This is a genomic window from Mesorhizobium sp. M4B.F.Ca.ET.214.01.1.1 (assembly GCF_004791545.1).
Classification (GTDB): Bacteria; Pseudomonadota; Alphaproteobacteria; order Rhizobiales; family Rhizobiaceae; genus Mesorhizobium; species Mesorhizobium abyssinicae.
On sequence record NZ_SRUX01000004.1, the window covers coordinates 456,469 to 513,202 of the forward strand.

Sequence of the window (56,734 nt, forward strand, 5' to 3'; positions counted from 1 at the left end):
AACATGTCCTTCACCAGGCCCTGGCAATCGTCGAAATTGCCTTCGATCGAGAGTGCATGCACGTTCGCCGCGCTTGACGTCGTCATCTGCCGCTGCTGCACCGGCGAGACCTTGCCGTGCGGGAAAAGGATGAAGATGTCGGTGCGGTCGCGGCCGGCGAAAGCATCGATCGCGGCGCCGCCGGTGTCGCCGGAGGTGGCGCCGACGATTGTGGCGCGCTGACCGCGCTCGGCCAGCACATGGTCCATCAGTCGCGCCAGCAGTTGCATGGCGACGTCCTTGAAGGCGAGCGTCGGGCCGTGGAAGAGTTCGAGCACGAAAGTGTTCGCCCCGGTCTGCACCAGCGGGCAGACGGCCTCGTGGCGGAAGGTGGCATAGGCCTCGCGCACCAGCCGCTCGAAGACGGGCGCCGCGATCTCGCCGCCCAGGAACGGCGTCAGCACGCGAATGGCAAGGTCGGGATAGGCGAGTCCGCGCATGGCGCGGATGTCGGCGGCGGAAAACTGCGGCCATTCGCGCGGCACATAGAGCCCGCCGTCGCGGGCCAGCCCGGCCAGCACCGCGTCGGAAAATCCAAGCACGGGCGCGTCCCCGCGGGTACTCACATATTGCATCGTCACAAGTCCATTGCAGCCGGCGGGTTCATCCACCGCCAATTGGTTAATTTTCCGAGCCGGCTCAGTCGCATTTTCGCCGCGCCGTTGATATACGTCACCAGCTTTGCGAGAGGGAAGTGGAGTTCATGGCGTTTCATTCGGTCAACCGTCGTTTTGTCGCGGGTCTGGCGCTTGCCGGCTTTATGCTTGCCGCCGCCGGCTGCCAATCGAGCGACAATGGCATACTGAGCTTTGGTCTGGGCAAGAAGGACACCCAGGCGCCGCCGCCGCCGCAGGACCCCAATGTGCTTGCCAGCCAGTTGGAGGCCTATTGCCCGAAAGTAACGCTGCGCGACGGCACCGCCTACTTCAACACCTATGCCAAGGGCGGCGCCAAGCCCAGGAAGAAGGCCGACGCCGCGCAGGACGCCGAGGCCGCCGCCGCCCAGACCGCGCCTGATGGCACCATTGTCGATCCCGATCGCGATCCCGCCAAGGTCATCTATCAGGCCTCGATCACCGACGTGACCCGCGATTGCATGCGCGCCAACGGCCAGCTGTCGATGAAGATAGCGGTGGCCGGCAAGGTCGTGCCTGGGCCGATGTTCGCGCCCGGCACCATCACCATGCCGATTCGCGTCGCGGTGATGCACGGCACCGATGTGCTCTACTCGCAGATCCACCAGTACCAGGTCCAGGTCTCCGACCCGTCGGCCGCGACGCAGTTCGTCTTCACCGACCAGAACGTCCTGGTGCCGGAACCGACCGCCAAGGACTACCAGGCCTTTGCCGGATATGACGAAAACACGCCGAAAGCCGCGACCGACAAGGGCAAGCGGAAGAAAAAGGCCGCTCCGGCGACAAACTGAGGTGGGCTGGGGCGGACGCTTCAAGCGTCCGCCGACCATTCCGACAGCGCGGCAATCACGCTTTTCAACTCGGCCCAGCGGCGGATGACCGTCTCCGCGCCGGCTTCGGTCAGCGCGTCGGCGTGGCCGGGATAGCTGTGCGCGGCGCCGGTGAAGCCGATGACGCGCATGCCGGCCGTCCTGGCGCCGGTGACGCCATGCACCGAGTCCTCGATGACGAAGGTATTTTTCGGATCGGCGTTGAGCCTTTCGGCGGCGTAAAGGAACACGTCCGGAGCCGGCTTGGTCTTTTTGCTGGGGATGTCGAGCCCCGAAAAGATGCGGCCGGCGAAGAACGGCAGTAGCCCCACCTTCTCCAGCATGAACTCGACCCGCTCCGTGCGCGAATTCGAGCAGACGCAGCGCCGCACCGTCACCGCCGCGACCGCCTCGCGCGCGCCGTCGATGGCGCGCACGTCGCTGCGCAGCTTGCGGTCGACCAGCTCTTCGGCGCGGCCGATCAGCGAGGCCTGGAACGGGATGGCCGATTTCTCCTCGACCCGCATCATGATGTCCTTGAAGGTCAGTCCGGCATAGGTCTCGGCCAGTTCCTCGGCCGAGATCTCATACCCGGCCGAGGTCAGCAGCTCGGCCTCGATGCGCGCGGCGATGATTTCGGAATCGACGAGCACGCCGTCGCAATCGAAGATGACAAGGTCTGGCTGGGGCATGGCAATCCGGAACGCGGGAGAAAGCTGGCCTGATACGGCTCAGGCGGCGCGGCATACACCAAGCGGCCGGGCTTCGCAAATTCACGGCAGGTCTCGACCGGGGCAGTCCCGCCCTTCACCGAATATTTACGCTGATCGGTAACCATAACGGACAGTAAACAGTAACGCGTGCCTTGGGTGTAAAAATGTCAGCCGTGCGTCTTCTCGACGAGCTCTCCCGCGCTCCCCAGCAATCCGAATGGCTGAACACCATCCTCAAGGGCGACTGCATCGCGGCCCTCGAGCGGCTGCCCGAAAAGTCCATCGACGTCATTTTCGCCGATCCGCCCTATAACCTGCAGCTCGATGGCGACCTGCACCGGCCCGACCAGTCCAAGGTCGATGCCGTCGACGACGACTGGGACCAGTTCGAGAGTTTCGAGGCCTATGACGCCTTCACCCGCGCCTGGCTGCTGGCGGCGCGGCGCGTGCTAAAGCCGAACGGCACCATCTGGGTCATCGGCTCCTATCACAACATCTTCAGGGTCGGCGCCAAGATGCAGGATCTCGGCTTCTGGATCCTCAATGACGTCGTCTGGCGCAAGACCAACCCGATGCCGAACTTCCGCGGCCGCCGCTTCCAGAACGCGCATGAGACGATGATCTGGGCCTCGCGCGACCAGAAGGCCAAGGGCTACACCTTCAACTACGAGGCGCTGAAAGCCTCGAACGACGACGTCCAGATGCGCTCCGACTGGCTGTTCCCGATATGCACCGGCCAGGAGCGGCTGAAGAACGACAATGGCGACAAGCTGCATCCAACGCAGAAGCCGGAAGCATTGCTCGCCCGCATCATGATGGCCTCGACCAAGCCGGGTGACGTCGTGCTCGATCCCTTCTTCGGATCCGGCACCACCGGCGCGGTGGCAAAGCGCCTCGGCCGCCACTTCGTCGGCATCGAGCGCGAGCAGGCCTATATCGACGCCGCCAATGAGCGCATCGACGCGGTGCGGCCGCTGGAAGGCGCCGACCTGACCGTATTGTCCGGCAAGCGCGCCGAGCCGCGCGTCGCCTTCATCAGCCTGATCGACACCGGACTGATGCAGCCCGGCGCCACCCTCTACGACGCCAAGAAGCGCTGGGCGGCCAAGGTGCGCGCCGACGGCACGGTGGCGATCGGTGACAGCGCCGGCTCGATCCACAAGATCGGCGCCGAGGTGCAGGGGCTGGACGCCTGCAACGGCTGGACCTTCTGGCATTATGAGCGTAGCGGCGGCCTCACCCCGATCGACGAGCTGCGCCGCATCGCCCGCCTCGGCATGGAGCGGGCAGGGGCCTGAGATCCCGCTGTTAAAGTTGAATCAGAACTTCAGCGGATCGTCCGAAGCGATTCAAATCAGGCCCTGATCCCGTAACGCTCGAGGTCCGCCTTGAGCGTTACGGCGTCGGTGAACAGCACCGACTGCCAGCCGGCCGCCCTGGCGCCGTCGACATTCTTCTGGCTGTCATCGATGAACAGCGTCGCGGACGGTTCGAGGCCGAACGCGGCGACATGATGATCGTAGATGGCGCGATCCGGCTTGATCTGCCGGATGTCGGCCGAAACGGTCACGCCGCGCGGACGGTTGAGGAAGCCGAAACGCTGCCGGGCTTCGGCAAGCGTATCCGAGGCAAAGTTGGTCAGCATGGTGACATCGTGGCCGGCCTCGATCAGGCCGATCATGATGGCGACGCTGTCGTCATAGGCATGCGGCACCATCTCGTGCCAATGCCGGCGGAAATTGCGAATATTCTCCGCATGGCCCGGGTATTCGCCGATCAGCAGCGCTTCGGCCTCTGCCCATGTCCGGCCGCGGTCCTGCTCGAGGTTCCAGTCATGCGTGCAGACATTGTCGAAGAACCATTTCCGCTCCTCGGCATCGGGGATCAGGCGGCTGAAGGGAAGGTCCGGATCGTAGTGGATCAGCACCCTGCCGATGTCGAACACGATGTGGCGGATTTCGGTCATGCCTGTCCTTTCAATGCGGGCGCTGCCTTAGCGCATGTCACCCAAAAGTGCAGCGGTTTGGGATAGCGTGTCGCGCGTGACCCGGTCACACGCGACGCGCTTTGGTCGCGCCCGGTATCGCTGCCTCGATTACCTTTTTCATGACGGTGGGCAGCGCCTCCCCGGAAATCTCATGGGCCAGCGACCAGAAATGCCCTTCCGGCGCATCACCTTTCATGTGGGCATGAAAGACTTCGAGTTCGAGCGCGAAATGGGTGAAGACATGCGCGATCCGGCCGGCGCGTCGCCAGTCAGCCGCAAACGGCGCCCCAGCCTCCGTGGTCGCGCCGTCCACCCTTGCGCTCCACGCCGTCGTCGGCACTTCGGTCATGCCGCCGAGCAGGCCCTTTTCCGGGCGCTTGCGAAGCAGGATGGCGCCATCCCTGCGCTGGGCCACGAAGGCCGCACCCCGCCTGAGCGGCTTGTCGTCCTTGGGCCGGCGGACGGGGAAACGCTCGGGATCGCCCGAGACAATGGCGCTGCAATCCGCGCGCAGCGGGCACAGCATGCAGCGCGGCCGCCGCGGCGTGCAGATCGTGGCGCCGAGATCCATCATCGCCTGGGCGAAATCGCCCGGCCGCCTTGCCGGAACCATCCGCTCGACCAGCGCGCGGATTTCTGGCTTGGCCTCCGTGAGCGGCGTCGCGATCGAATTCAGCCTGGACACGACCCGCTCGACATTGCCGTCGACGACGGCCGCCGGCCGGTCGAAGGCGATGGCCGAGATCGCCGCCGCCGTGTAGGTGCCGATCCCCGGCAACTCCCTGAGGCCGGCCTCCGTGTCCGGAAAGCGGCCGCCGCGCTGAGCGACAAGATCGGCGCAGGCCTTGAGGTTGCGCGCCCGCGAATAGTAGCCGAGCCCGGCCCAGGCTTTCATGACGTCCTCGGCGGGCGCCGCCGCCAGCGCCCGGACGTCAGGCCATTTTTCGAGGAAGGCGCGAAAATAGGCTTTGACCGCTTCGACCGTGGTCTGCTGCAGCATCACTTCCGACAGCCAAACCCGGTAGGGATCGGGGTTGGCTCCCTCCGCCAGCGCCTTGGGCGCGACGCGCCACGGCAGGTCGCGGTGATGCGCGTCGTACCAGTCAAGCAGGCGGGAGGCGACTGAAACGGCTTCGCTGCTTTCGCCGGATGCGGCCTTGCGGGTCTGGTCGTGCGATGCCATTGATCGGGTGAGCTCGGGGATTGGAGAACGCACATGGCAGGGAAAAGGCCCTACGGCAATCCCGTCCCGGTGAGCGATCTCGCAACCGAGATCCTCGATCCGGTGCTGAAGAAGCGGGCCGGCATCTCGATCGGGCTGGTGCAGTCCTGGGAGGAGATCGCCGGGCCCCGGCTAGCCGGCCGCTCGCGCCCGGAAAAGATCCAGTGGCCGCGCCGCCTGCATGAGGACGATCCGTTCGAGCCGGCGCTGCTGATCATCGCGTGCGAGGGCATGGCGGCGCTCCACCTGCAGCACGAGGCAGGCGAAATCATCAATCGCGTCAATGCTTTCCTCGGCTTCAACGCCATTGGCCGCATCAAGATCGTGCAGAAGCCGGTGCTGTCCGAAAAGGCCCGGCCGAAACCGGCGCCGAGACCGCTCAACGACGCCGAGAAGGCGAAGCTTTCGCGAACCGTGGGCAAGATCGAGGACGATGGCCTGCGCGCCTCGCTGGAGCGCCTCGGCGCGACAATTCTGGGGCAGAAAAGACCATAGGATTGTCGCTAATCTCGCGTATTCGTGAACGCACGCCAAAATTTGGCGATTGGAATGGGGACGGCGATGCCTTAATTCGCGCCAACTCTCGCCTTTTCTAGCCTTTGCATTGCAAAATCCAACCGATATCAGGTGATTCGCATGAACCGTCCTTTGTCTCGCAGAAACCTTCTGACCTCGCTGGCCGCCATTCCGGCGGTGGCTCTCATCGCCGCATGCAGCGACTCGGGCGAGGACGCAAAGGCCGCCGATGTGAAGCCCGCCAACCCGTCGACGCCCGCCAAGCCGGCAACGCCGGCGGCCGCAAAGGTGCCGGAAGCGCAGGGCACGGTCGACATGGCGCAGCTGCTGAAGCCGGGCGCGCTGCCCGAAAAGCAGCTTGGCAAGGACGACGCCAAGGTCACCATCGTCGAATATGCCTCGATGACTTGCCCGCATTGCGCGCACTTCAACGAAACCACCTTCCCTGAGTTGAAGACCAAATACATCGACAGCGGCAAGGTGCGCTACATCCTGCGTGAATTTCCCTTCGACCCGAGCGCCGAGGCCGGCTTCATGCTGGCGCGTTGCGCCAAGGATAACTATTTCCCGATGGTCGACGTGCTGTTCAAGCAGCAGCCCAGCTGGGTCGGCGTCAACAACACCAAGGAAGCACTGCTGCAGGTCTCCAAGCTCGCTGGTTTTACACAGGAGTCCTTTGAGGCCTGCTTGACGGACCAGAAACTTCTGGACGATGTGAGAGCAGTCCAGAAACGCGGCGCGGACGAGTTCAAGGTCGACTCGACGCCGACCTTCTTCATCAATGGAAAGACCTACAAAGGGGCGATGTCGATTGAGGAAATGTCGGCCATCATCGACCCTCTGCTCTGACGTCCAGGCCGCGCCGAAGCGGCTCGGCTTCGGCGCGCGCGCCTGTAGTGTGGGGCGGCGCGAATGAAATTTTCGCGCCTTCGCCTCCTCGGTTTCAAGTCCTTCGTCGAGCCCGGCGAGTTCGTCATCGAACGCGGGCTTACCGGCATTGTCGGGCCGAACGGCTGCGGCAAGTCGAACCTTGTCGAGGCGCTGCGCTGGGTGATGGGCGAAAGCTCCTACAAGAACATGCGCGCGTCCGGCATGGACGACGTCATCTTTTCCGGCTCGGGCACGCGGCCGGCCCGCAATACCGCCGAAGTCACGCTTTTCCTCGACAACACCGACCGTACCGCGCCTGCAGCCTTCAACGACGCCGATGAATTGCAGGTGTCGCGCCGCATCGAGCGCGAGGCGGGCTCGCTCTATCGCATCAACGGCAAGGAAGCCCGCGCCAAGGACGTGCAGCTTCTGTTCGCCGACCAGTCGACCGGCGCGCGCTCGCCCTCGATGGTCGGGCAAGGCCGCATCGGCGAACTGATCCAGGCCAAGCCCCAGGCGCGTCGGGCGCTGCTCGAAGAGGCGGCCGGCATTTCCGGCCTGCACACGCGCCGCCACGAGGCCGAGCTCAGGTTGAAGGCCGCCGAGCAGAACCTCGAACGGCTGGATGACGTCGTCGGCGAGCTGGAGAGCCAGATCGACAGCCTGAAGCGCCAGGCGCGCCAGGCCTCGCGCTTCAAGAACCTGTCGGCCGATATCCGCAAGGCCGAGGCGACGCTTCTGCATCTGCGCTGGACGCTGGCCAAGACCCAGGAAGGCGAGGCGCGTTCCGCGCTGGCCGCCGCGACGACGCTGGTCGGCGATCGCGCCGCCGCGCAGATGGCCGCCGCGAGAGAGCAAGGCATCGGCGCCCACCGGCTGCCGGACCTGCGCGACGCCGAGGCTGCCGCGGCCGCCGCCTTCCAGCGCCTGTCGATCGCCAAGACACAGATCGAGGAAGAGGCCGGCCGCATCCGCTCCCGCCAGGCCGAGCTTGAGCGCCGGCTGCAGCAGCTCGACGGCGACATCGCCCGCGAGGAGCGCATGGTGCGCGACAATGCGGACATCCTCGAGCGCCTTCGCACCGAGGAAGCCTCGCTCAACTCCGAGAACGCCGGTGCCGCCGAGCGCGAGGCCACCACCCGGGCCGCCTTCGAACAGGCCGGCGCGACGCTCGCGCAGAGCGAGGCAAAGCTAGCCGCGCTGACCGCGGAGCGAGCCGAAGCCGCCGCCTCGCGCCATCAGATCGAGCGCACTTTGCGCGAGACCGCCGAACGTCGCGACCGCTTCGCCCGCCAGCTCGCAGAGGTCGACCGCGAGCTGTCCGACATCGTCGCCCGCATTTCCGGCCTGCCCGATCCGGCCGAGAAGCGGCTGCTGGTCGAGGATGCCGCGGCGCGGCTGGAAGAGAGCGAGGCCGGCGCCATTGCGGCCGAGCAGGCGGTCGCCGAGGCGCGTGGCGCCGAAAGCGCCGCCCGTCCGCCGCTACAGGACGCCAAGGCTGAGTTGCAGCGCATCGAGACCGAAGCCCGCACCCTTTCCAAGATTCTGAATGCCGCCAGTGGCGATCTTTTCCCCTCCGTGCTGGAGCAGCTCAGCGTCGAGCGCGGCTACGAGACGGCCCTTGGCGCCGCTCTCGGTGAAGATCTCGACGTGCCGCTCGACCGCAGCGCCCCCGTGCATTGGGGCGAGAGCGCCGTCCAGCCGGGCGACGCCGCGCTGCCCGAAGGCGTGAAGAGCCTTGCCAGCGTGGTGCGAGCGCCCTCCCAGCTTGCCCGCCGGCTGGCGCAGATCGGCATTGTCGAGGCCGCCGACGGCCGTCGTCTGCAGGCGCTGCTCGCGCCAGGCCAGCGGCTGGTCAGCCGCGACGGCGCGCTGTGGCGCTGGGACGGCTTGACCGCCAGCGCCGACGCGCCGACCGCCGCCGCGCAGCGGCTGGCGCAGAAGAACCGGCTGGCCGAGCTCGACGCCGAGGCGGTGCAGGCCACCCGCGTCCTGCGCGAGGCCGAGGCAGCCCATGCCCAGGCCGAACAGGCGCTGCGCCAGGCAAGCGAAGAAGAGCGCAATGCCCGCCAGGCCGGCCGCGACGCCCAGCATGGGTTGGATGCCGCCCGCAACGCGCTTGCCGAGGCCGAGAAGGCCGGCGGCGAGCTGGTAAGCCGGCGTGCCGCGCTCGACGAAGCCCGCGCCCGCGTCGTCGACAGCCATGAGGAAACCCAGGCGGCTTTCGTGGAAGCCGAGATGCTGCTGCAGGACGCGCCCGATCTCGGCGACCTGCAGCTGCAGCTCGAACAGTCCTCGGCCAATGTCTCGCGCGATCGCGCCACCCTCGCCGACGCGCGCGCCGTCCATGAGGGCTTGCGGCGCGAGGCCGAGGCCCGCACCCGCCGCCTCGAAGCGATCGGCGCCGAGCGCCGCAACTGGCTGGAGCGGGCCGAGAACGCCTCGACGCAGATCGCCGCTCTTGGCGAGCGCAGGGCGGAAGCCGAGGCCGAGCGCGAGCGGCTGGCCGACGCTCCGGACGAGATCGACGCCAAGCGCCGCGCGCTGCTGTCGCAATTGACCGAGGCGGAGACTCTGCGCCAGGCGGCGGCCGACCGTTTGCAGGAAGCGGAGAACCGGCAGGCCGAGCTCGACAAGGCCGCGACCGCGGCGATTCAGTCGCTGGCCGAGGCGCGCGAAACCCGTGTCCGCGCCGAGGAGCGGCTGACGGCCGCCGATGAGCGGCGGCTGGAGGTCGAGGCGCGTATCCAGGAGACGCTGAACACGCCGCCGCACCTGGTCATCCGCCACACCGGTCTGGAAGCCGATGACCCGATGCCCGAAATGGCCGAGGTCGAGCGCCAACTCGACCGGTTGAAGGTCGAGCGCGAGCGGCTCGGCGCCGTCAACCTGCGCGCCGAGGAAGAGCAAAAGGAGCTGTCCGACCGGCTGGAGACCATCGTTTCCGAGCGCGAGGACATCATCGAGGCGATCCGCAAATTGCGGCAGGCGATCCAGAGCCTCAACCGGGAAGGGCGCGAGCGGCTGCTGTCGGCCTTCGAGGTGGTCAACGGCCATTTCCAGCGCCTGTTCTCGCATCTGTTCGGCGGCGGCACCGCCGAATTGCAGCTGATCGAATCCGAGGATCCGCTGGAAGCCGGGCTCGAAATCCTTGCCCGCCCGCCGGGCAAGAAGCCGCAGACCATGACGCTGCTCTCCGGCGGCGAGCAGGCGCTGACGGCGATGTCGCTGATCTTCGCCGTGTTCCTCACCAATCCGGCGCCGATCTGCGTGCTCGACGAGGTCGACGCGCCGCTCGACGACCATAATGTCGAGCGCTTCTGCAATCTCATGGACGAGATGTCCCGCACCACAGAGACGCGCTTCGTCATCATCACCCACAACCCGATCACCATGGCCCGCATGGACCGGCTGTTCGGCGTCACCATGGCTGAGCAGGGCGTCAGCCAGTTGGTCTCGGTCGACCTGCAGGCGGCCGAAGCCATGCGCGAGGCGAGCTGAATCGCGCCAGCAACGCGCGGGCTTGCTCCGGGGTGTTGGCGAGGTCCTTAGTGGCCCGCTTGGCTGACTGTCGAGGTGCTTGTAATTGGGCTGTGCATCAGCGCGCCCTTGGTCCCAGAATACGCGCGACATGCTCCGCGATCGCCAGGCTGGACGTCAGTCCGGGGCTTTCGATGCCGAACAGATTGACCAGGCCTTCGATGCGATGGGTTGCCGGATCCTGGATGACGAAGTCGCTGTTGGCCTCGCCGGGTCCGGAGAGCTTTGGGCGAATGCCGCTATAGGCCGCCTGCAGGCTGCCGTCGGCGAGCTCCGGCCAGTATTTGCGGATGGCATCATAGAAGCGCTCGCCGCGCGCAGGGTCGACGCGGTAGTCGAGCCTGTCCGTCCATTCGACATCCGGCCCGAAGCGCGCCGTGCCGGCGAGGTCGAGCGTCAGATGGACGCCGAGCCCGCCGGGTTCGGGCACGGGATAGACAAGCCGCGAGAACGGCGCGCGCCCGGCCACCGAAAAATAATTGCCCTTGGCGTAGCGAAGCGTGGGCAGGAACTGCCGGTCGAACCCGTCGAGCGAGGCGGCAAGCGCCACCGCGCCGAGACCGGCTGCGTTGATCAGGTGTGAGGCGGCGATCTCGAAACGCTCGCCGCTTGCGCTGTCCATCGTCTCGAGGACGATGCCGCCGCCGGCGCCGATCCGACCGGAAACGATGCGCGTGTTGAGCGACAGCATGGCGCCGTTCTCTTCGGCCTCGCCGAGCAGGGCGAGCATCAAAGCGTGGCTGTCGATGATGCCAGTGGAGGGCGACAGCAATGCCTTGGTGCAATGCAGCGCCGGCTCCAGCGTTTGCGCCTCGGCTGCGGAGAGAAACCGCAGGTCGTCAACGCCGCAAGCGGCGGCATTGGCGCGAATGGAGGCAAGCACCGGCTCCTGTGCCTCGTCGGTTGCGACGATGAGCTTGCCGCAGCGCCGGTGCGGGATCGACCGCTCCGCGCAGTAGCGGTACAGAAGCTCGCGCCCGTCAACGCAGTACCGCGCCTTCAGTGACCCCCTTGGGTAGTATATGCCGGCGTGGATGACCTCCGAATTTCGCGAGCTCGTCTCGGTGCCGATGGCGTCGGCGGCTTCGAGGATCAGCGTGTCGAGGCCTTGTGCGGCCATGGTGCGCGCAACCGCCAGGCCGATGACGCCGGCGCCGGCGACGATGCAATCGACCTGTTCCATGCCCCCGTCCATTTTGGTTGCGCAAGCGGCGCCTCACAGCCTTCAAGGATCATAGGCTTGTTGTCCAGTGCCGGCGATCATGCGCCTGGCCGCGGCATTGGGGTGGTGCGAAGCAGCGTTGGGAACTGCATGGCGCTATCGATCATGACAGAGCGGCTCTTGCGGCCGCCTGCCGCCATGATGCATCAAGCCTCTCAAATGCGAGGCGGAACCTTGGACTTCTCATCACAGAGACGGTCTGTTTGGCCCGCACGCCTGCAGACAGGAGCCAGCATGGACGCCCAACCCAATTCCCCTGAAGCCCGCGACATCCGCTACCACCTGCATGCCTACACCAATGCCCGCAAGCATCAGGAAACGGGTCCGCTGGTCATCGAAAAGGGCGACGGCATCTATGTCGAGGACATTGCCGGCAACCGCTATATCGAGGCGATGGCAGGGCTGTGGAGCGTTGCGGTCGGCTTCTCGGAAAAGCGCCTGGTCGAGGCCGCGACCCGGCAGATGTCGAAGCTGCCTTTCTATCATGACTTCGGATCGAAAGCGCATTCGCCGCTGATCGACCTGGCCGAGAAGCTGGTGCAGATGGCGCCGGTGCCGATGAGCAAGGCCTATTTCACCAATTCCGGCTCCGAGGCCAACGATACGGCGCTCAAGATGATCTGGTACCGCTCGAACGCGCTCGGTCAGCCGGCGCGCAAGAAGATCATCAGCCGCAAGCGCGGCTACCACGGCGTCACCATAGCCGCGGCAAGCCTGACCGGGCTGCCGAACAACCATCTCTCCTTCGACCTGCCGATCGCCAATGTGCTGCACATATCGACGCCGCACCATTGGCGCGACGCCAGGCCGGGCGAGAGCGAGGAGCAGTTCTCGAGCCGTCTTGCCGACGAGTTGGAGAGCCTGATCCTTGCCGAGGGACCGGAGACCATTGCCGCCTTCTTCGGCGAGCCAATCATGGGCGCCGGCGGCGTCGTCGTACCGCCTGCCTTCTATTGGGAGAAGGTCCAGGCCGTGCTGTCGAAATACGACATCCTGCTCGTTGCCGACGAGGTCATCTGCGGCTTCGGCCGGACCGGCGAGATGTTCGGCTCGCAGGCCTTCGGCATCAAGCCCGACATCATGGTCCTGTCGAAGCAGATTTCGTCCTCATACCTGCCGATCTCGGCCCTGCTCATCAACGACAAGGTGTTCGAGCCGATAGCCGACGAAAGCAATCGCATCGGCACCTTCGGTCACGGCTTCACCGGTGGCGGCCATCCGGTCGCGGCAGCGGTCGCGCTTGAGAATGTGAAGCTGATCGAGGAGCGCGACCTTGTCGGCAATGCGCGCAGGGTCGGCGCGCATTTGCAGGCGCGGCTGCGCAAGCTCGCCTCGCATCCGCTGGTCGGCGAGGTGCGCGGCGTTGGTCTGATCGCCGCCGTCGAGCTGGTCGCCGACAAGGCGAGCAAGGCGCCATGGGGCAAGCCTGCCGCTCTCGGTGCGCTGGTCAACGGGTTGCTGCAGCAGAATGGCGTCATCTCGCGCAACATGGGCGACGCCATCGCCTTTTGCCCGCCGCTGATCATCACCGAGCCTCAGGTCGATACGCTGGTCGATGCGTTCGAGCGGTCGCTCGATGCCGCCCTGCCGCAAGTTCATGCGCAAGGCTGAAAACGGGCCGCTCAAAGCGACAAGTCGCTGATGTCTCGTGCTGTTGGTTTGGCTGGGGCGCCAGGATCCTCAATTTTCATTTTTTGGTCCAATTTTATATTGTGATATCATATGCTTAGATGAAGACGAGCATTCCTGTCAAGATTCAATTGTAGCGCCAGGTTGGAGCGATCTGCGGTCGCTAGAAGCCAATACGGCGGTCTGAGAACTCCTTGTTGAACAGGCTTTCGGGGCCTGCCATGGGCATGCCCGCCATTACACGCCAGCCGTAGCAAATCGGGGACGCGGGTTGCCGCCAGCTGCTTGAAAATAGTGATTTCACGAACAATCTTCATCTCGCAGGGTTCGCGATGGCGCGTGATGCCGGTTTTTGGCAGTCGCCCCTTTTTCGGGACAATTGGAGACTTCTATGGGTGTCGGCCGAGGCCGCAATGATAAATGCTGGTGCGGATCGGGTCGCAAGTTCAAGCATTGCCATCTTAATCGCGAAGAACAGGTGCCCCTGCAGCCTTGGGAAGCCGAAAAGGCTTTCCGGGAAGAATTCCGTATGCCGCTCTGCTCTGCCCCGACGGCCGACCATCAGCAATGTAGCGGCAAAATCATCCGTGCTCACACGGTTCCTAGATCGGGCAGTCTGAACCGCATTGCTCGGGATGGACATGTTTACGCGTTCGTCCCGTCGCTGCAGAATTTAACCAAATACAATGGCAAGCTTGAGCCCGAGCTTGTTGGCGTACGCAGTGCCTCAACGTTTACGGGCTTTTGTTCGACTCACGACAATGCGATCTTTGCGCCGCTCGAGACAGTCGCGTTCTCGGCCACGCCGGAACAATGTTTTCTTCTCGGCTACCGGGCCTTCGCCCGGGAGGCCTATACCAAGGAGAGCGCAGCCCGGATGCTGCCGGTCCAGAGGTCGGCCGACCGTGGTCGGAACATCGGCGACCAGCTCGGAATGCAGATGTTCAACAGCCTGTATGAGGCCGGGATTGCAGCTGGGCTCGCGGATACGCGGACACAGAAGGCCGAGTATGACAAACTGCTCCTTCAGCACGATTTTGTGGACGTCCGCGCTTTTCTCATTGAGTTTGGCGAGCCGCCACCGGTGATGTGCGCAGCGGGATGGATGCCCTCAACAGATTTCGAGGGGGAGACGTTGCAGGATCTTGCCGCGTCTGGCCGACTTGCGTCGATGTCGTTTACATCATTCGCGACCAGCAGCGGAGGCGCCGCGGTGTTTCAGTGGCTTGCCTTCGACGACATGATCTGTAACCGGCTCGTCAGGTCGGTCGAGGCGATCGAGGACGCCAAACTGTCTTCGGCCCTGGTGAGGCTTATGTTCGAACATTTCGAGAATGTGCACATGTCGCCTGATTGGTGGGAATCGCTGCCAGCAGCGACGAGGGCCTCGCTTGTGGAACGGATGGCGCGATCGGCGAATCCGTTCCGTAGCCAAGCTGCCAAGCCGCTACTGGACGATGGAGTGGCGGTCGCCGAGTGGAAGGTCACCCGGAGGCTCTGGGTTGGCGGTCAGCCGAAATGACGGCCAAGCCGAACAAGCAGAGGGCCGGCAAAGAGGACCCCCGTCCCTTGATTCACCATCTGACTGGTTAGTTCGGTGCCTCTTGGCGTAGTCCGGAAGGTCCCGGGTCGACCATCGAGGGCAGGATGGATCACCCGGTGGTCCACGTCGGCTTCGACGACGCCATCGCGTACGCAAAATGGTGCGGCAAAGCGCTGCCCACCGAGAGCGAATGGGAGTTTGCGGCGCGAGGCGGTCTTGATCGTGCCCGATTTCGCCTGGGGCGATGAACTGGCGCCCGGGGGGCTAGAATGGCTAACTACAATCCCGATGTTCAATGACTTCGTGAACGCGGGCAGCAGGAAGATGAAGGGTTATGTTCACGACATAGGCAATGACATGTAGAATGGCTATGTTGGCTCGCGTGTCTGGCTGGAATCCTGACATCCCTGTGAGTGCTGGTGAACCCTATCGCCGCGGCCTTTGCCGCGGTTTTTTTCAGCGATAGCGCCAGGTCGGACATGCAACGCTTCGAATTTCATAGAGGCCGCCTAACCGAGCGAGGCACGGCACGAGTTCGACGGGAAGTGTTACCGCAACCATCGGCGACGCATAGCTAGTCCCGCCTCTTGAAATTGAACGCCAGGTGCCTCCCATTAGAGCTTCCCAAACCCAAGGAAGAGAACCCCAGCATTGGCTTAGACGGCCCTCGGACGCCTTGTGCAGGTTTTCTGAACGGTTCAATCGTTTTCGCTGAGGTTGGGTCCTGTGCTCTAGATATTAGCTGACACAGAAATCGCGATGGTCTTAGCTGCACTCGTGACGCAGCAAACGCCTGCGTGCCGCGGACCGCCGCCGCAGGCAGTCGATTAAACACATCCGCTTCAAACAACACGGCGTAGGAAAGAGGGAACATGATAAACCGTCTCGCAATTGTGGCCATCGCATGGCTTGGATCATGCGCTCTGGCTCCTTCGGCCTTTGCGCTGGACAAAATAACCGTTGGCTATTTTACGGAATGGCCACTGCCTGTTGAATTCGCGAAGGGTGCTGGCCTGTTCGAGAAGGAGATGGGAGTCGAACTGAAATGGGTCCCGTTCGACACTGGAACGGCAATGAACGCGGCTATGGCTTCGGGCGACGTCCAAATCGGCGTCAGTCTCGGGCTGCCGGCCTTCGTGAACGCAGTTTCTGCGGGTCAGGACCTGAAGGCAATCGGCATTTCCGTAAGCTACGCAGCCAATGAAGGCTGTGCCATTCGCAAAGATCTAGAATTTGACCCCAAGAATGTCTCCGAGTTGAAGGGCAGAAAGGTCGCCGTCCCTGTGGGAACCGCGGCCCAGTACAGCTTCATAAAGCAGATGGAATATCTCAAGGTCCCTGTAGATAGTCTCAACGTCGTAGACATGGCGCCGCCAGATGGCGCCGCAGCCTTGTCACAGGGGGCAGTTGACATTGCCTGTGGTTGGGGCGGCTCGTGGAAACGTATGAAGGAATACGGCGACGTGATGGTCGATCCTGCTACGAAAGAGAAGGTGGGCATCTACATCGTTGATATCTTCTCAACAACAAGCAGCTTTGCAAATGAACATAGTGACCTCCTTACCAAATTCATGGCTGTTACTGAGAAGGCGACCAAGATGTGGAACTCAGGGCAGCACAAAAGTGAAATGCTTCCGGTCATAGCCAAAGAGTCTGGCCTAGATGAAGCGTCCGCAGGTGCCCAACTGGATACATTTCAAATTCTGGATGCAAAAACTCAGCTATCTCAGAAGTGGCTCGGAGGCGGAATACAAGAATTTATGAAGGGTATTGCAAATGTTTTTGTCGCGTCTGGAAGTATCAAAGCGCCACTTCCTGACTACAATTCGACCATTGATAAGACGTTCTTGACCGCTGTGAGTAAGGAATAATCGGTAGTTGCGCTGCCGCCCGTCATCGCGTGACGGGCGGCATCCATTCAGGTCGAAATCGGTTGTGAGCGGCAAAATGTCAGGACTCGAGCTCGAGGACGTCTCGATGCGCTTTCTGCTCCCCGGGGGAGCACACATACAAGCACTGCTTAACGTGTCACTGAACCTGCAGCGCGGCGATCTAGTCAGCGTCCTTGGGCCGTCGGGATGCGGAAAGACGACCCTACTAAACATCATCGCAGGTTTTCTTGCGCCCACCTCAGGGCGGGTCGCGATTAACGGCTCCCGCGTTTCAGGCCCGGGCCCTGAGAGGGGTATGGTGTTCCAGCAGGGGGCGCTCTTTGAGTGGATGAATGTCAGCAAGAACGTTGGCTTCGGTCCCTCGATGAAAGGCATGCCGGCGAAAAACAAGGCTGAACTCGTAGACCACTTGCTTGAGGTAGTTGGCCTTCGGGATTTCAAAGACAAAGCCGTCTATGAGCTGTCTGGCGGCATGCAACAGCGGGTGGCTCTGGCGCGCTGCTTGGCTAACGATCCAGACGTCATCTTAATGGATGAGCCTTTGGGCGCGCTGGACGCCTTAACGAGGGAGAAGATGCAGTCCCTGGTCCTTAAGCTCTGGCGAGAGACTGGTAAGACAGTGCTTTTGATCACTCATTCCGTCGAGGAAGCGCTGCTTTTGGGTAAAAAACTCATTGTAATGGCTCCCCGCCCGGGCCGAATTCACAAAGAATATCAACTTCCCTTTGCGGATATGGGTGCCGAGCATGACCTTCGCGGCGTGAAGCAGCAAGCAGCGTTTGCCGCAACACGCGAAGAAGTCCTCTCGATGATTTGGAACATGGAGGAGGACATCATGGGCGGAAGTGAGGTAGGCGCGTGATACTGCTCGCTGTATACGTGGTAGTATTCTTTGCAAGCTACTACACAGTCAAAACGTTCGGCCGTCGCTCTGAAGGGGTCGGCCTGAATGCCGTTAAGACCGTTACCTTCGGAGACGCGAGTGCTGTAATCTCGGATAGACGAGCATCATTTATATCGGTGCTTACGCTTTACCTTCTTTGGGCGGCATTTACGGGATCTTCAACGATTCCCGGCTTTCTGCGTGTGCCGGCTCCCTTCGTAGGAGACACGTCGTTCACCTATACCGCGGGAGCGGCTTCCACGAAGCCCGAGAATGTTCAGGTCAATGTTCATGTGGCGAAAGCCAATGAATTAGGCGGGAATTTTCCAGAGCCACAACACGCGCAAGATCAAAAGTCTGTTTCGCTGACGGTTCAGGTCGCGCGTACGGCCATCGTCCCATTGGTTGGTGGGGAGAGCGAAAAGGGAGAGCTATCAGTCACCAACGTAAATGGTGAACCGGTCTCGCCAGGGAAATCGGTTCTAGTGAGTGATGGAAGTGTAACGCTCACTTCTAAGGGGTCGCTGATTTTTGCGCCCTACAGAGGTTGGCAGATGGACCCAATCTGGCTTCCGCCACCGGAGGCCGTCGTTGCTCGAACATTCGAAATCGCGCGGGACGGCTTTCGTAATTCGACGCTGTTAGAACACCTTGGTATTTCCCTTTTCCGGGTAATGGCCGGCTTCATTCTAGGTTCGGTGGTTGGAATTCCCCTGGGTTATGCCATGGGACTAAGCAACTGGTGCCGTGGGTGGTTTGATCCAATTGTAGAGTTCATGAGGCCGGTTCCACCGTTGGCGCTTATCCCCCTAGTTATCATATGGGCGGGAATAGGAGAGCTGAGCAAAGTCATTCTGCTGTTCCTTGCGGCATTGTGGATTATGGCCATAGCTGCTCGATCGGGAGTGTCAGGTACTCGGTTGTCAAAGATCCACGCAGCTTATTCGCTGGGTGCCAGCAAACAACAAGTTCTTATGTACGTGATAGTACCCAATTCACTTCCTGATTTGTTCACAGGAGCTCGTGTCGCGATGGGTGTTTGCTGGGGAACGGTTGTAGCTGCGGAGTTGGTAGCAGCAGAGCGGGGCGTCGGCATGATGATCATGGTTGCATCCAAGTTCCAAAGCACTGATATCGTAATAATGGGCGTGATAATGATTGGAATCATAGGGTTTTGCATCGATTTGATCATGCGATGGGCAGAGCAAATATTGGTCCCTTGGAAGGGCCGGGGTTAGCCGCTCGGTAGCCAATCGAACCAAATCGGATCCCAAACGATCGATCCGGTGACCATCGCGAGGCTAGAACCCCTCAAATGGGCGAGAAGCACTCGGGGCACCGATCCTCATATGTCGATCGCGAGACGATCCAAGGAAACCCTTTGACCAAAAGTAGTGGAAGGTGAGTAGCCCCTTGACCTGCTGTGCGCCTCAAGTCGGAAAGGTTGTTGAAGACCAGCGGCCTGGGACGACCGATTTTTGTCAGAAGGCCGGAATGCACGATATAGAACAGGTGCAGATCCCTGCCCAGGTCTTTTCAATGGGCGATTCCTGCGGTGATGGCCTTGATGCGGACGGGGAGCTGCCCTGCCACAGCGTAAGTCTGGATGCTTTCGAACTGGATGCTACGGCTGTCACCAATGAACAGTTTGCTCTGTTCGTTGCAGACACGGACTATCGAACCGATGCCGAAAGGTTCGGCTCATCATTCGTGTTCTATATGGCCTTCAAGGGCCACCAGCGGTCTATGCGGGGCCGAGTGGCCCAAGCGCCTTGGTGGCTAGAAGTGGATGGAGCCTGTTGGCGCTGTCCTCACGGCCCAGAGTCCGACCTTAGTGGGTTGGGTGATCACCCTGTAGTTCATGTCAGTTGGAGCGATGCAGTAGCATATTGTGACTGGGCGAGGCGATCTTTGCCGACGGAGGCCCAATGGGAAGCGGCCTGCCGCGGAGGGCTTCCTGACAAGCGGTTCCCGTGGGGAGACGCAGAGGAGTTTGAGGACCGGCTCCCAGCGATGAATATTTGGCAGGGTCAGTTTCCGAAGAATAACACGCTCGAAGATGGCTTCCTAACAACAGCACCAGTGCGGTCTTACCAACCAAACGGTTACGGTCTTTGGCAGATGATCGGAAACGTTTGGGAATGGTGTTCAGACTGGTGGGATGCTGCATACTACCAGCAGTCACCAAGAGAAAATCCAATAGGGCCAAAGAGCGGGCAGTATAGAGCAATGCGAGGAGGTTCGTACCTTTGTAACAATTCGTATTGCAACAGGTATAGGAACTCTGCGCGTTCGAAAAACACCCCCGAAAGCGCCTCTGCGAACATCGGTTTTAGAACCGTAGCCATCTAATCGCAAAAAAGGAAATAAACATGTCAAACCGATCGCGCCATACGCTCCCTATTGCCGACTTCCCGCCCCGTCCATCAATCCATGAGGATGCCAGGGATTGCCCCGCGACTGAAGCAGCAGCACCAGGTCCTACTGCTCCCAAGGGAGCACCAAACGTGGTCGTCATTTTGTTAGATGACATGGGTTTTGGCGCCTCTAGCGCTTTCGGGGGTCCCTGCGAAATGCCAACGGCAAATAGACTCGCTAAGGGCGGTCTTCGCTATTCAAGATTCCACGTTAATCCAATGTGCTCGCCTACCCGACAGTCGCTGATGACCGGCCGCAACCATCACGCAGTCGGCATGGGTAATGTTTGCGAGTTTTGCACAAGTCATCCAGGAAATGATTCTATTCGGCCGGCTTCGGCAGCGCCGATCGCCGAGATACTTCGATTGAATGGATATAACACCGCTGCGTTCGGAAAAATGCACCAGACCCCTCTTTGGGAGGTCAGCCCGATTGGCCCCTTCGAGAGATGGCCAACTGGTGAAGGCTTTGAGAAGTTCTACGGCTTTATCGGGCCGGAAATGAACCACTGGCAGCCATTGTTGTATGATGGAACCACGCCAGTTGAACCGGTCTCAACTGATGGGAGATATCATCTCAGCGAAGACGTCTGTGAAAGGGCGGTGAACTGGCTTGAGATGCAGCAGAGCTATAGCCCCGATAAACCCTTCTTCATGTACCTCCCCATGGCCGCCACGCACGCTCCGCTCCACGTTCCGCCAGAGTTCCCTAAAAAATATAAAGGCAAGTTCGCCCACGGCTATACTAAGCAGCGAGAAATGACCCTTGCTCGCCAGAAGGAAATCGGCGTGATTCCGGAAGATGCTGACCTCGCACCTTGGGTCGAGGGCTTTCCACACTGGCATGAACTCACGCAAGACCAAAAGTTGCTATCCGAGCGGTTTATGGAAACATACGCCGGCACTGCGGAGCACGTTGACACTCAGATAGGCAAAGTGGTGGATGCGCTCGACAGATTGAAGTTACTCGACAATACCTTCATCGTTTACATTCTGGGCGACAACGGGGCTTCGGCGGAAGGTCGGCCGTTCGGCACTCTCAATATGGAGCGGAGTTACAGCGGGATCGATGATTCTGTGGACTTTATGCTCGAGCATATGGAAACCATTGGAGGTCCAGATTCATACCCTCAATACCCGGCCGGCTGGGCGTTGGCGATGAACACTCCCTATCAATGGGCCAAGCAAGTACCATCCCATTTCGGGTGCACTCGTGATGGCATGATAGTTCATTGGCCTAAAGGTATCGAAAGGCCCGGCGACATCCGCCAACAGTGGCACCATGTCACGGACATAGTTCCTACCATCCTCGAGATTGCAGGACTGCCTGTACCACATGCTGTGCACGGAGTTACTCAGCAGAGGATGGACGGAATCAGCCTCGCCTATTCAATGAACGATGGAGACGCATCGGACCGCCGTAAGACCCAGTATTTCGAGATCCTCGGGAATAGATCAATCTATCACGATGGCTGGATTGCTTCGGCTATGCATTTTGCGCCTTGGGCACCACACATTTCAAAAGGCGGAAAATATCTGGATGAGAAGTGGCAGCTATATGACCTGTCAAACGATTGGTCCCAAGCTCACGATGTAGCAGAGCAGCATCCGGAAAAGTTGCGTGAGCTACAGCAGTTATTTGTCATGGAAGCGTCTCGCAACAATGTATTTCCTTTGGACGACCGCGCCGAAGAGTTGATGAACAAAACCATTGCGAACCGGCCAGATCCGTTGAACGGCAGAACATCAATGGTGTTCTATGAAGGCATGACGAGATTGACGGAAGATTCCATCTTGAACGTCAAAAACGCCTCGCACCACATCTCTGCGGAAATCACGCTCACTACTGGGGCGAGTGACGGGGTCATAATAGCGCAAGGCGGTCGGTTCGGTGGATGGGTCCTACACTTGGTAGACGGGGTTCCAACTTACACCTACAACTATTTCGGCTTGAATATCACAGATGTCCGATGTTCAGACGCACTTGGGCCTGGACGGCACAGCGTGTTGATAGCGTTCGACTATGACGGCGGGGGCCTGGGTCAGGGGGCTCGTGTCCAGATAAGCTGCAATGGTGGCCCGGTTAGCGAGGGCCGCCTGGAAAAGACGGCGCCCTTCATATTCTCTTGTTATGAGACCACTGACATTGGGGTAGATCTCGGCACACCGGTAAGCCCTCGGTACTTTGAGCGGGAGAGCAAGCTCAGGGGAGGGCGTATAGACTCTGTCACATTGACTCTCGAAGAGCCGAATCCGGTTGGCGATCCGGCGTTCCTGCGGCGGTTGGCGTCAGAGTAAGGGCAGCCGTCGCGAATTGCCGACAGAAGGCAGCCAGCGCCTCGTGTCCACCCACGAGGCGCTGGCGAGGAGTACCTCAACGGCTTGCCTCCTATTTGTGTCTGGACGCGGTCCAGCAGATCATCCAAGGGCTCAGGAATTGTAACCATTCGGCAAGGGCCGCGGAGACGTGATTTCGGGCGATGGTTTTCTCTGCGGCTAGCGTTCCGCGGTGCGTGACCAGCAGCCCCCAGCTCTCGACGATATTCCGAGGTTGTCGATGCGGTCTTCGGTGTAGACGACGATAGGTTTGCGTGGGGAGCGTGGAGCATTCTGGCTGAATGGAATGGCCATCGTTTGGCGACGACATGCTCTAAGAAAATCCGTTCGAACATCACGTTGGGGAAGTTGTTTGTCTACACAGCGACACACCAGGGTTGGACTTCTACTCTGGTGGCTCATTCTTGATTGCTGAATCGGGTCGCGAATATGGTTGCCGGAGAACCGAATGACGTGCGTTTGAAAAATGTCGACGGCCAATGGATTGTTCAGGTCATCGAAAATGGCAAAGTAACTCGCCATTCATTCAAGTCTCGAGCCGTTGCCGAGAGCTACGCCGAATTCCAGCGAGTTAGACTCGACCTGCCCGGAAAGCCACCAATTTGGGAGGAGAAACTGGGAGATGAGCGCCCTAAGAGGCTTCGTGAAATACCAGACTTTATCCTCGACGATGTTCTCGACCTCGCCGAGTACTCTGATCGTGGTATTGTCACTACCCTAGTTGATACACACGGAGTTCGCCTCCGTCTCCACCTCACAGTCGTGACCTCAGAATTGCTTTGCGAGCGAATTGCCAGCGCGCTGGAGCACCGGTACGGCGAATAGCCATCCAGAAGCCAACTGCTTTCGTGGATCGACAGTGATCACGCAATAGTATCGGAGATCTTGGCGTGGCCGACATAGGTCGAGAGCGCCGCCATGGCGTTGTCGATATCGGCGCCCAAGTGTGGCGCAGGTCGTGAATGCGCACCGCGCCATGGCCGCCCTGTGCGGTCCAACCAAGGTTGTTCGAAGCTTCTGGAAGACCTTATTGATCTGCCGATGGGCGATGAATCCGCTCGCCGGAGACAGAATAGGGGTGTGTCCTCGGTAAGCGCACCATGACGCGCCCGAACCGCCAGATAGCACCGTAGCTCGGCTACGACGGTGGCGTGTATGGGCACATGCCCCGAGTTGCGGTGCTCCGAACCGGCCACGGGAAGTGACGTGGAACGGCCTTTGGCGGCCAAAGCCATTGCGCTGTTCGCGGTTCGAGAAGTTCGGCCAACACCAGCCGCGGAATCGACAGAGCGAACGCGCTGGTATTCCGCGCCAATGGAAGGTCATCCAGACGGTGCGCGAGAAGTTCTCGTGTCGGCAGTGCGAGGCGATCACCCAGCCGCCGGCGTTCCCTACAAGGCGGCCCTCACCGGAGGGATGGAATTACTCCTCCATAATCTGAATAGGTGGCAGAGCCCTTGGCGCAATCGCCGAGAACCGAGGCAATAGGTGGTCGCGAAATAGTTGGCGGCAGTCATCGGCAAGCTGTTGGGGTAAATGGCCAAGTTCGCCGCTACGGGCCACGAGATAAATCTCGCGAGAAAACGCGGGAAACGGCATTGTCATAATATCGACATCCGGCAGGAAGCGCTCCGCATCCAAAATGTTTAGAGGCGTGGCCAATGCCCAGCCTTTCGCTTTGACGACCATCGCCAACACGGAGCGGGATGCCTCGAATGCATACCGGTTACGGATCTTGAACCGCAAGCGCTTCATTTGCTGCGCCACGATGCGCCCGATAGGCATCGTCTCCGAGTACTGAACGAAAGGCAGACTCAGCAGCTGCTCGCGTAGGTCCAGTTTTGAATCGATCATATCTTTGGCGACTATCAGAACGAATGGCTCCCGTAGAAGTGGAATTAGCTGAAACCGGGAGCTGTCTGTAGGCAGAACGACAGAGACGCCGATGTCCGCTTCGCGGTCGACAAGTCGTCTCGTAATTGAATCTGAATGGCCTGAGTACACGTTAACAAAACAATTGCTAAACCTTGTCTGCAAGTTGTCTACTAGGACGGGCGTCAGTGACGCATCTAGATCGTCTATCACCGCCAGTTTCAGCTGTGGCAGATTAGAGAGCTTGAGCTCGGCCAGCTCGGCGCGCGCATCCGCAACGGACTCGAGTATACGGTGAGCGTGTACCCGAAGGATTTGACCGGCCGGCGTCAAAGTCACAGGCCGCGTGCGTCTATCGAAGAGCTTCGACCCTAACACGGTCTCTAGGTTCGAAATTTGCTGCGATACTCCAGATGGGCTGCCACCAATCTGTGCGGCTGCTGCTCCGATAGAACCTGTCTCTTCCACGGCGACAAAGACCTGCAAGCTCCGAAAACTCAGTCCAGATTTCGGATCGACTGAAGACTCGGCCTCTTTCGAGGATGAGCGGGCTTTGAGATCCATAGTTGCTTCGCCCTTTCACGATTGGGATCGGTCCTTTGCAATATGCTCACGTGCTGGCATGCGCTGCTCCCTAGCGCCGTGCCCCTGCGCAAGCCCCATCACCGTACAAACCTAGGACGCCCAGGGCGATTTTAGAAGTCTGAAACTGCTCGTTTCGAAGTTCTGAAGAAGGGAAAACAGACTGGCGTCGAGCGGCTCTCTGGAGCAACAGTCGCAACGTGAAGGCGTTGGCCTTCGGAGGATCAGGAAGCCATATGAAATCCCATACACAGGTGGTCGTTGTTGGCGGAGGCATTGGAGGATGCTCAACGCTTTATCATCTCACGAAGGAGGGGATCTCAGATTGCGTACTTGTCGAGCGCGATGAGCTTACCTCTGGCACGACTTGGCACTCAGCCGCCCAGGTCACCAATTTTGGTGGTACTCAGACGATGGTTGGCCTCAAGAGCCACTCCATCCGGCTCTACAAGGAGCTCGCGGACGACCCTGAATACCCGATCAACTATCATCATGCTACCGGCGGAATTCGGCTCGCATCTACACAGGATCATGTCGATGGTTATCGACACTTCATTAGCCAGGCTAGGGGCATGGAAGTTGAGTTTGAGTTTATCGATGCAGCCGAGTGCCAGCGTCGCCACCCACTCATTTCTACCCAGGGTCTTCTGGGAGCTCTGTGGGATCCCCTCGATGGTGACATCGATCCAGCTCAGCTCTGTCAGGCCTTAGCGCGCAGGGCGCGCAAAGCGGGCGCGGAAATCTATCGTTTCAACCCAGTGCTTGGTGTCATTCAAAAGCCAGACCATACATGGATCGTTCGCACAAGGAACGGTGACATCCACTGCGAGGCAATCGTGAACGCTGGCGGCTATCGTTGCAACGAATTGGGCGCCATGATGGAAGTGGAGTTTCCGGTAACGTCAATGGAGCATCAGTACATGCTCACGGAGCCGGTCGCCGAGCTTCGAGACCTCGGATTCCGGGTCCCGCTTATACGCTGTCCCACCGATGACTTTTACTCCAGGCAGGAGAAGCAGGGCTTATTGGTCGGCTTCTACGAGCAACAATGCAAAACCTGGGGTCTCAATGGCATTGATCCAGACTTCAGCATGGCATTGTGCCCCGACGACCTCGATCGGGTTATTGATGTGATGGAAGGGGCATTCAATAGATTGCCGTGTCTATCGAGCGTGGGGGTCCACTCCGTTGTCAACGGCCCAATCACTTACACGCCGGATGGTTTGCCCTTGGTTGGCCGCATCCCGGGGAAGCGAAACGCTTATTGCATTGTTGGACTCCGCGCAGGTCTTGGCGAGGGCGGCGGTCATGGCTGGCTTCTGGCGCAGATCATTGCTCATGGAGAAGCGTGCTACGATACGTGGTGCATCGATCCGAGGCGGTTTTCCCGTTATGCAAATGTGGAATACACAGCCCTAAAGGCAATCGAGGATTATCAAAACGAATTTCGCTTTCATATGCCGCATGAACACCGGCCGGCTGGTCGGCCGGCCAAGACTACTCCACTTACGCAGAGGCTTGCAGACATGAACGCAGACTTCGGTGTGGTAAATGGGTGGGAGCGGGCGGCATTCTTCAAGCCTTCTTCATCCTTCAGCGAAAATCACTCGTTCAGATTTAACAACACGTTCGATATCGTGGCATCCGAAGTCGAGACGGTACGTTCGGCCGTGGGTATCATGGAGGTGTCGGGGTTCAACCGTTATGAAATCACCGGTCAGAATTGCGTGGATTGGCTGGATGAAATTGTCTGCTCGCGACTAAATCGCAAGGAAGGGAAGGTGGGCCTCTGCTATTTCCTGAATGATCAGGGCAACGTCAAGGGAGAGGCAACTATTGCAAACCTACCGGGCGGCAAGATCTGGTATGGATCAGCCGCGGCAGCGGAATACCACGATATGGACTGGCTTGCGGCTCGATTGCCCACCGACGGCTCAGTGCAGATCACCAGCTTAACCAATGACTACACCATTCTCGTGGTGGCCGGGCCAAAATCGCGTGAGGTTTTGGCACTCGCGGCGCCCCGCACCGATTGGTCCAAAGATGGCTTTCCTTGGCTCTCAGTCCGGAGAACGACGATAGGGACGGCCGAGGCCGTTGCTATGTCAGTTTCGTTTTCGGGCGAGTTAGCGTGGGAGTTACATGTACCAAACGCTCAGCTACAGCGGGCGTTCTCGGCAATATGGGAAGCTGGCGCAGACTTCGGAATTCGGCCATTCGGGAGCTATGCGACTGAATCGATGCGGTTGGAAAAAGGTTACCGACACTGGAAGGCTGATTTAATAACGGAGTACGACCCGTTTGAGAGCGGCTTGGAGCGGTTTGTCGATTTGCGGAAGGAGTTTGTTGGAAAGGACGCATTGATGAGTAAGCAAAAGGAACGTCCCCGCAAACGTTTTGTCTCAATGATAATCCACGGTGCGTTGGGAACGGCGCAACCAGGTGACTCAATCGTCGCCAATGATCGGGTAATCGGAACGGTTACATCGGCTGCATTCGGACACCGTATTAGCAAGAATCTGGCGATGGGATTTGTCGACCCGAAATTTTCGGCAATAAGAACAAAGGTCGGCGTTGAGATCGTTGGGAGGGTATGTCCCGCGACAGTGTCAGATGCCTTGCTCTACGACGCTGAAAATCGCCTCGTGAGACAATAAAATTCGCTGCACATTTCTGCGCGTCTGGGTTGAGGTCAACGTTGCTATCGTTGGATAAAATGGCTACAAGCAAAATGGAAAGCAATTCTAGCAAGAGAGATGCCTCAGATTGCTCTGAATACGTGCTGGTGCTTTCTCCTGGGTTCTCAAATCTGAGTCTATCCGCACTAATTGAGCCACTATATATTGCTAATAAGATCCTTCTGCGCGAGCAGTTCAAGTGGCGATTTGTAAGCTCGGATGGACAAGGGGTGACATCCTCGAGCGGCTTTCAAGTCTCGGTCGCAAATTCGATTGAAGACGAGAGTAAGAGGATCGGTTTAGGCGTTAAGCCGCGGAGGCTCGTTCTTTGCACCGGTGAAGGAGTACATAACCACATCGATGCGACCCTCCTTCGACTAATCAGGTACTGTACTAGAATTCAGGTGCCGATCGTTGCGATCGGAACGGCGACCTTTGTGCTGGCACATGCAGGTCTTCTAACCGAAGGCGAATGCACCGTGCATTGGCCGCAGATAGCAGTCCTTGCTGAAAGCTATGGCCGGATTAATGTTCAGAACGCCCTGTTCGTCACGAAAGGGTCGCTGACGACCTGTGCGGGAGAGCTTTCCACGTTTGATTTTGCGATTGACCTAATTACCAATGAATTGGGTCCCGAATTGGCTCGAGAGGTTCGCTCGCTCGCGGTTGCGGATCAGTCGCGCTCGGGAGAGCAGAGGCAGACAGCACCGCCAGGACTGGGTACTCGAGAAGCGAGTGACAAACTCATGAAAGTCGTCGGCCTAATGGAACGTCACGCAGACGAGAAACTTAGAATAGATGAGCTTGCTCAGAAAGTTCAATTGTCGCGCCGGCAGATAGAGCGTATGTTTCGGCGTCATGTCGGCGCCACCCCATGGCAATACTACACTACGCTGAGACTTGAGAGAGCTAGACAGATGGTAAGATATACAAGTCTGCCGATTATCGAGGTAGCTGTTGCCTGTGGTTTTGAAACTCCATCCCATTTTACCAAACGTTTCAGAGATCAATTCGACATTTCGCCAAGCGCCCTTCGGCGTGTGTCGACACCGAAACGCTAATAAGCGACTTACTTAGTTCTGCTCGACCTAGCTCTCGTAATAATCACCCTTGTCAGTGAAATAGGGTCCGACGGACTCATCGCCGATCTTAGACGCAGTTGTCGAGCCCAGCAGTCGTAACCAAAACGCATTTTCGACAGAGCTAGTCGCGCCGGCAAGGCGCACCGCAACTATGTCCATAGGACACGACGGTAACTGGTCCGAGATGTCACAAAGCTTTCCGGCAGTCATCCTCTCTCGCGCTAAGCTTTCTGGAACCCAGGCGACTGCCAACCCTGAGGAGGCCATTTCGATAGAAGCCAAAGTCAAAGCGGTCTCTGCTTTCGGAACGGGCAGGGCGTTCACCATCGGCAGTACCTTACGTGCCATGACTTCACCCAGAAACACCTCAGACGGATACGCGACAATGGGGATCTCCCCTTTGCTGAGGCTGTCGTCCAGGCGCGGCCTCGCCGCTGGCGCAATTACCGGGATAAGGCGGTCCTGTGCAATGATCTCGCTTTCTATATATATCCCACTTATCGGTAGGTCTTCGTTCGGCAACTTATAGATGATGGCGATGTCAGCTTCACGAGAGAGAAGATGACCGATACATTCGCCGAGATTTGCAGATCGGAGGCGAAGATAAATGTCCTTTTCGTACGTGTGAGCTTTTTCAACGAAAGAAGAGGTAAGGCTTGCAGTAAGGGCGTGCTGGCTGGATATAACCAAAGTGTTGCGCGCCATTCGATCAGTTCGTCTGAGATCGACCAACAGTTGTTTTAGCATGCCGACCATCTGAACAATTCGATCACGATGTTCGTGGGTTGTGTCACGCAGTTGGATGGGTTTCCGGCTTCGGTCAAACAACTCTACGCCGACATAATGCTCTATGTTCTGAATTCGCCGCGAAAATGCTGACTGGGTAAGACGCCGCCGCTCGGCAGCTTCACTAAATGATCCGGTTTCCGCCACAACCAGAATGTCTTCTAGCCATTCCAAGCGCATCGGTTCCACCTATCATGCAAAAATCGCAATTTAATGCGAATATTTCGCATTTGCAATCTGGCATCTGGTTCTGTTTCAGTCTCATTCTGCAAATTGATGAAAGGTCGTTCAATGCACCTGGCTCGCTTTCCACGTCTGTTCCTCGCCCATTTGCCGACACCCCTTGAGCGGCTTGACAGGCTGGCCAAAGAGCTTGGCGGCCCCGAAATCTGGGTTAAGAGGGACGACTGCACCGGATTATCCACCGGGGGTAACAAGACTAGAAAATTGGAATTCCTAATGGCCGAGGCGGAGGCGAGGAAGGCCGAGGTCGTCATGACACAAGGCGCAATTCAATCAAACCATGCACGGCAGACGGCTGCCTTTGCAGCGAAGTTAGGGATGAAATGCCATATTTTGCTCGAAGATCGAATGGGTTCGGTCGATCCCAATTACAATCACAACGGCAACGTTCTACTTGATGGACTCCATGGGGCGACCCTCGAGCGACGGCCCGCCGGTCTTGACATGAACGCCGAAATGGAAGCCGTCGCCGAAAGCCTTCGTCGAGATGGCCGCAGGGTGTACACCATCCCTGGTGGAGGATCGAATGCCACGGGGGCGCTTGGCTATGCCAACTGCGCTTTTGAACTGATCGGCCAAGCCAATAATAGCGGCATCGTAATCGATCAGTTGATAACGGCTACCGGTAGCGCTGGAACTCAGGCCGGCCTTATCGTTGGGCTAAAGGCGATTAACGCAAAGGTACCTCTCCTCGGCTTCAGTGTCCGAGCCCCAAAGGAAAGACAAGAGCAAAGCGTGTTCAACGTGGCCTTACAGACGGCGGCGAAGCTAGGGTGTCCTGATGTCGTTCAGCGGTCTGATATAGTAGCCGACAGCGACTACGTCGGCGACGGGTACGGTGTCCCGCGGCATGATACATTGGAGGCTATTCGTATGTTTGCCGAACTCGAAGGTATTCTCTTGGACCCCGTTTATTCGGGAAAAGGGGCAGCCGGATTGATCGATTACTGTCGAAAAGGTCGCTTCAAGTCCGGGCAGCGGATCGTCTTTCTTCACACGGGAGGATCATCTGCGTTGTTCGGTTACGACAAAGCCTTTGCCGAGGGCGAAACTTCGATAGCTAAAGGCTAAACGATGGCCGAGAAGGTGTTCACGGGGAATTTCACGCAGCAACAGCCCTTGCCGGAGGCCGCTATTGAGGCTGCCGTTTCGGTTCTTCGGTCTGGACGATTGCATCGATATAACACGGCTCCGAATGAGATTTCCGAGACTGCCGCACTAGAACATGAATACGCCGAGTGGCAGGGGGCGCGGTACTGCCTGGCGGTAGCGTCGGGTGGCCAGGCAATTCAGATTGCTCTGCGAGCAGCCGGCGTTGGCCCCGGCGATGCAGTGCTTACGAATGGCTTCACCCTTGCCCCGGTACCGGGTTCGATCGCTGCGGTCGGTGCCCACGCCATACTGGTCGAAATAGATCGGAATTTGGTGATGGATCTGGATGATCTGTCGGCCAAGATACGGACCAGCGGCGCTCGCCACATCTTGGTATCCCATATGCGTGGGCATCTCTGTGACATGGAGCGGTTGATGGCTATCGCAAGCGCCGCGGATGTAGTCGTGATCGAGGATTGCGCTCACACGATGGGGTCGAGCTGGAATGGTAGGAAGTCTGGGGCTTTTGGCCAAGCCGGCTGTTTTAGTACACAAACGTACAAACATCTAAATTCAGGTGAAGGCGGACTCTTGACCTCGGACGACCCGGATTTCATGGCGCGCGCGACACTGATGTCTGGGTCATACATGCTCTATGACCGGCACGGCGCTGGTCCCGATCGCTCGAGCTTCTTTCAAGCCCGTTATGAGACGCCCCAGTTTTCAACGCGAATGGATAACCTACGCGCCGCAATCTTGCGGCCGCAGCTTGCCGAAATCGATACCAGCATCGATAATTGGAACCACCGCTATGATCGAATGGCAGAGCATCTTGAATGCCATGAATGGATCCGACTTCCCAAGCGACCCCGCGCTGAAAAGTACGTCGGATCTTCCATCCAATTTTTCGTCGACGGCATCGCTTCGGACACTGCCGTTAAGTTCCTTGCGATGCTCGGCGACTCTGGAGTCGAGTTAAAGTGGTTCGGTTCCCCGGAGCCGACGGGATATACTTCGGCTCATACCAGCTGGAGATACATTGCACCTCAGAAACTGCCGGCAACGGAGCGCATCCTTTCCGGCCTATTCGATATGCGCATTCCGCTTAGTTTCAGCGTGGAAGATTGTGATCAAATTGCACATCTCATCATAGAAAAAGGCAGTCAGATTTTTCGGGCCGGATGCCAATGAGTCTCAGGCGCGTTGGCATCCTAGGGGGCATGGGCCCCGAAGCGACTATCCTGTTAATGCAAAAGATCGTAGACGCTGTCGATGCGAAGGACGACGCTGATCATGTTCCATTGATAGTCGATCAAAATTCGCAAGTTCCCTCTCGCATCGCTCATCTACTCGAGGGCGGTGACGCGAATCCGGGCCCCTGTCTCTCGGCGATGGCGGTTCGGCTGGAAGCAGCTGGTGCCGAGGCGATCGCAATGCCCTGCAACACTGCTCATCATTATGCAGAGGCTATCTGCTCTGCAGTGAGCGTGCCGTTTCTGAACATGATTGATTTGTCGGTCCAGCGAGTTGTCAAGCTCCAGCGTAGCCGAGGCGTGGTGGGCGTTTTGGCCTCGCCTGCAGTGCGCAAGTTGGGCCTCCTCGACGCCGCGCTATCACGAATTGGAATGGAGGCGATTTACGCAGACGACGAAGTCGCGCTTCTTGCGACCATAAAGCGGATCAAATCGGCCGGCGTTACAATGACCTCACGCGAAGTCATTTCGACGGCTTCGCAGCAGCTGCTAAAGCGAGGAGCAATGGTACAATTAATCGCCTGCAGCGAATTCTCGCTACTTGCGGATTCTTGTGCTTCGGATGTCCTGGCGGTCGATACCCTTGATTGCCTTGTGGAGGCAATCGTCGATTTCTCTATCGGGCGGGACCATAGCTAAGCCGGTTCGCCAACGACCACGTAGGATTATAAAAACGTATGCTCGTTAGCTCACTGCTGTTTCGCCCTAATTTGGCGCGATTATAGGGAGTTGAATCTTTGATCTATCTCAAAAAGGCGGGTCCATCTTCCGAGACGGGACAAGCAAACGTCCGTTCTTTGGTCGATTCGATTTTGGCAGAGATTCGTCAGGACGGAGAAGTTGCCGCTACCCGATTTGCGAAACAACTCGACAAGTGGGACGGTGACATTTTGCTGTCCGCAGAGGCCCGGCAAGCGGCCATCGCCAGCGTCCCGGAGAAGCTCAGATCCGATATCTGTTTTGCCCATGAAAATGTCAAGCGCTTCGCTGAAGCTCAGAAGTCAACACTCAAAGAGTGCGAAGTCGAGATCATCCCTGGGCTGGTCGCTGGGCAAAAGCACATCCCAGTCTCAGCAGCCGGCTGCTACGTTCCGGGCGGCCGGTACAGCCACATTGCAAGCGCGATAATGACGATCACGACCGCGAAGGTGGCCGGTGTACCTCGCATAACAGCCTGTTCCCCGCCGAGGCCCGGAATAGGGATCCCCCCCGCAATTATTTTCGCAATGGATCTTTGCGGCGCAGATAGCATCTTGAATCTTGGGGGCGTGCAAGGCATTGCGGCGATGGCAAACGGCCTGTTCGGTCTTCCGAAATCCGACATTCTGGTAGGCCCCGGCAACCAGTACGTGGCCGAAGCAAAGCGTGCGCTTTTTGGCGAGGTCGGCATCGACATGTTTGCTGGTCCGACCGACAGTATGATTATCGCCGATAGTTTGGCCGACCCAGAAATCGTGACGTGGGATTTGGTCGGCCAGGCCGAACATGGTTACAATTCACCAGTGTGGTTGGTAACAACCGACCGGTTCCTAGCTGAACGAGTTCTCGAATTAGCGCCAAAATACATCGAGACGCTCCCGGAGCCTAACCGTAGCAACGCCAATGCTGCTTGGACAGATCATGCGGAGGTCATTTTGTGTCGGGACGACGTTGAAATGGCGGATGTAGCGGACGACTATGCGCCAGAGCACTTGCACGTACAGACCTTGAACGTCGATTGGTGGCTGCAGCGACTCCGTTGTTACGGCTCTCTGTTCCTTGGCGAGGAGACTACCGTCGCATTCGGAGACAAAGCGGCAGGGCCAAACCATGTGCTGCCGACCTCCAGGGCAGCCCGATATACTGGCGGCCTCTCGGTGCACAAATTCATGAAAACGGTGACATGGCAGAGAGCAACGCGGGCCGCTTCTCGCGTCCTCGCAGTTGCAACTGCTCGCATCTCACGCGTAGAAGGCATGGAAGGCCACGCACGAAGTGCAGACACGCGATTGACGAAGTACTATCCTGGAGAGATATTCGAGACTCATTCGATGACATGAGGAATAGCGGCAGATAGCCATTCGTCCGGCCTTCGGAGCCTTCATCACGCGTGGGGCATATACAAAGAAGAGGGCGTCGAGCCCTTTTGTGATCTGAGCACCCAGAAGGCTAACAGGGGCAAAGGACCGGATCGCATCGCATGTTGAATTGACGGAGGATTGTAGAAACTACCTCCAATGCCAGGGGCAAACCATTCTCCTGAACCATGCCAAAACTCACCCTCTGAAAGGGCAAGATAGACTTCCTCAGGTGAATGCTGGTGCACGGGATAGCAAACGTGCGGACCCAAAATGGAGGCGCCGAGCCAAACGTCGTGCCGATCCTCAATGCCATTGGGCCCGATTATCATCGCATTTGCGTGACCGTCGATAAAGTTGGCGCTTGCGAATTCCTGGGGAGGATCTCGCCGCCATCGAATCCGAGACTCGATGGCGTTAAATGCTGTCAAAAGGCGGAGCAGTGATGGATCGTCGTCCTCGGCCAGCCTGACCTCATTGAGATATTGACAGGCCGGCAGCGATAATCCGAACTCCACCCGTTCGGGCCTTGGGTTTTCCAGCGCCGAAAAGACGCATGATATTGCTTGGCGTGACGAACGGTCAGTCGCATGAATTTCAAACGCAGCTCTCGCTGCGTTTATCAATTCTTGAAGGGAATCAGACCGCCGCTTTTGCATGGGTGCTTGGAATTCTATCTGTTCAACAAGACGTCCACGACGCGAGCCTTCGCGAGAATGCCGACCGGCTGATCTTGGTCGTCGACAACCAAAGCGTCGCTGTCATTGTCGAGGAGCTCAGCGGCTATATTAACTATTCGAGATTTTGACTGGACCCGTAGGGTGGGAAGAGATTCGGTTAAATCTCCGCTCATGAGACTTGAGACCGGGAGCACCCGCGCCTTCTGCACATCTCCTGTAAATTTCCGGACGTAGTCATCTGCTGGCCTAGATATAAATTCCTCAGGACTACCAGTCTGAATAATTTCGCCGTCCCTCATAATCGCAATTCGGTCGGCGAGCCGGATAGCTTCATCGAAATCGTGCGTGACCATAACGATAGTTTTTTGAATTGTCTTCTGCAGGCGAATTAACTCATCTTGCATCTCTCGCCGGATTAGCGGATCGAGAGCGGAAAATGGCTCATCCATGAACAGGATTTCCGGTTTGGCCGTGAGCGCTCTAGCAATACCTACTCGCTGCTGTTGCCCTCCCGACAGCTCGCGAGGATAGTAATTTTCGCGACCCTTCAGTCCTACGAAGTCGATTACCGCTTGCGCATCGACTTGACGATCGCGCTTGTCGCAGCCTTTGATTGTAAGAGGAAACGCCACATTCTCCAGGACGGTAGCGTGGGGTAAAAGCGCAAAGTTTTGAAAGACCATGCCCATTTTGGAGCGTCTCAACGATCGCAGTTCCGCTTCGTTAAGAGAAAGGATGTCGACCCCATCGACCGCCACCTTTCCAACTGTCGGTGAGATCAATTTAGAGAGACATCGAAGGAGCGTAGATTTCCCTGACCCCGACAACCCCATAATGACGAAAATTTCGCCGGGGTAAATTTCGAGGGACGCCTCACGAACCGCGCAGATGTAGCCGGAGGCCGCAACTTCTTTGGGACTAGGATTTCCGCTATGATTTGCGAGGAAATCCCCGGCGTTTGAGCCATAAAGCTTCCACAAATTTGAACAGGAAATCTTTGCTATGCCGGGCTTAGCGGCGATGGCGTCCATAGTTGCACCTCCAGTTTATTTTAGGCCCACCGGGCTCTTTCTCCTAGGACGATTCTGTTAGATGCCCTGCGATCACAACGTCAATTCCGAGAACCCGAAATGGCTGCAAAACATCCGGGTTTAAGCATCCTGTTATGAGAGTGTTTATACTAGTAGCTGGGAGCGCTGTTATCCTGTCATGACCGCCGAGTTTTCTAGCGTTGGCTACCACGACCGTTGTTCTGGCGCGCTCAGACATTAACCTCGCAATCATCGCATCGGCTTCATATGAATAGCTGAGGCCGGCCTCTGCAGAGAAGCTCTCGGCAGCGATAAACGCTAGATCAGCGTTGAACTGATTGAGCATCTGTTCAGCGAAAGTTCCTGAGGTTCCTAGACTTCGGTGACGAAGAACTCCCCCGAGCAAATATGTATTTATGCGTGGACTTTCTGAGAGCAGTGTTGCGATATTTACGCCCGGGGTTATCACTGTCACCTTGAGATTCCGCGCGACGAGTTCCCTCGCGATGCCCAGCACTGTTGACCCATCATTCATTAGCAACGTCGCGTCCTGCGCGACCATGTCAACGGCAGACTGGGCAATGGCTTTCTTCTCTGCGGCGTCAGTTTGCTCGCGCACCGCAAATTCCTGATCCGCACCCCGAGGGGCCTCGACGGTGGCGCCGCCGTGGGTTCGCCTGACAACACCTTCGTCCTCTAGTTTTCCGAGATCTCGCCTGACTGTGGGAAGAGATACCCCTAACGCTTTCGACAGTGCGTCCACCGAGACGGCTCCGTCGATCAGGAGACGCTTCAGAATCTCTTGTCGCCGATAGGGATAGCTTTGATTGTTCATGGCGAACTGGATATCGCCTTCGTCCTTGATGCGCAATACGAAACATAAGCGAACGATACGACATAAAAAAAGAACGATATCGATCAATTTTAAGATTGATTGGTTTCGATTTTTGGGATAGCTCTGCCGATGCCTCTAAACGGGCGCCACAAGAAAATTGGGAGGTGGAGTTGGTGTCTAAGACCAAGCGATTGACGGGTTTCGTTGCGGCTTGTGCCCTGACTGTTATGAGCGCGCTGCCTGCCGTCGCGGCTGGGGTGCCCGAGTCAAAGGACCCTCTGAAGCTTGTGATGATGGGCTACTCAGGTGATAACATCATCATGTTCATTTACGGGAAGCTGCTGCAAAAGCTGGGCTACACCGTCGAGTGGACACCTGCGGATTATCTCGGACAATTCGCGGGAATTGAAACGGGGGATTTGACGATTGGCTCTCCCGGCTGGGATACGACTGCGAAGGCAGCTCTAAAGGAGGCGTTCGCCACCGGGAAAGTGTTGAACATGGGTGATATGGGAATCCCTGTTCATGAAGACTGGTGGTACCCGTTGTACGTAAAGGACGTTTGCCCGGGACTTCCTGATTGGACAGCCTTGAAGAATCCGGATTGCATCAAGGCTCTCTCGACCGCGGAAACCGATCCCAAAGCTCGTTTCCTGTCTGGTCCAGTTGAATGGGGTGGCCACGACCAAGAGCGAATCGATGCCCTGGGTCTGAATTTTGAGATTATACATGCAGGCTCGGATGCCGCTCTCACAGCAGAATTCACGGCGGCTATCAAGCGCAAGCAACCTATCATTGGATGGACCTGGGAGCCGTATTGGCTGCCGGCGCAGTACGAAGGTGAGTTCGTCAAGTGGCCTGAATATACCGACGCATGCTACGACGAGAAAAGGTTCGACTGTGCGCGTCCGTCGGGTCGCATGTGGAAGACGGCTTGGGCCGGCGGCGAGAGCAAATGGCCGAAGGCGTATGAGGTTTTGCGTAAGTTCCAACTAGACACGAAGACGATGGGCGCGCTGGTCGCACGAAGCGATGTCGACGGAATTGGGCCGGAGAAGGCCGCCGAGGAGTGGCTTGCGCAGAATGAATCCGTCTGGAAGCCGTGGCTGCAATAGCCGCCAAACGGATAAAGCCGTCTAGGCTGATTGATCCCATGTCAGGACTAACCGAAATTCAGGCCGACAGAGCTGGTCCGTTGGCTGCTGCTGCTCGCCGTATCCAATGGGAAGCGGGCAACAGGGCGACCATCGGACGGCTCTTCATTGTCATGGCTGTCGCCGCAAATGTGGCAGCGTTCTACCTACCTTCTTCAGCGTGGTTGCGAGCTTACCCGGTGGCCCCGCTGCTTCCCGTTTCAGCTTGGATAAAGGACGGGCTCATTTGGTTTCTTCGAGGCGCGCACGTGGGCAATCTGGCTGTTGGCGATTTGTCCAGGTTGGTTGCCCTCGTGATTCAGGCGCCTGTTGATTTCCTGCAAGAGCTTCTCGTTCAAGGAATAGTTTTCTCGGTTGGGTCGGTCACCGTGTCGCTACCGCCTGTCTCTTGGGTTGGAGTTATCGTTCTCTTCGTTTCTCCCGCACTGGCGTTGAAGGACTTCCGCCTCGCGCTCCTCTCGGCATCGACCTTTGTTTATGTCGCGATCATGGGCTTGTGGCAAAGCACCATGATGACGCTGGCTCTCGTTGTGGTGGCGGTTGTCATCGGCGTCGCAGCAGGCCTTTTCGTGGGCATAGGACTGTTTCGCTGGAGACGTCTTCGGCCTCTCGTCTTTTCGCTGTTGGACTTTATGCAAACAGTCCCCGCGTTTGGATACCTCGTGCCGGCCATTCTGCTCTTTGGCTATACCCCAGCCGCTGCATTGATCGTGACTTTGATATACAGCATTCCGCCCATGGTTCGGCTAACCGATACCGCCCTCAAGCAAGTACCGGTGGAGCTGGTCGAGTTTGGAACGCTCATTGGCTGCTCCGCACGCCAGCTTATAGCAGGCGTTATGCTGCCGTCCGAAAAGAGCAGCATTATGCTCGGGGTGAACCAAGTCATCATGCTGACCCTGAATATGGTGATCATATCCTCGCTAATCGGCGCCGGAGGCCTTGGGTATGATGTCTGGGAGGCAGTCAAATCGCTGAAAATCGGCCGCGGCATCGAGGCCGGCTTAGCGATAACGCTCCTTGCGATAACGCTTGATCGCCTCAGCGCAGCCTATGCTCATCGTCGGAAAGATCATCTAAGCGCGAACGAGTTCTTTGGTCGGAATTGGCAAGTCCTGGCCGGGACTGCCATTGCCGTTCTCCTTACGATCCTCGGAACGTGGTTCAAACCACTCGCAGATTACAACGTCGTCAATGTTGTTTCGAGCGGGAAATGGTTGGACAGCGCAATCGACTGGATCAACCTCTACGCATACGGGACGGTGAGCGCCGTCCGCGACCACTTGTTCATCTACGTACTAAAACCAACGAAATCGTTCATGCTCTCGTTGCCATGGTGGGGTGTCGTCCTTGTCTTGATGGCACTTGCATATCGCCTATCTGGCTTTCGGTTGGCGCTGTTATGTGGAGCGATGATTACCTTCATTGCGATTGCCGGCCTTTGGGAGAAGGCCATGCTTTCGGTCTATCTTCTTAGCATTGCGTTTTTGATATGCGCTTTGGCTGGCGTTCCTTTGGGTTTTATTACTGCCAGCAATCCACGCCTTCAAAGGGCCTGCGAGGTCGCTTTGGACACGCTGCAGACGCTACCGTCATTTGTCTACTTGCTGCCCGCCGTAATGCTCTTGGGTGTCGGGGACTTTTCAGCTTTGGTGGCGGTTGTGCTTTATGCCATTGCCCCCGCGATTCGGTACACGGCCCGTGCAGTGAACGATGTTCCGACGACAATTATCGAAGCGGCAAAAGTGTATGGCGCTACTCCACGACAAATTCGTCGCTTCGTGATCCTGCCTGCGGCGTTTCCTGGGATCATATTGGGGCTCAACCAAACCCTGATGCTCGCCATCAGCATGTTGATCATCACCGCAATGGTGGGAACACGCGACCTCGGTCAGGAAACGCTAATTGCACTCTCGCAATCAGATCCAGGCCGAGGGCTAACCGCCGGCATTTGCATCGCTTTTATCGCCATCGCAGCGGACCGCCTTTTGCAGGGGTGGGCTAACCAATTCGATAAGGGAAACCGCCGACATGCTGAGTGAACCGCGGGCGCATTTCAGTCCAGGGCGCCGGGCAATCGTAATTGGAGCTGGCGCTACAGGCTGTGGCACTGCCCGCGATCTTATGTTGCGTGGGTTCCAAGTCACTTTGGTAGATCAAGGTGATTTCGCGGCCGGCACCAGCAGTCGCTTTCACGGTATGCTGCAGAGCGGAGCGCGCTACGCCGTAAGCGACGTAAACTATGCGGCTGAATGCATGCGAGAGCGCAGGCTGATCGCCGGCATGGTGCCGGCTGCGGTAGAGCCGGTCGGAGGATTGTTTGTCTCGCTGGAAGAGGATCCCGACGAGTATGCCGAACGGTTCGAAGCCAATTGCCGGACAGCAGAAATTGACATTTCCGAAGTCTCCTTGGGCGATCTATTTCGGGCAGAGCCGTATCTATCGCGATCCACAAAGCGCGCGTTCGCAATTCCTGACGCCACGATTAATCCTTGGCGTCTTCTGACCTGGATAGGCGGCGAGCTCAGGAGAGGAGGTGCCCGAATCCTCTTGAGGCATCAAGTCACGGCAATCCGAAAGTCCATGAACGGGACGATTGAAGTCAGCCTTGAGGGTGTCGAGGCCGGAAACATTGGCGCGGATGTGCTGGTCGTAGCAGGAGGATCATGGTCCAAACAGATATCCGCGTTGGCGGGCCAACATGTCGACTTAGAGCTAACGAAAGGCTCGATCGTCGTATTGGCCCACCGAATAGTGCACCGCGTTATCAACCGCTGTCGTTACCCGAGCAGTCATGACATAATTGTTCCGACGGGCACGACCAGCCTGTTCGGCACCACATCCCAGATTGTGTCGGATCCCAACACAACGGTTGTACGGCCCGAGGAGATTCAAGAACTCCTCGAAGGTGCAACCCCCATGATCCCCAGTGTGCGGGAGGTCGGATTCCTTCGAGCTTGGGCTGGGGTGCGTCCGCTCGTGAAGCCTCCGAACTGGCCGCCGAATAAGGCGGTTCCCCGGCGCCACGTTGTCATTAACCATGCGGCCACAGGCTTCCCCGGTATGTTTACAGTGTGCGGCGGATCGCTGACGACGCACCGTTCCATGGCCGAGGATGTGGCTAATCAGGTTTGCAGCTATCTGGGTGTAAATGCTCCTTGCCTTACCTCCGAGGCAACTTCCGGCATTGAGGCTCGCCGCTACTGGCAGCCTGCTTCGGCGCTCAGCACATCTGAAAGTACCCTACCTCGCCCGCGGAATGTTTGTGAATGTGAAGCAGTCAGTTTTTCGGCTGTGGATGAGGAGATTGGGGAGGGGGGTATTACCAGACTGCATGACCTCAGACGCCGACTGCGGATTGGCTTCGGCCCGTGCCAGGGCACATTTTGCGGCCCGCGAGTCATTGAACTTCTGGTCAAGGCCGGAGCGGACATCGATCCACGAGCGGAGCTTTGTGATTTCTGGTCCGAACGGCTCAAGGGCATGGCATCTGTTGCCTGGGGGAAGCAGGCCCGTCAGATACTTTTGCACGAATTCACGCATCGCCGGATCTTAGGATATTCCCAGGATGCGTCTGACTCGAATGAAAGCCTCCATCCGTGAAAACCGATGTCATTGTCGTGGGAGCCGAGCTAGAGGCACTTGTTGCTGCCCTCTTTCTGTCGACGAAGGGGGTGGGCGTGCGGCTCTTGATGCCAGGAGCAGGGTCACTCCACTATTCAGCCGGTGGGCTTGGGTTGTTCAACTCGCCTCTCAGTGACGATCCGCTTCAGATCACTTCCCAGTTAAAGAGCGGGCACCCCTATAGCAAGATCGCTGGCGTGGATCTCCAAGCGGCAGTGCGCTGGTTTTTAGAATGCCTCGCTAATACCGGGAATCCGTGGGTCTGCAGTCAGACAAACGCCGCTGCGGTGACGATCTCCGGTACGCCCGCGGCCGTTTACGCGTATCCCAGTTCTCTTGCTCTTGCAGACGACGTCATGGGGAAGAACGTGGCCGTTGTCGCGCTAAGCGAGTATGCCGATTTTATGCCTCATTTACTTGCAGAGGGCCTCTCCGACAAAGCAAGAAGCCTGAAGATTATCGATGTAAGGTCTCCGGCGAGTGGCGATAGCGTCAGGCAAGCACAGGCGCTGGATCGAGGCTGTGATGTCTTTTTCGATGGCGTTCGGAGAGGGTTGCCGAGTGGCACCGAGTGCGTGGTGTTTCCGGCCATTCTGGGGCTGGAGCGGCATCGGCAAGTATTCGAGAACGCACAAACAACGTTGGGGACGGCAGTTCGCGAGATTGCAACGTTGCCCCCAAGCGTGTTCGGGATCAGGCTTTACCGGCTATTGCTCAGCGCTTTGCAGCTCGCAGGCGCGAACATTCATCAGAATGTGAGAGATCTCCGGGCTGTCTATGTAGACGACCAGTGTAGATCGCTTGTTGACGACAAAAATAACGAATACTACGCTTCCCAGTTTATCGCCGCGTGTGGCGGTGTCATGCTTGGCGGCCTACAAGTAGGGCCGGAGAACATCGCTAACGAACCTACTTTTGGTCTAGACGTCATCCAAACACGCCCCCTTGACGTTAGGAGCCCGGGTCTAGTGCAACATGCGCTGCATACGCTAGGCGTCGAAACCGACACTTCTCTCAGGGGAACGAGGGAAGGAACTTGTATCAAGAACGTATACGTCACGGGGACATTGTTAGCCAATTGGGATCCCGTTCGCGAACTCTCTCTTGAAGGAGTAGCGGTTGCGACGGCTCTCAAGGCTGCAAACCTCGCAAGGGAGGGTGTGCTCAGTGGCACTTGAGGATGGTTTATTCATAGGCGTTGATCACGGCGGCTCAACTGTGACCGCACTGGTCTTCAATCCCGAAGACGGTATCTTAAGCTGTCAGTCGGTGCCGATGCCGAAGACAACGCCAGGCCCGGGATTGGTTGAACATAAACCTGACGACTTCCTAATGGCTACCCTGGCAGCAGCATCAGCAGCGCTCAAGGAGATTGGTCGCGAGTGGCGCGATGTTCGCGCTGTTGGCGTTGCCAATCAAGGAGAGACCAGCATGGCCTGGTCTTCGGAGACCGGAGAAGGTCTCGGGCCTGCCATTTCCTGGGAGGATCGGCGAACTGCAGAGGATTGCCGAGAACTTGCCGCGTCTGGCGTTGAGGCGCTGGTACGTCAGCATACGGGCGTGTTGCTCGATCCATACTTCTCTGCATCCAAGTTCCGGTGGCTTCTTCAGAACGTGTCCGAGGTTCGAGCGGCTGCCAAACAAGGGCAACTTTGTCTAGGCGGCACCGACAGTTATTTGCTCCATAGGCTGACCAATGGTGCGGTATTCGTGACCGAGCCAGGGACGGCGTCTCGAACTTCTCTATTAAACATTAGAGAAATTCAATGGGACGCCCGCGTGCTAGATGCCTTCGGTCTGGATGTGGGATGCTTACCGAAAATTGGGCCCTCCTGCGGCCCAATAGGCTTCGTGGATCATCCTGACATCAACGCTAAAGGAATTGAGATCTGCGCTGACGTGGTCGATGCGCACGCGGCTCTTTTCGCTCAAGGCTGCTTTGACGATCGGTCTGCGAAGGCCACCTATGGGACAGGGGCTTTCATCGAAGTGAACACCGGAAAGAGACTTGTCGAGCCAGATGGTCTGCTGCCCGTTTTCGTAGCGTGGCAAATGGAAAATGAAGTTGAATATGCGCTGGAAGGGGGTGTTTTCTCAGTCGGATCGGCGTTGGATTGGGCATCCCGAACGGGTCTTATCTCCTCGGTGCAAGATACAGCGGCGATTGCTGGCACGGTTCATGACACCGGCAATGTCGTTTTCGTTCCGGCCTTCTCTGGCATTGCCGCCCCCCATTGGATACCGACTGGAAAAGCCATGCTTAGCGGCATTGGGCTCGACACGAGCCATGCCCAGATCATTAGAGCCCTGTTGGATGGGATCGCCTTCTCGTGTGCGGAGGTAATTCTGGCTCTGAACGACAAGCTTGGAGGCAGCCTTCAATGCGTAAAGGCCGACGGCGGCCCTAGCCGTAACCCCTACCTAATGCAGCGGTCCGCAAACGTTCTCGGTCTTCCCGTGCTCGTATCAGAAGAACGCGAAATGACCGCACTTGGCGCTGCAATGATGGCGGCAGTCGGGGCGGGATCGATGACCATAGAGGATGTCGCCGCGAGGCAGCGCAAAACTCGAGTTTATCAGCCGAGCATGAACCGAGAAGACCACGAGGTTGCGTGGGCCAACTGGAAGTCCAACATCAACGCGGTCCGGAACCTAGCACAATGACAGAAATAGCACCCGCTAGCAGGTTCGTGGGGCCTCATGCCCTTGAAACGCTAGCCACCATGGATTTATGCACGAAATGCGGGATCTGCCAGTCGCACTGCCCAGTCGTGGCGGCCACGCCAAACTTTCCAGGGCCTAAATATGCGGGTCCACAAGCGGCTCGTTTCCGGATCATCGATGAAGTGCTCGATCATTCAACCGATTTGTGCACCGCTTGTGGAGTGTGCAGCAGCGTTTGCCCGAACGATGTCGCCATCACGGACATCATAGTGACGGCACGAGCCCAGTCTGTCGGACAAGGGGAGGGAGTATCGCTTAGACAGCGCTTGCTTAACCGGCCAGATTTGCTCGGAAGGATTGGCTCGATAGCACCGACTCTCGCAAATTTGATGCTCAGGAACTCCGTCTTGCGCGTTGTTGCTGAAAAAGTGCTCGGGCTAGACCGGCGCTCGCCATTGCCGCATTTTCATGGAAATGCCTTTAGGCGATGGTTCGCACGGCGTTCACAACCTGATGGACCGCCCGTACACTACTTCACGGGCTGCGCTGTCGACAACTACGACCCCGAGACAGGAAAAGCCGTAGTTCGCTTGTTGAACGCCCTAGGCTTCTCAGTAAAAATCTCTGAGCCAGGTTGCTGTTCACTCCCTATGCTTTCCACTGGGGAATGGAAGCAAGCTGATGAACGTGCCAAGAGATTGACGCAAAAACTAGCCCGAGATCTCCCCCAAAACGCGGTACTCGTCAGTTCGTCGACGAGTTGCAGCCTTACGCTAAAGTCAAAGTACAAAACATACCTGGGGCTCGAGAGTCCCGAATCTGAGCACGTTTCGTCCGCGGTGAACGACATCTGCCATTTCGTGCGGGATCAGCGCTTAGATGAAATCGCCAGGATCGCAAAGCCAACCAGCTTCCGCGTCCTATACCATCCGCCATGTCAGTTGCGTGGCCACGGGATCGGTACGCCAGCCTTAGAGCTTCTTCGTCAGGTCCCCGGCCTCGAAATCGTTTTATCCAAAGCGAGTTGTTGTGGCATTGGGGGAACGTACGGATATGACAAAAATAAGTTTGAAGTGTCGCAAACGGTTGGCCTCACGCTAAAGGAGCAGTCCCAAGAGATAAAGCCAGATTTCATCGTATGTGATAGCGAAACCTGCCGCTGGCATATCGAAGAAATGACTGGCGTGAAGACGCTCCACCCCATCTCATTCTTGGTTGATCATGTTATTCATTGCGCGTGAGCTAACCCAGTCGAAATGATAAAATCGGGAGGCCTGGGCTGGCGGAGCCAACTTGGCAAGTGAGAGTACATTTCTGGGTTAGGATGGGTTCGCCGCCACTAAAGCCGACCCAAAGCCGAGTTCGGGTGCTCCGAAAACCTCGGGATTGCGATTGCGAATGCGACCGGCGCCCATTCCTGCTTGCTTGCGACGATCTGTGGCAATTGGCTTGAATGCAACTGTCGGGAACAGCTTCCGCAAACTCGGGTTTGGGTCTTGGTTACCCCTGGGGCAGGGGTGGTTGGAGTGACATGCTTGACGACATGCAAGTAAGGCTCGTCGCCGCCCTGGTTGTGTTTACCGGACTTCTCGCGCCTGCCATGGGACAAGACAAATGTGTCGCGCCGACCGGATTGTTCGAGGTGGGCCAGTATGCGTGTTTGGTGGAAAACTCCAAAAACTATCTCGCACGTTGCGAAAATAGCCTCAACGTACTTACTTGGAAGAGAGTTCTTGACTATTGTCCGGGCAGCCTAGTGGGAGAACCGACGCTTGCTCATGGCTCTACGTGCAGGGCCAACGGTCAGATTTTTCCAGCTGGGAGTTACGCCTGTCTCACGACGACCGGACGCGGCCATCTCGCACGGTGCGATATGTCAGCCAATTCTCCTTCGTGGACCACCATGCCTGAAGAATGCGAGGCAATGTCCCAGCCAATAGGGATAGAAGAGTCGCATGTTACGTGGCTTAAGAAAGCACTGGATTTGCGCCGCGGGTTGTTCGGTGGCCTCTAGCCATTCAGCGCGCCTGGGGCTTGAACACCGGATTTCGCACGCTGGTTCTCCGCTTGACAAGCCTCAAACTGATGGGGAGCCAGGATCCTGATTTTTCATTTTCACAGCCATTTTTGCATCGCAATATCATATACTTAGTGGAAGGCGGACATAGCCGTCAAGAATCAGTTGTAGCGTCAAACTGGGGCGTGCTTTGGCCCGTTACAAGGTTCAGTCCTCAGTCCGATAGACCCGTCGCTGACCAGTTCCGGGCATTCGTCTTGAAGGTAGAATCGTTGCCATAGAACTGCGCAAGCTTGTTGGTGGCTCGATGAGGATATTCGCAGGCTATCCGTTCCAGTTGGGGAATAGGGGAAGAGCCTCACCGCGTTTGCTCCATTGACAGACTAGTTCACCCGGAACATCCATGCTCTTGGTTTAATCCAGTACCTGACTTGAAATCACGTACGCGTTTCCTGGCGGCGAACGGCAGCTTTGCGCCCAAATGTCGCCGTTGAAGCCCGCTCTTCCCATTCGTGAAAACTGACATTCTTGTTGGGGCGCTCGACGGCTGTGCGACTCTCGTCGAGACGCAACCGTCGTCGCATAAAACTGTACAATATCTGTGTCCCAGTCAGCTGAACGCCATCAAGCATGCAGGCACGTTTATGAGCCCTGTTCGGGGCGCCTCAAAAGGCGATCTTTCGGCACGAAGACAGCCGGCCGGAAGACGTCGGCGATGATTGCGAATGCCCCGCTTCAGGCAGCCACCACAACCTCACCTCGACGGCCGATATTATTTGTATCTATATCCGCCGGCATTTTTTCGAACTACGAGATCCCAATCAGATCCTTTATGCATGATGCTTGCCGCTGGCCTGAAGCGTATGCACGCCTGGGATCAAACGGCTGGGAACAATAAGCCAGCAAAGGGAGGAATATGTGAGACGTCTACTGATTACCTTATCCGCCAGTGCAATTTGCGCTTTCCTGAGCGGCGGAGTTTCGCACGCTGCCTGTGGCGACGTAACGTTGGCGCTCTTCAGCTGGCAGTCGGCCGAGGCGAACGCCTACGTTGACCAGTTCATCCTCAACAATGGCTACGGATGCAATGCCACCACTGTCGCAGGGGACACGGTTCCGACGGTCACTTCGATGATTGAGAAGGGCCAGCCGGATATCGCTCCGTCTGTTGTTGTTACCCTGTTGGGTGATTTCTATGCCAAGGGCGCCGACGAGGGACGGGTCAAGCGGGTTGGAACCGGAATCAGCGACGGATCGGTTTCAGGCTGGTGGGTTCCGAAATATGTCATCGACGCTCATCCCGATATCAAAACTGTAGATGATGCCTTAAAGCATCCAGATCTGTTCCCGGCCGCGGAAGACCCCTCGAAGGGCGGCATCATCCAAGGCCCGCAAGGCTGGGGCGATACGGTGGTAACATCGCAGTTGTTCAAGGCATTTGAAGCTGACAAGAAGGGCTTCGTACTCGTGCCGAGCGGATCTGCGGCCGCTCTCGACGGTGCGATCGCGAAAGCCTACGAGCAGAAGCACGGCTTCATTGCGGCCTACTGGGCTCCGACGTCATTGCTGGTGAAATATCCCATGGTACGCCTGGATGGACCTGCGCACGATGATGCGGAGTGGGCACGCTGCACTGCGAAGCAGGATTGCCCGGATCCGAAGCCGAATTACTGGAAGGGCTCGGAAGAAATCACTTTGGCCTCCGACAAGTTCTTGAAGCGTGACGACGTGGCCCCGGCAAAAGACTATTTTGCCAAACGCAGTTGGAGCCAAGCCGAAGTCGGCAAGGTGATGCTGTGGATGACCGAAAACCAGGCGAACGGCGAGGATGGTGCCAAGTGGTTCATCAAGAACATGCCGGAAGTCTGGACGAAATGGGTTCCGGCTGACGTGGCCGAAAAGGTCAAGGCTGCGGCGAATTAATGCCCTGCTAGTCGATTGACTAGTCGATTGAGGAGGGCTTCGAACTCTTTCGAGGCCTCCCTCTCTTTCATGGTCCGAGCGTCTAACGAGAGTATTCCCTGGCTGACCTCAGGATCTTGTTGAGCGCTCTTGCAATGATGTTGCGTTCGCCGCTTCGTCCTGGCGCGAGGGTCGGCAAGCTCGACAAGGCGAACCGAGGCTGGGATCGCGATATGGATTGGCTTTTCAAATTTCCGCAACTCGACCCTGATGTCCTGCTGACCGTAAAACGAGCGATCGACGGCTCGCTCAGGGGTCTCACACGCGCCTATGGCGATGCGATCGAGAACTTTTTTTACCCACTGCAGAGGGTCCTGATCTTCTTTGAAGCGGTGATTTCGAGTGCACCATGGCCGCTTGTAATCATCGTGCTGGCTGCCGTCGCATGGTTCGCGGCACGCAGCTGGACTGTTGTTCTGGCAGTGATGGGGACCCTCATCGCCATCGGTCTTCTTGGCCTGTGGCAGGATGCGATGAAGACGATCTCGCTCGTCTTCACCTCGACCATCTTCGCCATTGCCATCGGCATCCCGCTCGGCATCCTGATGAACCGCTACAAGCGCGTCGGCGGGGTCATGCAGACGGTGCTCGACGTCATGCAGACGATGCCGCCTTTCGTCTATCTCATCCCGGTCGTCATGCTGCTCGGCATCGGCCGCGTGCCTGGTTTCATCGCGGTGGTGATCTACGCCATCCCGCCGATCATCCGCCTCACCGACCTTGGCATCCGCCTCGTCGACAAGGAGGTCCTGGAGGCCGCCGACGCCTATGGCTGCTCGCGCTCGCAAAAGCTCTGGAAAGTGCAGATCCCGCTCGCTATGCCGACCATCATGGCCGGCATCAACCAGACCATCATGATGGCGCTCGGCATGGTGGTCATCGCCTCGATGATCGGTGTGCAGGGGCTTGGCCTCAACGTCTTGCAGGCCATCGCCAACCAGTATTTCACTCAAGGCATCTTCAACGGCTTTGCCATCGTCGGCATCGCCATCATTTTCGACCGCATCAGCCAGGCCTACGGACACCGGCTGCAGAGGCATCGGGGTGCAACGCATGAGTAAGGGCGACACGTCGATAGAGATCCGTGACCTCTACAAGATCTTCGGCGGCGCTCCGCGGCAGTACGTCCAAGCTGTCCGCGATGGGTTGTCGAAATCCGAACTCGGCAAGGTGCACGGGCATATCCTTGGCCTGAACAACATCAACATCTCCATGCCGGCCGGCAAGATCCAGGTCGTCATGGGATTGTCCGGCTCCGGGAAGTCGACGCTGATCCGGCACATCAATCGCCTGATAGAGCCAACCTCGGGCTCCATCATAATCGACGGTCGCAACATTCTTGAAATGTCGGAGTTGGAGTTGCGTGAATTCCGCCGCAATCATACGGCGATGGTGTTCCAGAGATTTGGCCTTCTGCCGCACAGAACCGTCATCGACAACGTCACATTCGGTCTTGAGGTACGCGGGATCGAAAAGACCAAGTGCCGCGCCATTGCCATGCGCTGGATCGAGCGGGTAGGCTTGGTGGGGTTTGAGCAGCGCTACCCGAACGAATTGTCCGGTGGCATGCAGCAGCGAGTAGGCCTTGCGCGCGCGCTTAGCAACGATGCCTCGATCCTGCTGATGGACGAGGCCTACTCGGCTCTCGATCCGCTGATCAGAACCGATATGCAGACCATGCTTCTGGAATTGCAGGCGGAACTCAACAAGACCATCGTCTTCATCACCCACGATCTCGACGAGGCGTTGAGGCTCGGCGATCGGATCGTGATTCTGCGGGACGGTTCCATCATCCAGCAGGGCGACAGCCAGGACATTCTTTTGCGGCCTGCCGACGACTACATCGAGAGATTTGTGAAGGACGTCAATCGCGGCCGCTTCATCAGGATCGATGCCGTCATGGATCCCACCACCACGGCGATGGAAAAGGGATCTCTGCCTAAGCTGAAGTCTGGCTCGACGCTAGAGGTCGCCGCCAAAGAGCTTACCAACTCCTCGTGCGACGCGGGCATCGTCACAGGCGCCGGCGGGCAGCCCCTCGGCGTAGTTTCCCTGCGGCAAATCACGGCGGCTCTTTCGTCGGCGGTTGAGGCGGAAGCTCCCGTTCGAGGCGATATTCGAGTCTAAAGCTGCAAGGAGTCTGATCGAGCTGGAGGGGACCTGCGTCGTATCGCGAACTGCTGGGTGTCGCTATCCCATGCCTGGAAATTCCCGACGCTTATTTGGCGGTAGGAAACTAGGTCCGGCGACTACTACCGGGCTGCGTTCGAGAGCTTCCGACTGGGACGAAAGCTGATGTGGATCCTTTAATTCTCAGAATTTACTTACGACAATCGAGAGGCCGTATGATGCTCCAGAAATCTAGAATAGCGTCGATAGATGCTTGGCGAATTCCGACCATTTCGGTGAAGGAGACATGGGATTCTGAAAGTTCACCTTGGCCAACGATCCCGATAAATTTTCTGATCAAGGTGACTTTGGAGTCGGGAGAGTGTGGTGTCGGCGAAGTCTCCTCTCAGCTGTGGTATCTGAACGAGACCCCGGAACAAATCCTCAGCGCGATCCGACAATACGACAGCGCTCTCCGCGGAATCGATGCGACCAATTTGTCCGTCTGCCACGAGCTTATGCTCAAGTGTTATGCGGGGGGCGCACCAGGGGCCAGGAGCGCACGGTCCGGCGTAGACATGGCTCTCTGGGATTTAACTGGAAAGCTTGTCGGGATGCCGGTCTACAAACTGATGGGCGGAGGACACTCGGGTGGAATCCCCGTGATGTTCTGTACCTATCAAGACAGCGCAGAACTTGTTTCCAGAGACTGCAAGAAGGCGATCGACGAGGGCTATCAAGCGATAAAAGTCAAAGTTGGCGACAAGCTTTTGAGCGCAGGCTGGAGTTACGGAAACCTGGTGAGCGAAGCAGAGAAGCTTGCGGCGGCACTGGAGGTCATCCCGAGCAACATTATGGTGGATGCGGACGCGAACCAAGCCTGGTGGAATGCAGGGGCCACAATTTCCACCCTCCGTCCCCTAAGTAAGTACCGCAATCTCTCGATTGAGCAGCCCCTGGGCTACGACGACATCACTGGGTCGGCCCACGTCAGGAATACAGCGGGGATACCCGTCATTCTCGACGAATCGGTTTGGTCAGCTGAGGCGATGGTTCAAATTGTTCAGGCGCAAGCATGCGATCGCATCGTTTGCAAGTTGAACCGTCTCGGGGGATTGTTCGAGGCGCGAAAAGTCATCGCTATCTGTGAGGCGGCCGGAATAGGCGTCAGCGTCGATACGGCGCCCTTTACCTTGCTAGGTGATACAGCTGTTTTTCACACAGCCGCCTCTTGCCGAACGGTTTTCCCCGTCGATGAGGGCCACCTTTCGATGGTGCACGTAGCCGGCGACTCGCCGTTTACGGGAGGGGTGGAGATCAAGCAAGGATTTGCGTCCTTGGGCGAAGAGCCGGGATTGGGTGTGGAAGTCGACTGGGAGATTGTGAAGACCTGGCAGACATAGCTCCGTTGTGGGGGCCGACCTTGGAGATAGATCGCCCCGCGCAGAAAATGGCGCGGTGCGTTCCGGGACATTTGCCGCACATCAAGCGAAGAAGTAAGCATGATGACCGCTCAGCAAACAACGCGTGACCGGCCTTTGTTAGGACGGACAGTTCTCGTCACAGGCTCATCCAGTGGCATCGGAGCCGCGATTGTGAAGCAGGTCGCTGTCGAGGGCGCGCGCCCGATAGTCCATTATAGTCGCGATGGTGCCTGGGCCGCGCGCCTGCTTGAACAGATCGAAGGCCGACTTGTCCGAACCATAAGGGGCGCAGCCGGCTGTTCGTTGAAGGAGCCATCTGGGCAACGTGGCCAGTAGGCGTCAAAGCTATGCTGTGTTAAGTTCAGTTTATCCACACTCACCGCCGCAGCAAGCTGCGCTCTGGAGCTCCCTTTTGCCGAGTGCCTACAAACCCAAAAGCTTGGCCTGATTCAAAAACCAATCCACGAGGATCTTGGTACCTTGATTTTTGCCTATCTCGTCGCTCGTCAAAATGAAGGAAGCCCTGTCAGTCTGGATCTTCGCCTCGATCGGTCGGACAAGAAGTCGGTTCGTGAGAAGATATTGGGCTGTCAAATTCCAACCTAACGATATTCCCTCACCAGCAAGAGCGGCCTGAAGCGTAAGCTGGTAGTCGTTAAAGACGATGTTGGGCTTGATTTCGCTGGCATCTCCACCGGCAAGCTCTATCCATTCATTCCAACTCATCCGTTTGCGATATGCATCGGAAGAATGAAGCAGTTGATGACGGTTGAGATCATCAATGGTTTTTAGCGTGGGGTGCTCTTGGAGATAGCTCGGAGAGCAAACTGGGAAAATGATTTCGTCACACACAAACCAGCTGTTAAGTCGCTTAAAGTCGCGTGGCCGCACCCATACCGTCACATCGATTTCCTGGTCCGGTTCGATATCGCGGTCGGTCGAGACAACTTTCAGCTTTATGTCAGGATGGTCTTCCTGGAAGTGATAGAGTTGGGGGACTAGCCAATGAGCAGCCATGGATGAGGATGCCGCGAAAGTGATGTACTTCGTGCCGCGGCCCGAGATCGCTTCGAGCTTCTGCTCCATCCGCCGGAAGCTGGTACGAACTTCCTCGTATAACTGCCTTCCAGCCTCCGTAAGCTGCACTCCGCGATTATCTCGCACAAACAGATGCGTCCCACAGCGCTTTTCGAACATCTTGATGGCGTGCGATACGCTCGGCTGCGTGACGTTCAGCTCGGCGGCTGCTCCCTTGAAGCTCAAATTTCTGGCGGCTGCTTCGAAAACGAACAAAGAATGGGTGGAGGGAACGAGGCTTCGAAGTTTGGACATGAAGCTAGTCTATATCAGCCGTGATCTTTTTCGTCTACAAGCCGCTGCTCCCATCCTCTATTCATTTGGGGACAAAACGAGGCAGCGGCTTCAGGGGAACACTCCTGTTTTGCGGGCCGCCCTAATGCCAGCGAGCTCTCCGTGGTCCTTGCAAAGCAAAGCCTGCCTACCGATCGCATTGCAATTGAGCCGCCGGCGACGGAGCCAACGGCTTCGGGATGGTATCTCACCTCGGGTCCCGAGTTATCCGTGTTGCCCCAAAATGGTGACACCTTTTGTGACTGCCTGGTAATCGGCGGAGGTTGGATGGGGCTGCATGCGGCACGCCGCTTTGCGGAGCTCAATCCAGGTGCATCCGTTGTGTTGGTCGATGCAGAACGTATCGGTAACAATTCCTCGGGCCGATGCATGGGCTTCGTCATCGATCTGGCCCACAACCCCCGCAAGCGCGATTTCGTTGAGGACATCAAGGGAAACAAAGAAGAACTCTTCGTCAATCTTGATGGCATCGCTTACATCAAAAGCGCGGTCGAAGAGTACGGGGTTGAGTGCGATTGGGACCCTCAGGGCAAATACCACAGCGCGGCGACGAAGCATGGTGTCGAGGACCTACGGCGCTTTTCGATTGCGCTGGACAAGTTGGGCCAAGATTACAGGTGGGTCGAGGCACCCGAGATGCAGGCGATCACGGGAAGCCGTCACTACATCAAGGCGCTCCACCATCCAGGAACCATCCTCGTACAGCCGGCGAAGTATCTGAAGAATGCGGTAAGGCGCTTGCCGTCGAACGTGGCTGTGCACGAAAACACGCCGATCCTGGCGGTGAAATTTGGAAGCCCCAAGCACGTTTTCGAGACACCTGGCGGGACGATCCGGGCGTCGAAGGTGATCATCTGCGCTTCGGGACATCTGACGAAATTTGGTTTCTTCGAAAACAGGGCAATCCCGCTTTATACCTTCGCAAGCATGACTCGGGTGCTTACCGAATCCGAACTCGCCCAAGTCGGAAACAAATCCGAGTATGGACTTATCCCGGCCGATAGCTTCGGAACAACGGTTCGACGGACGGCTGATAACCGCATCTTCCTGCGGAACGTTTATTCCTACGCGACCGACTTTAAGACCACGATCTCCGACGTGCAGAGGGCTCGAGAACAGCAACAGTTGGCGTTCGTTAGGCGCTGGCCGCAGCTGTCATCGATTGGCTTCGAGGCCAGCTGGGGTGGCCTTCTGACTCTGGCTCAAAACGGCGGCATGGTCTTCGGCGAGCTTGCGGACCGGGTGTACGGCGCGGCGTTCTGCAACGGCACTGGCGTGGCCCGTGGAGCGGCCTTTGGGAAGGCCGTGGCTGAATTGGCGGTGGGGCACTCATCCCCCGTGATCGACATCCTGAAGACACGCGCGAGCCCGAGCAGAACCTATCCGAAGCTTGTCACGTCGATGGGCGTGCGCTTCACGACAGCGCTACGCTTCAAGCAGGCGGGCGCAGAAGTTTAATTTTTGAAAGCGAGAAAACCGATGGCGGACCTTAAGGGCATAAATCTTGCGATGCAGACGCCGTTCACCGCGAGCGGCGCGATCGACTACGCGACATTCGAGGCATTGATCGACAAATACGTCGCGGCCGGTGTCCATGGGATCGTCCTGGGGGCTGGCACAGGCCAGCATCCATACCTCACCGAAGCGGAATGCAATCGCCTCTACGAGACGGGGGCGAAGCGGATCGGTGGCAAATGCAATGTGATCTGTCAGACCTCCGCGCTCAACATGGACGAGGTCATCCGGCGCTCGCAGCATGCGGAATCCATTGGCGCGAACGCGCTGATGATCCTACCTCCGTATCTGGAAGGGCCCTCCGATGAAGATGGCATTTTCAGCTTTTATGCTGAGATCGACGCTGCGGTTGGGATCGACATCGTCGGCTACAACATCCCGCAAGCAACGGGAATTTCCGTGTCGCCGCGACTCTTCGATCGACTGAGCGGTCTCAAGAATTTCAACTACATCAAGGATAGCGCCGGAGATCTCACGGTACATCAGGAATATCTGCAGACCAAAGGGGGTGTGTTAAACGGTGCTGACCCGACGACGGTCTACGCCCTGATGGCTGGCACTCGCGGCGTAATCTGGGGCGCCGCGAACTATATGCCCGGCGAGGCGGTACAGCTCTATGAACTCGTGGCTGCGAAGAAATTTGGCGAGGCGCTCGCACTTTGGAAGCGCATGCTACCCTCGCTCCTATACATCTGGCGCGCGCCTTACACACAGTCCGTATTGAAGGCCGCGCAATGGCGCGGTTACGGGACGGGCAACATCCGCAAGCCACTGCAGCCAATGTCGTTCGAGCAAGAAGCCGGCCTCCGCGACGCGCTCAAGCCGTTGTTTGAACCGTCGGCGTAAGAGCCGAAGGCCCCTCTGTAGCGGTGAGCAGGATGAGAATTGTTCTAGTAGGTGCGACCGGCGTCATTGGGTCAGCGGTGGCGTCCGAGTTCGGAAACAAGCACGATGTAGTGCCGGTGGCGCGCAATACTGAGTTGAGCGTCGACATCGCGAGCGTAGAATCGATTGATCGCTTCTTCGATAAAGTCGGACCATTCGATGCATTGGTCTGCACCGCGGGAGCCGTTCACTATGCTCCTCTCGAAGAGCTCTCCAACGAGCAGTTTGAGGTTGGTTTGCGGAGCAAACTGATGGGTCAGGTCAATCTGGTGCTGCGTGGACTCAGGCAGATCCGTGATAACGGCTCATTCACGTTGACGTCGGGCCTAACCAATGAAGACCCGATTCTGCAGGGAGCCTCAGCCGCTCTTGTGAATGGCGGATTGGAAGGCTTTGTTCGAAGCGCTGCTATCGAGCTGAGGCGCGGTTTGCGGATCAATATCGTTAGCCCATCCCTCGTAGCAGAGTCCGCCTCGGCGTACGGCGAGTTCTTTCCCGGAACGATGACTCTTCCAGCGCGGGACGTTGCGCTTGGTTATGCGAAGAGCGTCGAAGGGGCTCAGACAGGGCGAATCTACCGGATGGGGTGGTCCAGAGACCAATATTGAGCCTCTAACCCGCGGTCAGTCATGGACGATTGATCGACGGTTTGGCCCAGCCGATGAGCTGCTTACCCTCACCCACGGGAGTATGATCGCATGACCAAGAGCGTTCCCAGCAAGGCCCGCGCTGTCATCATCGGCGGCGGCGTCTCCGGCTGCTCGGTCGCCTACCATCTGGCCAAGCTCGGCTGGACCGACATCGTGCTGCTCGAGCGCAAGCAGCTCACCTCGGGCACCACCTGGCATGCAGCCGGCCTGATCGGCCAGCTGCGCGCCTCGCAGAACATGACGCGGCTGGCGAAATATTCGGCCGACCTCTACGTCAAGCTCGAAGCCGAGACCGATGTCGGCACCGGCATGCGCCAGGTCGGCTCGATCACCGTCGCGCTGACCGAGGAGCGCAAGCACGAGATCTACCGGCAGGCCTCGCTGGCTCGCGCCTTCGATGTCGACGTGCGCGAGATTTCGCCGAGCGAAGTCAGTGAGATGTATCCGCATCTCAACGTATCCGACGTGGTCGGCGCCGTGCACCTGCCGCTCGACGGCCAATGCGACCCTGCCAACATCGCCATGGCCTTGGCCAAGGGCGCGCGCCAGCGGGGTGCGACAGTCATCGAGAACGTCAAGGTCACCAAGGTCCACACCAAGCGAGGCCGCGTCTCCGGCGTGTCGTGGGCACAGGGCGACGAACAGGGCACGATCGAGACCGACATCGTCGTCAACTGCGCCGGCATGTGGGCGCGCGAACTCGGCCGCCAGAACGGCGTCACCATCCCGCTGCACGCCTGCGAGCACTTCTATCTCGTCACTGAGCCGATCCCGGGGCTGACCCGCCTGCCCGTGCTGCGCGTGCCGGACGAGTGCGCCTACTACAAGGAAGATGCCGGCAAGATGATGCTCGGCGCCTTCGAGCCGGTGGCCAAACCCTGGGGCATGGACGGCATTCGCGAGGATTTCTGCTT

The 56,734-nt window shown here is 58.0% G+C and carries 44 protein-coding genes and 2 pseudogenes (1 of these 46 cut by a window edge); 35 read left to right on the forward strand and 11 right to left on the reverse strand.

From position 1 onward, the window contains the following. Nucleotides 1-614, reverse strand: the 5' portion of a protein-coding gene (gene thrC, locus EN857_RS11400) for a threonine synthase (RefSeq protein WP_127392248.1). Its footprint begins 784 nt before the window's first position; the window shows 614 of its 1,398 coding nt (coding positions 1-614); it begins with the start codon at nt 612-614; the stop codon falls past the left edge of the window. 128 nt (nt 615-742) lie between these two features. Here thrC and EN857_RS11405 point away from each other — a divergent pair, with 128 nt between their 5' ends. Beyond that, nucleotides 743-1,465 (forward strand): hypothetical protein, encoded by a 723-nt coding sequence (locus EN857_RS11405; protein WP_135858560.1) that lies wholly within the window; start codon nt 743-745, stop codon nt 1,463-1,465. Between the two features lie 20 nt (nt 1,466-1,485). On the opposite strand, the gene EN857_RS11410 is transcribed toward EN857_RS11405, so the two are convergent. Next, nucleotides 1,486-2,175 (reverse strand): HAD family phosphatase, encoded by a 690-nt coding sequence (locus EN857_RS11410; RefSeq protein ID WP_127392250.1) that lies wholly within the window; start codon nt 2,173-2,175, stop codon nt 1,486-1,488. 185 nt (nt 2,176-2,360) lie between these two features. Here EN857_RS11410 and EN857_RS11415 point away from each other — a divergent pair, with 185 nt between their 5' ends. Continuing rightward, the gene (locus EN857_RS11415; RefSeq protein ID WP_127392251.1) at nt 2,361-3,494 is read left to right on the forward strand and encodes a site-specific DNA-methyltransferase; all 1,134 of its coding nucleotides are present in this window, start codon (nt 2,361-2,363) and stop codon (nt 3,492-3,494) included. 56 nt (nt 3,495-3,550) lie between these two features. On the opposite strand, the gene EN857_RS11420 is transcribed toward EN857_RS11415, so the two are convergent. Together EN857_RS11420 and mutY are read right to left on the reverse strand one after the other, a co-directional pair. Beyond that, nucleotides 3,551-4,162, reverse strand: a complete 612-nt coding sequence (locus tag EN857_RS11420; RefSeq protein ID WP_127392252.1) for an HAD family phosphatase — start codon at nt 4,160-4,162, stop codon at nt 3,551-3,553. A gap of 85 nt (nt 4,163-4,247) precedes the next feature. Next, on the reverse strand, nt 4,248-5,366 hold the full coding sequence (gene mutY, locus EN857_RS11425; RefSeq protein WP_127392253.1) for an A/G-specific adenine glycosylase: 1,119 nt from the start codon (nt 5,364-5,366) through the stop codon (nt 4,248-4,250). A 33-nt stretch (nt 5,367-5,399) separates the two neighbouring features. On the opposite strand from mutY, the gene EN857_RS11430 reads away from it, so the two are divergent. The 3 genes from EN857_RS11430 to smc all read left to right on the forward strand — a co-directional run bounded on the left by EN857_RS11430 (nt 5,400) and on the right by smc (nt 10,292). Continuing rightward, on the forward strand, nt 5,400-5,900 hold the full coding sequence (locus tag EN857_RS11430) for a DUF721 domain-containing protein (RefSeq protein ID WP_127392254.1): 501 nt from the start codon (nt 5,400-5,402) through the stop codon (nt 5,898-5,900). A gap of 141 nt (nt 5,901-6,041) precedes the next feature. Next, nucleotides 6,042-6,770: a DsbA family protein gene (locus tag EN857_RS11435; RefSeq protein WP_135858562.1), complete on the forward strand. Its 729-nt coding sequence runs from the start codon at nt 6,042-6,044 to the stop codon at nt 6,768-6,770. Nucleotides 6,771-6,833: 63 nt separating this feature from the next. Further along, nucleotides 6,834-10,292, forward strand: coding sequence for a chromosome segregation protein SMC (gene smc, locus EN857_RS11440; protein ID WP_135858564.1), 3,459 nt, complete (start codon nt 6,834-6,836; stop codon nt 10,290-10,292). Nucleotides 10,293-10,389: 97 nt separating this feature from the next. On the opposite strand, the gene EN857_RS11445 is transcribed toward smc, so the two are convergent. After that, complete coding sequence (locus tag EN857_RS11445) at nt 10,390-11,514, reverse strand: NAD(P)/FAD-dependent oxidoreductase (RefSeq protein ID WP_127284008.1); 1,125 nt, start codon at nt 11,512-11,514, stop codon at nt 10,390-10,392. 273 nt (nt 11,515-11,787) lie between these two features. Between EN857_RS11445 and EN857_RS11450 the strand changes: the two genes are divergently transcribed. The 9 genes and pseudogenes from EN857_RS11450 to EN857_RS36300 form a co-directional block, all read left to right on the forward strand. Beyond that, on the forward strand, nt 11,788-13,164 hold the full coding sequence (locus EN857_RS11450; protein WP_127284009.1) for an aspartate aminotransferase family protein: 1,377 nt from the start codon (nt 11,788-11,790) through the stop codon (nt 13,162-13,164). 409 nt (nt 13,165-13,573) lie between these two features. Then, on the forward strand, nt 13,574-14,704 hold the full coding sequence (locus EN857_RS11455; protein ID WP_135858566.1) for an SEC-C domain-containing protein: 1,131 nt from the start codon (nt 13,574-13,576) through the stop codon (nt 14,702-14,704). Between the two features lie 74 nt (nt 14,705-14,778). Next, nucleotides 14,779-14,989 (forward strand): annotated as a pseudogene (locus EN857_RS35535) (SUMF1/EgtB/PvdO family nonheme iron enzyme); the annotation flags it as partial. A 608-nt stretch (nt 14,990-15,597) separates the two neighbouring features. Further along, complete coding sequence (locus EN857_RS11465; protein ID WP_135858568.1) at nt 15,598-16,596, forward strand: ABC transporter substrate-binding protein; 999 nt, start codon at nt 15,598-15,600, stop codon at nt 16,594-16,596. Between the two features lie 106 nt (nt 16,597-16,702). Continuing rightward, nucleotides 16,703-17,479 (forward strand): ABC transporter ATP-binding protein, encoded by a 777-nt coding sequence (locus EN857_RS11470; RefSeq protein ID WP_245511288.1) that lies wholly within the window; start codon nt 16,703-16,705, stop codon nt 17,477-17,479. Continuing rightward, nucleotides 17,476-18,738 carry an ABC transporter permease subunit gene (locus EN857_RS11475; RefSeq protein WP_135858573.1) on the forward strand — a complete coding sequence of 421 codons (1,263 nt, stop codon included), beginning with the start codon at nt 17,476-17,478 and terminating at the stop codon, nt 18,736-18,738. The genes EN857_RS11470 and EN857_RS11475 overlap by 4 nt, the downstream gene beginning before the upstream one ends. A 1,134-nt stretch (nt 18,739-19,872) precedes the next feature. Further along, nucleotides 19,873-22,215, forward strand: coding sequence for an arylsulfatase (locus EN857_RS11485; protein ID WP_135858578.1), 2,343 nt, complete (start codon nt 19,873-19,875; stop codon nt 22,213-22,215). A 492-nt stretch (nt 22,216-22,707) separates the two neighbouring features. Beyond that, the gene (locus EN857_RS34665) at nt 22,708-23,079 is read left to right on the forward strand and encodes a hypothetical protein (RefSeq protein ID WP_189521641.1); all 372 of its coding nucleotides are present in this window, start codon (nt 22,708-22,710) and stop codon (nt 23,077-23,079) included. A 478-nt stretch (nt 23,080-23,557) separates the two neighbouring features. Further along, nucleotides 23,558-23,641, forward strand: a pseudogene (locus EN857_RS36300) (IS66 family transposase zinc-finger binding domain-containing protein); the annotation flags it as partial. A 35-nt stretch (nt 23,642-23,676) separates the two neighbouring features. Here EN857_RS36300 and EN857_RS11500 read toward each other — a convergent pair. After that, nucleotides 23,677-24,690 carry a LysR family transcriptional regulator gene (locus EN857_RS11500; RefSeq protein WP_135858581.1) on the reverse strand — a complete coding sequence of 338 codons (1,014 nt, stop codon included), beginning with the start codon at nt 24,688-24,690 and terminating at the stop codon, nt 23,677-23,679. Nucleotides 24,691-24,944: 254 nt separating this feature from the next. Here EN857_RS11500 and EN857_RS11505 point away from each other — a divergent pair, with 254 nt between their 5' ends. Continuing rightward, nucleotides 24,945-27,365, forward strand: a complete 2,421-nt coding sequence (locus tag EN857_RS11505) for an FAD-dependent oxidoreductase (RefSeq protein WP_135858583.1) — start codon at nt 24,945-24,947, stop codon at nt 27,363-27,365. A 59-nt stretch (nt 27,366-27,424) separates the two neighbouring features. After that, complete coding sequence (locus EN857_RS11510) at nt 27,425-28,447, forward strand: GlxA family transcriptional regulator (RefSeq protein WP_135858585.1); 1,023 nt, start codon at nt 27,425-27,427, stop codon at nt 28,445-28,447. Between the two features lie 27 nt (nt 28,448-28,474). Here the strand turns inward: EN857_RS11510 and EN857_RS11515 are convergent, their stop codons facing one another. Then, nucleotides 28,475-29,434 carry a LysR family transcriptional regulator gene (locus EN857_RS11515; protein WP_135858587.1) on the reverse strand — a complete coding sequence of 320 codons (960 nt, stop codon included), beginning with the start codon at nt 29,432-29,434 and terminating at the stop codon, nt 28,475-28,477. 111 nt (nt 29,435-29,545) lie between these two features. Between EN857_RS11515 and EN857_RS11520 the strand changes: the two genes are divergently transcribed. The 4 genes from EN857_RS11520 (at nt 29,546) to hisD (ending at nt 33,881) form a co-directional block, all read left to right on the forward strand. Next, nucleotides 29,546-30,568, forward strand: coding sequence for a D-cysteine desulfhydrase (locus tag EN857_RS11520; protein WP_135858589.1), 1,023 nt, complete (start codon nt 29,546-29,548; stop codon nt 30,566-30,568). A 3-nt stretch (nt 30,569-30,571) separates the two neighbouring features. Then, nucleotides 30,572-31,780 (forward strand): DegT/DnrJ/EryC1/StrS family aminotransferase, encoded by a 1,209-nt coding sequence (locus tag EN857_RS11525; protein ID WP_135858591.1) that lies wholly within the window; start codon nt 30,572-30,574, stop codon nt 31,778-31,780. Next, complete coding sequence (locus EN857_RS11530) at nt 31,777-32,481, forward strand: amino acid racemase (RefSeq protein ID WP_281035919.1); 705 nt, start codon at nt 31,777-31,779, stop codon at nt 32,479-32,481. Before EN857_RS11525 ends, EN857_RS11530 begins: the two co-directional genes overlap by 4 nt. A 98-nt stretch (nt 32,482-32,579) precedes the next feature. After that, on the forward strand, nt 32,580-33,881 hold the full coding sequence (hisD, locus tag EN857_RS11535) for a histidinol dehydrogenase (protein ID WP_135858596.1): 1,302 nt from the start codon (nt 32,580-32,582) through the stop codon (nt 33,879-33,881). Between the two features lie 44 nt (nt 33,882-33,925). Here the strand turns inward: hisD and EN857_RS11540 are convergent, their stop codons facing one another. From EN857_RS11540 to EN857_RS11550, 3 genes are read right to left on the reverse strand one after another with little or no spacing between them, the layout of a single operon-like run. Further along, nucleotides 33,926-34,558, reverse strand: coding sequence for a dimethylsulfonioproprionate lyase family protein (locus EN857_RS11540; RefSeq protein WP_135858598.1), 633 nt, complete (start codon nt 34,556-34,558; stop codon nt 33,926-33,928). Between the two features lie 14 nt (nt 34,559-34,572). Continuing rightward, nucleotides 34,573-35,610 (reverse strand): betaine/proline/choline family ABC transporter ATP-binding protein, encoded by a 1,038-nt coding sequence (locus EN857_RS11545; protein ID WP_135858600.1) that lies wholly within the window; start codon nt 35,608-35,610, stop codon nt 34,573-34,575. Between the two features lie 43 nt (nt 35,611-35,653). Next, nucleotides 35,654-36,532 (reverse strand): DeoR/GlpR family DNA-binding transcription regulator, encoded by an 879-nt coding sequence (locus EN857_RS11550; RefSeq protein WP_135858602.1) that lies wholly within the window; start codon nt 36,530-36,532, stop codon nt 35,654-35,656. 86 nt (nt 36,533-36,618) lie between these two features. Here EN857_RS11550 and EN857_RS11555 point away from each other — a divergent pair, with 86 nt between their 5' ends. The 11 genes from EN857_RS11555 to EN857_RS11605 all read left to right on the forward strand — a co-directional run bounded on the left by EN857_RS11555 (nt 36,619) and on the right by EN857_RS11605 (nt 51,735). After that, the gene (locus EN857_RS11555) at nt 36,619-37,560 is read left to right on the forward strand and encodes an ABC transporter substrate-binding protein (protein WP_245511290.1); all 942 of its coding nucleotides are present in this window, start codon (nt 36,619-36,621) and stop codon (nt 37,558-37,560) included. 38 nt (nt 37,561-37,598) lie between these two features. Beyond that, nucleotides 37,599-39,641 carry an ABC transporter permease subunit gene (locus tag EN857_RS11560; protein ID WP_210235134.1) on the forward strand — a complete coding sequence of 681 codons (2,043 nt, stop codon included), beginning with the start codon at nt 37,599-37,601 and terminating at the stop codon, nt 39,639-39,641. After that, nucleotides 39,631-41,202, forward strand: a complete 1,572-nt coding sequence (locus tag EN857_RS11565; RefSeq protein ID WP_135858607.1) for an FAD-dependent oxidoreductase — start codon at nt 39,631-39,633, stop codon at nt 41,200-41,202. The genes EN857_RS11560 and EN857_RS11565 overlap by 11 nt, the downstream gene beginning before the upstream one ends. Beyond that, nucleotides 41,199-42,401, forward strand: coding sequence for an FAD-binding protein (locus tag EN857_RS11570; protein WP_135858610.1), 1,203 nt, complete (start codon nt 41,199-41,201; stop codon nt 42,399-42,401). Before EN857_RS11565 ends, EN857_RS11570 begins: the two co-directional genes overlap by 4 nt. Further along, nucleotides 42,391-43,887 carry an FGGY family carbohydrate kinase gene (locus tag EN857_RS11575; RefSeq protein WP_189521642.1) on the forward strand — a complete coding sequence of 499 codons (1,497 nt, stop codon included), beginning with the start codon at nt 42,391-42,393 and terminating at the stop codon, nt 43,885-43,887. The genes EN857_RS11570 and EN857_RS11575 overlap by 11 nt, the downstream gene beginning before the upstream one ends. A gap of 59 nt (nt 43,888-43,946) precedes the next feature. Further along, nucleotides 43,947-45,128, forward strand: coding sequence for an anaerobic glycerol-3-phosphate dehydrogenase subunit C (locus tag EN857_RS11580; protein ID WP_245511295.1), 1,182 nt, complete (start codon nt 43,947-43,949; stop codon nt 45,126-45,128). A gap of 1,706 nt (nt 45,129-46,834) precedes the next feature. Further along, entirely contained in the window at nt 46,835-47,827 is a 993-nt protein-coding gene (locus EN857_RS11585) for a glycine betaine ABC transporter substrate-binding protein (RefSeq protein WP_135858643.1), read from the forward strand. A gap of 212 nt (nt 47,828-48,039) precedes the next feature. Further along, on the forward strand, nt 48,040-48,927 hold the full coding sequence (locus tag EN857_RS11590) for a proline/glycine betaine ABC transporter permease (RefSeq protein ID WP_135858619.1): 888 nt from the start codon (nt 48,040-48,042) through the stop codon (nt 48,925-48,927). Next, nucleotides 48,920-49,993, forward strand: coding sequence for a betaine/proline/choline family ABC transporter ATP-binding protein (locus EN857_RS11595; RefSeq protein WP_135858623.1), 1,074 nt, complete (start codon nt 48,920-48,922; stop codon nt 49,991-49,993). The genes EN857_RS11590 and EN857_RS11595 overlap by 8 nt, the downstream gene beginning before the upstream one ends. A 218-nt stretch (nt 49,994-50,211) precedes the next feature. After that, nucleotides 50,212-51,378, forward strand: a complete 1,167-nt coding sequence (locus EN857_RS11600) for a mandelate racemase/muconate lactonizing enzyme family protein (RefSeq protein WP_135858627.1) — start codon at nt 50,212-50,214, stop codon at nt 51,376-51,378. A gap of 102 nt (nt 51,379-51,480) precedes the next feature. Beyond that, the gene (locus EN857_RS11605; protein ID WP_135858645.1) at nt 51,481-51,735 is read left to right on the forward strand and encodes an SDR family NAD(P)-dependent oxidoreductase; all 255 of its coding nucleotides are present in this window, start codon (nt 51,481-51,483) and stop codon (nt 51,733-51,735) included. Nucleotides 51,736-51,822: 87 nt separating this feature from the next. Here EN857_RS11605 and EN857_RS11610 read toward each other — a convergent pair whose 3' ends face one another. Continuing rightward, nucleotides 51,823-52,731 (reverse strand): LysR substrate-binding domain-containing protein, encoded by a 909-nt coding sequence (locus EN857_RS11610; RefSeq protein WP_135858630.1) that lies wholly within the window; start codon nt 52,729-52,731, stop codon nt 51,823-51,825. 141 nt (nt 52,732-52,872) lie between these two features. Between EN857_RS11610 and EN857_RS11615 the strand changes: the two genes are divergently transcribed. The 4 genes from EN857_RS11615 to EN857_RS11630 form a co-directional block, all read left to right on the forward strand. After that, nucleotides 52,873-54,228, forward strand: coding sequence for an FAD-binding oxidoreductase (locus EN857_RS11615; protein WP_281035920.1), 1,356 nt, complete (start codon nt 52,873-52,875; stop codon nt 54,226-54,228). 21 nt (nt 54,229-54,249) lie between these two features. After that, nucleotides 54,250-55,131 carry a dihydrodipicolinate synthase family protein gene (locus EN857_RS11620; protein WP_135858633.1) on the forward strand — a complete coding sequence of 294 codons (882 nt, stop codon included), beginning with the start codon at nt 54,250-54,252 and terminating at the stop codon, nt 55,129-55,131. A gap of 32 nt (nt 55,132-55,163) precedes the next feature. Then, complete coding sequence (locus EN857_RS11625; protein ID WP_135858635.1) at nt 55,164-55,778, forward strand: short chain dehydrogenase; 615 nt, start codon at nt 55,164-55,166, stop codon at nt 55,776-55,778. Nucleotides 55,779-55,868: 90 nt separating this feature from the next. Beyond that, the coding region (locus EN857_RS11630; RefSeq protein WP_135858637.1) for an FAD-binding oxidoreductase at nt 55,869-56,734 on the forward strand (866 nt) is incomplete at its 3' end.

Coding starts and splice junctions, on each gene's coding strand:
- EN857_RS11455 (WP_135858566.1), top strand. CDS start 13,574: ATGGGTGTCGGCCGAGGCCGCAATGATAAATGCTGGTGCGGATCGGGT.
- EN857_RS11610 (WP_135858630.1), bottom strand. CDS start 52,731: ATGTCCAAACTTCGAAGCCTCGTTCCCTCCACCCATTCTTTGTTCGTT.
- EN857_RS11485 (WP_135858578.1), top strand. CDS start 19,873: ATGTCAAACCGATCGCGCCATACGCTCCCTATTGCCGACTTCCCGCCC.
- EN857_RS11525 (WP_135858591.1), top strand. CDS start 30,572: ATGGCCGAGAAGGTGTTCACGGGGAATTTCACGCAGCAACAGCCCTTG.
- EN857_RS11515 (WP_135858587.1), bottom strand. CDS start 29,434: ATGCGCTTGGAATGGCTAGAAGACATTCTGGTTGTGGCGGAAACCGGA.
- EN857_RS11445 (WP_127284008.1), bottom strand. CDS start 11,514: ATGGAACAGGTCGATTGCATCGTCGCCGGCGCCGGCGTCATCGGCCTG.
- EN857_RS11605 (WP_135858645.1), top strand. CDS start 51,481: ATGACCGCTCAGCAAACAACGCGTGACCGGCCTTTGTTAGGACGGACA.
- EN857_RS11595 (WP_135858623.1), top strand. CDS start 48,920: ATGAGTAAGGGCGACACGTCGATAGAGATCCGTGACCTCTACAAGATC.
- EN857_RS11410 (WP_127392250.1), bottom strand. CDS start 2,175: ATGCCCCAGCCAGACCTTGTCATCTTCGATTGCGACGGCGTGCTCGTC.
- EN857_RS11625 (WP_135858635.1), top strand. CDS start 55,164: ATGAGAATTGTTCTAGTAGGTGCGACCGGCGTCATTGGGTCAGCGGTG.
- EN857_RS11540 (WP_135858598.1), bottom strand. CDS start 34,558: ATGCAAAAGCGGCGGTCTGATTCCCTTCAAGAATTGATAAACGCAGCG.
- smc (WP_135858564.1), top strand. CDS start 6,834: ATGAAATTTTCGCGCCTTCGCCTCCTCGGTTTCAAGTCCTTCGTCGAG.
- EN857_RS11405 (WP_135858560.1), top strand. CDS start 743: ATGGCGTTTCATTCGGTCAACCGTCGTTTTGTCGCGGGTCTGGCGCTT.
- EN857_RS11545 (WP_135858600.1), bottom strand. CDS start 35,610: ATGGACGCCATCGCCGCTAAGCCCGGCATAGCAAAGATTTCCTGTTCA.
- EN857_RS11565 (WP_135858607.1), top strand. CDS start 39,631: ATGCTGAGTGAACCGCGGGCGCATTTCAGTCCAGGGCGCCGGGCAATC.
- EN857_RS11560 (WP_210235134.1), top strand. CDS start 37,599: ATGTCAGGACTAACCGAAATTCAGGCCGACAGAGCTGGTCCGTTGGCT.
- EN857_RS11500 (WP_135858581.1), bottom strand. CDS start 24,690: ATGGATCTCAAAGCCCGCTCATCCTCGAAAGAGGCCGAGTCTTCAGTC.
- EN857_RS11510 (WP_135858585.1), top strand. CDS start 27,425: ATGGCTACAAGCAAAATGGAAAGCAATTCTAGCAAGAGAGATGCCTCA.
- EN857_RS11470 (WP_245511288.1), top strand. CDS start 16,703: ATGCGCTTTCTGCTCCCCGGGGGAGCACACATACAAGCACTGCTTAAC.
- EN857_RS11450 (WP_127284009.1), top strand. CDS start 11,788: ATGGACGCCCAACCCAATTCCCCTGAAGCCCGCGACATCCGCTACCAC.
- EN857_RS11520 (WP_135858589.1), top strand. CDS start 29,546: ATGCACCTGGCTCGCTTTCCACGTCTGTTCCTCGCCCATTTGCCGACA.
- EN857_RS11415 (WP_127392251.1), top strand. CDS start 2,361: ATGTCAGCCGTGCGTCTTCTCGACGAGCTCTCCCGCGCTCCCCAGCAA.
- EN857_RS11505 (WP_135858583.1), top strand. CDS start 24,945: ATGAAATCCCATACACAGGTGGTCGTTGTTGGCGGAGGCATTGGAGGA.
- EN857_RS11620 (WP_135858633.1), top strand. CDS start 54,250: ATGGCGGACCTTAAGGGCATAAATCTTGCGATGCAGACGCCGTTCACC.
- mutY (WP_127392253.1), bottom strand. CDS start 5,366: ATGGCATCGCACGACCAGACCCGCAAGGCCGCATCCGGCGAAAGCAGC.
- EN857_RS11430 (WP_127392254.1), top strand. CDS start 5,400: ATGGCAGGGAAAAGGCCCTACGGCAATCCCGTCCCGGTGAGCGATCTC.
- EN857_RS11435 (WP_135858562.1), top strand. CDS start 6,042: ATGAACCGTCCTTTGTCTCGCAGAAACCTTCTGACCTCGCTGGCCGCC.
- EN857_RS11530 (WP_281035919.1), top strand. CDS start 31,777: ATGAGTCTCAGGCGCGTTGGCATCCTAGGGGGCATGGGCCCCGAAGCG.
- EN857_RS11580 (WP_245511295.1), top strand. CDS start 43,947: ATGGATTTATGCACGAAATGCGGGATCTGCCAGTCGCACTGCCCAGTC.
- EN857_RS11600 (WP_135858627.1), top strand. CDS start 50,212: ATGATGCTCCAGAAATCTAGAATAGCGTCGATAGATGCTTGGCGAATT.
- EN857_RS11590 (WP_135858619.1), top strand. CDS start 48,040: ATGGATTGGCTTTTCAAATTTCCGCAACTCGACCCTGATGTCCTGCTG.
- EN857_RS11420 (WP_127392252.1), bottom strand. CDS start 4,162: ATGACCGAAATCCGCCACATCGTGTTCGACATCGGCAGGGTGCTGATC.
- EN857_RS11465 (WP_135858568.1), top strand. CDS start 15,598: ATGATAAACCGTCTCGCAATTGTGGCCATCGCATGGCTTGGATCATGC.